Genomic DNA, 57,671 nt, shown 5'->3' with positions numbered 1-57,671 from the left:
CCCCCAGTCGGACACATAGACGCCTTTTTGCTTGGAAACGAGGCCGTACTCACGGGCTACGCTGTCGAGTACCCGTTTCTGTTCTTTTCGGATAAGTCGCCGCCACCAGATTTCGTTTTTGGTCCGCTCAATGCAGCCTTGATCGGTCTGACTTTTTGGCAGATCGAAGGAATACCGGGCCAGGAGTTTGCTGATGGCTTTCAATGCTTGGGAGACGTCTGTAATGCGGGCGTTCGTTTCGCCGCAGGTTCTTGCCTTGGACCGGGCGAAGTCCTTTAGCTGGGCATCGTCCAGCGTAAACTTCAGGTCGCGGCGCTGTAGCTTGGACTCCAAATCTTCCAGGGCCATTTCCAACGCAATGCACCCCCGGTCCAGACCTATTAGATACAGGTGGGGTTCGAGCTTGGGGAATACCTGGGGGAACCGTTTACAGAATCGGGTTACCGCCTGTCGAGTTTGGCGGGTTCCGATGGTGTATAACCGGCCTTGGGTCCGGTAGAACCGAAAATGCTTTTGGTCTGAGGGCGTCACTTAACCCTCCGGTGACGGTCTGGGACCGTTAACTTATAGGTTGGGTGACAGTCAGTTTTGACGGTTAGAGCAAACGGTTGTGACCAACTGCGGACCGAACCCAGACCTATAGGTTCGGTCTGTAGGGTACGTACCTGACCGAAACCCCTTGGTATGACTGAGGGGAACCTATAGGGGGAGGGGGACCGATACCTATTAGGATTAGGCCCCTTATCCGAGCGTTCGGGCTGGAATGATGGAACCATCACGCCACCTGGGACGTTGAAAGGCGAACCTGCTTTTCGATGTAACTGTTTAGGTCGCTAAGACGGTAGCGAACGGTTCGGCTACCCACCTTGATAAAGGGGATACGAGCACCGGCCCAGCGGTCACGTTCAAGAAAGGCTTTGCTTACGCCCAGGTAGTCGGCGGCTTCTTTGGTGTTAAAGAGTGAGCTGGTCATTTTGTACCTCTGCCTGTGTTTTCAAAGTCAGGGGTACTGTGCCTTGGTGGGTGTACTTGGAATATTCGGTATAAGATGAACCTATATGGTTTAAGCTTAAACCTTAACTAATCACTGGTGAGAATAGCCCTATGGTTCTGGTTGTCGCCGCCATGGCTGCATTATGGATTGCGCTAACCCAGTCCTGGCGCTTGAACACGAATCTGGCGCAGTTCGTATTGGTATACCGCGTTAACAAGCGTGGTGATTTGTCTCCCAAGTATTCACCGTGCGTGTTCCTTGTCCGAGGAGCGCCTTCGTTCGTGGATGGGTTTTGTCATTTAGAAGCTGACTCTGGCGGAGTGTATGTAGCATCTTGGGCTATGCCTTACCTTTACGTGCCTTGGGATGACCTCGAAATAGCAGGGGAGAAAAGAATTTTTTTGAGGAAGTACCAGGAAGTCCGAGTTACCCAGATACCCGGTTTCTCATGGTGCGTGCCGCCCACAAGGCTGAATATCGAAAAGCATGCGGCCAAATAAGCCGCACGCCCAAAAGGTGGGTCTAATCCTTTTTTCTGCCTTGACGCTTATCCTCAGGTCGAGGATCAAGGTCTTTAATCCAGTTCCTCACGGTATTGGGATCAGAATAGAACCTACCCCCACCGTATTCGCGGATCGCTTGGTGATCAATAACGGCTACTTGGCTCATTTCAGGGTCATTAGCCCAGAGAACCTTGGCAATCTCTCTGCAAAGCAAACGGTGTTGCTGAGCATTGATAAGACGGCTCCAAAATCGGTCCGCCTCGTCTTGTTTGATTTTTCCTGTCCCCGGCAGTTCGACAGTATCGGAGCCGTCTTCGCTATTGAACTGTTCCCGCTCCGATTTGGTAAACCAGAAAGCGGGAAGGTCTAATTCCTTTTCCCTGCAAAAATCTCTGATAGCTCCCCGGTCCAGGTGAATACTTTCAAGCTTCTCTTTATCGAAGACACGGCCCCTAAAGCATTTATCCAGTCCATCAACGACTGCGTTATGTTTGCTGCACCATCGGTCTTGTTGCTCGAAATAGTCTTCTCGGAGCTCTGTTAGCCAAAGATCCTCGTTTTCTAGATCTTCCGGCTTTTCGGCCTGTGACATGAAGGCTTCAAAGGATATAAAGTTCTGCTCATCCTTCAGTTGCACACCGCTTTTCTTAAGGACCGGCAGGAAATGGCGAATCTGCATATTGGTGATCACCCGGAGCAAATCTTGAACCGGTAGGGGAAGGGCTTGAGGGTCAGACGTATTAGGGTCCACGTCATGCCAGCGGTGGGCAATTTCCCAAATACTCAGATGGTCGAAGTCCATTAACATTGTTACTGCTGCTCCATTTGTTCGGATACCTGATCTACGGTCAGCTCCGCTTTGGTGAGAAAGAAATCGGTTATCTTCTGCATGGGCACCCTCAGACGCTCAACGTCAAAGATGATGTAACCCTCGGTCACGTCATTCGGGTCTTTGTGGTTGATCAGGCGTTTTAGGGCATAGGCGGGAATGTCCAGCCGCTCGGCAGCGGTGATAAAGGTTCGCCGCAAATCGTGCAGGGTGAATGTCACCCCTGATAGCTTGGTCACTCGGGCAATGGCCGTTCTGGGTTCTGACAGGTGGCCCCGTTCGGCATCGCTGGGGAACACAAACGGGCTCGACCGTTCTTCATGCCGCCGTGTTAACAGACCTTCTATTGCATCACTGAACGGTAGCCGGTGAACCCGGTTATTCTTGGTCTCGGTGATGGTCAGGGTTTTCTCTTTAAAGTCGATCTGGTCCCAGGTGAGGGTAGCCGCTTCGGTACGCCGTAGTCCGGTCAACAGTACCAAATGTAGGTAATCCCGCGTGGTCTGGTTGTTAAGCTGCATGGTGGCGTCGTACCAGGGCTTTAGCTGGTGATCCTTGATCAGCGTTTGCCGCCGCTCCACCTTGTACCAGGCCCGCTGATGGCTGAGCACGTCTACCGGGTTTGCAATGAGAAACGGCTTGCCGGAGGCGTCTTGATAACGCTGTAAGGCGTGATTGAAGATCGCCCGTAGAATCCGCATCCCGTTATCCGCTCGGGCAGGACTGCGGGCTCCGTATTCGGCGTGGCGGCTGATGACCATATCGCGGGATATGTCGCTCAGGGCTTTGGTCTGCCAGTCCTTGAACATTTCGCCCATGGAACGGCTGTAGTCATTAAGGGTGTTCGGTTTCAGGTTCTTCCGGGTAGCCAGGTAATCCTGAAAAGCGTCACTGAGAGTGATGCGCTTCGCCCGTTTTTCCTGAACTTCACGGATGGGGTCTATTCCGGTAGCGACTTTGCCCAAGAACTTTTGTGCTTCCTTACGAGCCTGCTCAACGGTCAGGTTGCCGTACCGGCCTAGGGTCTTCCGTTTTACCCGGCCATCGACTCGTTTTTCCACAATGAACGATTTTGCGCCACCACTGGTTACACGTAGCCCGAAACCGGCAATGACCGAATCCCGATAAAAGGCCTGGCTGGATTTCCCATCCGGGCCTGTTTTTGGGATGGTCACTTTATCAACAAAGCTCTTGGTGATCCTCAAGGGTAGGGCTCCACTCGAATTCGTCAGAAAGTCCCTTGTGCCTTCATGTAGACACTATGTAGACAAAATCGGTCAAATTCTAGCGGATTTCTTCAAACAACAGCAAGCAACGATTTCTAGAAAAGCTCATTAACTAACTGTTTTATAGTGCTTATTAAAACATCGTCCAATCTCTTCAAAGAAGGGCGCAAATAACTTAAAATCTCTCGGCCGCAAGGCCGTGCCGGTTCGATTCCGGCTCCGGGCACCATTAAAATCAAAATATGAGAGGCTCTGAGCCCTGTGGGGCAGGTGCCACGTGCACTACACTAGTTGGCGAGCGATAATACGGTTCCAGTTTCTTGAGTACACTCGTCGCGTGCCCTCAAAGGCATCAAGTTCCGCGTCGAGATAAAAATTCTTCTCGTCACACGTCAGTGTGGTTCGGGTGACCGTTTTGATGTGCCAATTTCCACGCCGGTAAGCCCTGGTGCTCAGAGTTTCCCCCCTGGCAGAGCTAAAGTCGTCAGCATGGTAGCTGTACCACTCGTTTACGCAGTGTTCGATCGTCAGATCCACGTCTTCCAGATAGTAAATCCCGTTGTCATTTATGACTTCCAGTGTCGAAATGTCCCGATCCAGTTCGCGAATGACTCGCCAGTCGTGTCGACCTTTACGGAACTGCTTTTTCCTCCCGCTGGCCGTCATTTCGGCATCCGGGAATCGAATATTCTCGTCTCGCGGAGACCGCACTGGCAGTGCCAGACGGCAGCCCCGGGTATGTATTTTTAACTGTGTTGATTTTGGGGGGGGCCAAGCTAGAGGAAAGTATGAGGTCGAGATGGCAATACGAATTCGATGTCCGCGAGGGAGGGTCTGGGCGATACCATTCAACTGAACCCGGTTTCGATATCGTTGAGCTGGTGTTAACGGTTCCGGTGACGCATGACTAATATGATGAGTCAGGTTGAGCAAGCCATAAGAAATTCTTGTGACTTTGTTGTCAGGGCGCATGTCAGATAACCGTACCGCAATCATGGCTACTGGCTGTGACGCCGAGAGTTCCAGATCAACGATGGGAGCGCCCAGAATTTCAAGCGCTTCCTCCAGAGGTTCCGATGTAAAGGTCAAGGCGCCCCCATCTTCTTCCCGCTGATCATGGGGCAGATCCGGCGTATTGCTGTAAGAACACCACTTTCCGGCGAACAATCCATTGCTCAGCGGGGATTGCAGCGTCAGTTCCACGTCCTCGGAGTCTTCGTTTGTCTCAACAAGTCGGTAGGGTGAAAAGTTGTAGATCCGCTCCTGCCTGCTCTTCGGTGGCCAGACCCCTTCGCTTATCCATCGCCCGTAACGTTGATGGTACGACGTTGACGGGGCCATGCTATCCAGCATCCAGACCCTTAACATTGGCTCGTCCCTGATGCCGGTTTCTTTTCCCTTGAGCCATTGCTCCCACCATCGCAGACATTCCTGCAGGAAGCCTATAGCAGGCCCCGGGACACCGATGTGAGGGTATTTGTGGCTCCAGGGGCCGATCAGTCCGATACGCTCCCCGGGTAATTCTTCCAATAACCGAAAGACTGCGTTGGAGTAACCGTCCGCCCATCCACTAACTGCCATCACCGGGATCTTAACTGCGGAAAAGTCCTCACAGATCGAGCCATGCCGCCAGTAAGCGTCCCGATGCTGATGTTGTAGCCAGGTTTCCAACCACAAACCACTATTTTCTAGCCGCTGAAACCACATCTCGCGCCAGCGGCCACCAACGATTTCAGGGTCAGGAGGCAAGGAATTGTAGGAAAACATGGTAGATGCCCAGGACAGGTTGTCACCCAGCAAGCAGCCACCCATGTAGTGGACATCATCGGCGTAGCGGTCATCGGTGGAGCAAACGCTGACAACAGCCCTTAGCTGAGGCGGTTGCATAGCGGCTATCTGCAGTCCGTTGAATCCGCCCCATGAAATGCCGATCATTCCAATTTCGCCGCTGCACCAAGGTTGCTCCTCAAGCCAGTCCAGGACCGCCACACCGTCGTCCAGTTCCTGCTGCAGGTACTCATCTGTCAAGATGCCTTCCGAGTCGCCACTGCCGCGAATGTCTACCCGAATACAGGCATAACCATGGCCCGCAAAATAGGGGTGCATAGTCTCATCACGCAATCTTGATCCATCCCGTTTCCGGTAGGGAATGTACTCGAATATTGCAGGAACCGGAACGTTATACGCACTCTCGGGTATCCATAGACGCGCGGCAAGCCGTGTGCCGTCATGCATTGGAATCCATTGATGTTCAATATGGCGGACTTGCTCGGGAAGATTGTCGACGATTTTCATGGTGTGGTTCCTGTCGCCGAGGCGTTGTTGATCAATCCAATGGTTCAAACTCTAAATGAATGGCTGCTTTGACGTCGCGGTGCTTCTGCAACAGTTCTTTCTGGCAGTTGGCACCAATAAAGAAGACAGCAACCTCGAAGCTGTAGCTATCCTGATCTTTCAGTGAAGATAATATGTCTCCACATTTGATGTGTAACTGCAGGTCGACATCAACAAACTGCGATTGAAGTTCTTTAAGCCTTTTGGGGCTCGGTACGTCTGTTACTCGTGCATCGTCATAAACCCGCCACATGAATTTGGCGGCGACCCGGTATTTTCCCTGACGATGCTGGAAGTCTGGCCGCTTGCCGAGGGCAAGCTCGACCATTATTTTGTGATGAGACTCTCCATCGACTTTCTGAAACAGGGGGCAATGGGACTTTGAGATACGAGTATTGACCTCCAGAAGCCATATCTGGTCGTTGCGCCTATCCCAGTAGAACTCGATGTTGAAGGGACCGTTATCGAAGCCGATATGCCTTAAAAAAGTTTCGGAAATTGTCATCATCTGTTGCTGAATACGGCGAGGAATGGTGGATGGGTATTGATAGCGGAAAAAGCTGGACCGATGTTTACCTTCGCGAAAGGAATCCACGGCACCATACACGGTCACTTCGCCTGCGTAAGCATAACCTTCCAATGTGCACTGGCGCCCCTTGGATATGATGCTTTCGACGATGCAATGGTTACCATCAATCGCGGCAATATCGTCTGGAAGCTCTGCGAACTGAAGCAAATAATTAAACGGGGTTGCAAAACGAGGTATGCCTTCGCGAATTCGCGCAATTGCATGATCCAGCTCTGCGCCATTTCGTACTTTGAATCCCAGGTAAGAAAAGGCTGCTTTAACTGGCTTAATCCAGAACGGATAATTGACGGTTATTTGTGCCCGGTAGTCATCCGAGAAAGGATCAACAGCACAGAAGTCGGGAATATGATCTGGGACGATCCTGCTCTGTTCCAAACGACTCCAGTATTTGTGTTCGCACTTAAGGACAGATTCAAAGCTCGGGGAGGGCAGGTGATAGGGCTTTCTGAGGAGTGGGAGCAGTGTACTTACCGGAAAGTCCCAATAGCCCACGATTGCATCAATCGACCCTACGAAATTTGCCAGCTTTCTAAGCGCCCCCGTGTACAATTGCTGTACAGGAAACTCTGGTCCTGCCTTGACCTCCTGATAACTGTAAAGCCTGTGAAACCTATATTTACCTTGATCATCAATAGCCTGAATTTGAGACAGATTGAAGTCATCGGCTCCAAAAACAAAAACATTTTTCATTGACCTTTCCATGTCACCTTTGGTGTGTATCCTTATCTAATAGCCGCTGGTTGCGGCATGTGTCAATGCTGATTGTGAACTGCTGTGGCACTCCAAAGGTGTTTTCGCGAGCAGTGGTTTTTAACTGCACGTTACCAGTTTTTTGATTGTCGATGGGCGAAATGGTGTGTTGGTTCAAGGTGATGGTGGCCACCCGGTATATCAACTCCGAGTCGCCCGCCGGTACCTTCTTACTTCGATCCAGCCGTGAATGGCGAGTGTGGAGAATACAATCACACCGCCAATCAGGCTGAGGTTGGGTGGTATTTCGCCGAGGAACAGCCAGACGAGGAAGGAGCCCAGCACGGTTTCCAGCAGTAGCATCAGGCTGACTTCCGCGGCCGGAATGTAGCGGGGGCCGATCTGGATCAGAATGCAGGCCATGGGCAGAAACACCAGGCAGAGCAGGGCGATAAAGAAGCCGTCGCGGAGGGAAAGCATTTGCGCGCCGCCGGCCAACGCGGCCACTCCGGCCAGCACCAGGGCGCCGAACATCAGCATCACGCTCATATCGCTGTCCGGCTGGGAGCGGGCCATGTTGAGGTTGGAGGCAAGGGCGGTGGCGGCAACGGCGGCCATCATCAAACCCAATGGATCGCCCTTGCCCCATTCGCCAATCGCCATGAAGGTGGCGCCGGCTACGCAGACGAGAATGACAACCCAGGTTCGGAGGGGCAGGGTTTCCTTCCACACCGCCCATGCAATTACCGCGGCAATCACCGGTGCGGTATTGAGGATCACCAGGACATTGCCAGCGGCGGTGTTTTTCATGCCCACCACAAAACCCAGCGTGCTTATGGCGAAGGCGCTTGCGCAGAACAGGCCTTTGCGGCCGCATTTGCGGATTTCGGCTACCAGTTGAGAGCGGTACCTGAGCCAGCTGATAGCAAAAAAGCTGAAGGCCAGCAGCAGACCCCGCCAAAACAGGAACACGACCGGTTCGACGGAGGTTATTTTCACGAGGAGTGCGTCCGGCGTAATAAACAGCACACCCAGCGCTGCAATGGTCAGCCCTTTGATGCGGGTTGGTTCCACGGTCACGCGGCCTGTTTCCCGGCGTGCGCTACTGGCTGTCCTGGTCCGGCAACGGCTCGATGGTGTTGATGTCTCCGGTGGGAACGGCAGGGTCGTCCCTCATCACCATCAAGATACCGCCTACGATGATGGCGATGGCAACAACGATTTTCAGGATTGTGGATTTTTGCACGATAGTCCCTCCCTAGAAATGGCCTGGTTACCCTTATCTTGTCGGTGAGGGGCGCTGATAGCAAGCCAATGCAGGGGCAGTTGGAACCGCCCCTGCATGGAGGGTGGGATTACAGGTTGGTTCTTGGGTTCAGATCGACCCCGAACGCCGGGGATGCCCAGCCGGCAACTGTTTCATTTCTGGTGGGCAATGGTTCGCCACCGGTAGTCACCGTGTTCTCATCGCCATACTGCAACCAGGTCAGGGTGGGGACTTTCCCTACCGGCGGTTTGCTGTAATCACAGACACCGTTGGGGAATATGTCCGCCACTTGTTGGGCAAAGTCGTCAGAATTACTCACGCCGGTAAGGGGATTCTCCGGGTAGTCCGCCGGGTCAACGGGTTTGAGCTGGCACTTGTTGTTCAGTGTGGTGATGGAGTCACCGGCAACGGTACGCGGTGTACCAAAGCGTGTCTGGACGACCAGTTCCTGGACTTTCACCACTTCGTCCGTAATGGGTTGGAGTGGGTCGGTGATCGTCTCGGGAAGCCCCAGTTCACCCAGATTCAGGCCACAGACTTGCCCGGTGGCGACGTCCAGTATCTGGCCCAGTTCGGCGGGGAATGTGGGAATCTGGTCCGAATCGAGCCCTTCGATCTGCGGCTCCGGGTAAAGCAGATTACCGGTGTATGGGGCCTTCGGGCCTTCTTCCGAGAACGGAGCTGACAGCGACAGGCAGCGGTCCCTTGCGGTAACCGGCTTGTTGGCGATGACTTTGTTCGCAACCGGGGTGGTTTCCCCATCGGCTTCGATGGCGGTCAGCCACTGGTCCATGACAAGCAGCGCTTCGGTGGTGAAGATGGTGTCACCGGCCAGCGGGAAGGCACCGTACCAGATCACGTGGTTGCGGGCGTGGCCCTGGGTTTCCTGCAGCCGGGCTCTTACCTGCCAGGAGTGGAAGGCATCGTGGGCAATACCGGGGTCCGGGCCGCGCAGGTCGATGATGGGCACGTTGGCGAGGTTTTCCGCCGTGTTGACCGCGCCCGTGCGATAAGAATTCTCCAAGGCTTCCGGATCTGCCACGGTGCGCTCCGGCTGGTAGTTGATATCGACATCCAGCCCGCCGATATCGCGGTTGACGGCGAGGAACTGGTCACCGGTGATGACGCCTTCCTGCAGGGCCTTGAGGCCATATTGCACGCCGGTGTTGTCGAGTGGGATGCCCGCGAACCCTCGAGACAGCAACTGCTCATTGGGGGACCATGCCTCCGGCGCGCGTTCGCCAAACTGGTTGACCATGTAATCAATCAGGCCGCAGCGCAGGCCGTCGGGGCGGGTTTCCGGATCGTACACGTCGGCCTGGCCCGCGAGGCCAGGACAGTTTTCCTGATCCGGTTCCGCCGACGGGAAGAAGGCCAGGTCGGAAACGACCGGGTTGACTGGCAAATGTCCATAAAGCGCTGGCCACTGGACCACAAACACGGGCGAAGTGAGCAGGCTTTCGACAAAGGAAAGAAGGTCCGCCGGGTCTTCGGACACCTGGTTACCGAGATACTCGTTCAACAGGTTGTAATCAGCGAACTGGGTGGCGGTGGTCCATACATCCGGGTAGGAGCATTGAACGATCAGGCCCTGGTAGATACCCGGGTAGGCGTTGGCAATGTGCTGCTGGGCAATGGCGCCGCCGGAACATCCGGTGCCGATGGTGTAACGCACCGGGCCATATTGCTCGACGATGTGCTCCTTTGCCATCACCAGGGATTCCGCCGCCGTCACCAGGTTGACGTTATGACCGAGGTTGGCCTGGGCGGTGGACAGGGTTACAAACCCGCGGGCAAGGGCAACGGAGATACTGTCCCCGAGAAGGGTTTCGGCGCCGTCGGGGGCAGTGCCGGCGATATCGCCATTGGGTGGGTGTCCCATGCCGTAGCTGACCCCGACATTGCCACCGTGGTGAATCAGGATCTTGCCATTCCACTGCTCTTGTGGCGATAACGCGGTCCATTCCTGGTCCGGCTGAAACAGGGACATGACCTGATAACGGTCCCGGTTCATCACGCCTCGCTCAACCCTTACGATGTACGGAACCGTGACGCCTTCATCGGTGGTGACCTGGGCAATATCCTCGGACGGTGGCGGGTTCTCGGGATTGTAGGGCAGGAAGGCACCCGGCAATCCGGGGGATTGCGGGTCAAAGCTTTCGGCAAACAGGTCAAACTTCGACTTCGGCACGTACTTCAGTTCGAATTCCGCAGGCTGGTTGCACTTGTCATCCACCGCATTGGCGTTGGTACAATTCCAGGGTTGAACCTGGGGGCCAGAGAATACCGGGCCACCTTTGGGGTGGTTGGTGATGGTTTTGCGCAGCACGCCGCCTTTGCCCAGGATAACCTTCAGCTCGTTGTCGCCGAGCTCCAGGCCAGTAATCAGGCCACGAAGGGTGCCGTTCTCCATGGGGGTCAGGGCATCACTGATGTCTTTGCCGTTAAGCTGGACTTTGACGCCTTTCAGATTCGCCGAGGCCACTTCTATCAGGGCATCACCACCACTGATCAGGTCAGCGCGGTTGGACAGTACGCGAATTGCACCCTGGTCGGCCACTTCCTGCTGTTCTGAACCTACCGCGCTGTTCGTGTCATCGGAGCCGGTGTCGGAGCTGCCACCACCGCCGCCACAGCCGGTGAGTGCTATTGCGATCGCGACGGGCAGGGCGTGTTTGATTAGTCTCATGGTTACCTCTTTTTGTTGTTGTTTGTGATCTTTTGTCACTATTTGTTGTGGTCATAAAACCATAAGTTCTGCTTGCCGGGCGTTGGCCAGAAGGACGTTGGGGGGCGTCACTTTTGTGAACCGGATCACATTAGTGTCGGGCGATAACCCGGGATATCCCGACGAAAGTCGGCTCGACTTGTCGGTAGCGGCCCGGAATACTGAAGAAAATCCTGAGGAGTGTATCGCCATGACTGCGGAAGAGATGATTACGGTTACCACCGACAACGGCATCACAACACTGACCCTCAACCAGCCGGAGAACCGCAACAGCCTGTCCATGGCCATGCTGCGGGCTCTGTCTGACCGTCTGGATGCCCTGGCCGACGATCCGGATACCCGGGTAGTGGTGCTCGCCGCCAGTGGCCGGGTGTTCTGTGCCGGTCACGATCTCAAGGAGATACGGGAGCAGTTCGGGCAGCAGGAACAACAGAAAGCCCTGTTTGACCTGTGCAGCAAAGTGATGCAACAGGTGGTGAACCTGCCAAAACCGGTGATCGCACGGGTGGCGGGCGTAGCTACGGCCGCGGGTTGCCAACTGGTGGCCAGTTGTGATCTGGCGGTTGCAGCGGATACGGCACGTTTCGCCACCCCGGGGGTCAACATCGGGCTGTTCTGTTCCACGCCGATGGTGGCCTTGTCCCGCAATGTTCACCGTAAGCATGCGATGGAAATGCTGCTGACCGGCGAGATGGTCGGCGCGCTACGGGCGGAACAGATCGGGCTGGTGAACAAGGTGGTGGATGAGCAGGTGCTGGATGAGACGGTGTACAACATGGCGCGTGTTATCGCTGACAAGTCCAGCCACACCCTGAAGGTCGGGAAGGAAGCGTTTTACCGGCAACTGGAACTCGGCCTTGAGGATGCCTACGACTATACCTCACAAGTCATGAGCGATAACCTGGCTGCAGGCGATGCTCAGGAAGGTATCTGCGCGTTTCTGGATAAGCGTAAGCCGGAGTGGAAGGACTGCTGATAAAACTGTGTAGCCTGTTAAGTGCATGTTCTAACAGGTGATGTATCCCTTTTATGTACATCTGTACTACTTTGGCCATTCTATAGGTTAAATTCGTCTTTCGCGCCCCACTTGTTAGCACTAATACTCATAATGTGGTTTGGGAAACCAGGATAGTAACCACACTATAAGAATCAACAAGGAGAGTGGAAATGACCTCAGATACTGCAACACTCGGGAAAGCGGGGATAGCGATAGTTGTAGCCATTGCAATGAGTCTTGCTTCTGCTACGGTTTTAGCTAACTCCAAACCCAATAATGCTAAAAGCGGCGGATCTGAAGACTCAGTGATGCCGTCCTACATCGGTAGCGCAACCGCGCTGGACGTGTCTGTTAATCTCTTGCTTCTCAACGAAAGAATCGTGCTCTCCGATACCGGCCAGCTCGATAGCAGCGGTGGGAGCAAGGATGAGTCCCTGATCAACTTTGATGAAGGGGTGGTTCAGGCGAGCGTGCTGCATGCCACCACCGTTGGCTCTGGTAACCGTACCGATTCCATGGCCATTACCGCAGGACTCGGGCTGGACCTGTCTTCCCTGGGCGTCGATCTGAGTATCAGCGCGACGGTTCTTCAGGCGGTTGCTTCGGCGGAGTGTGCCAATGGATCACCGGTTCTGTCGGGATACTCCGACATCATCGGGCTCACAATCAATGGCATGCCCATTGAAGCAAGCGGCAAGCCAAACCAGACTCTGGATATTGGCGGGCTGATCAAGGTGACGATCAATGAACAGGTGGAGACAGACAAGAGCATTACCGTAACGGCATTGCGCGTAGAAGTTCTTGATGCCCTGGGTCAACCGGTGGCTGAAGTTGTCGTCTCTCGAGCCGAGGCAGGTCTGGTTTGTGGTAGTGGGCCAGATGGTGAATGCCCGCCAGCAGCGGATTTTGTCACCGGCGGTGGCTTCTTCTTCGATGAATACGGTCAACGGGTGAACTTCGGTATGAACGGTGGCGTGTTCCCCAATGGGGACATGAAAGGCCGTTTTAATCTGGTTGCACCGGGCCACCATGTGCGGGGCAGTTCCGTCGTCGACTATCGTATTATCGATGCCACAACCCGCGAACTGGATTACGTTGCTGATGACGGCGGCGCGACCTTCTGCACCGTAACCGTTGCAGATAATGGAGAGCCTGGACGAGCCGATACCTTCGGCATCAATTGTGACTCCGGTTACTCGGCCAGTGGAACACTGAGCCAGGGCGGAAATATCCAGCTCCACAAACCGACGTCATGCAAGGTAGACGGTGACGACGAAGTTAAGGGCAACAAGGGAGGTAAGAAGAAATAGCCACCATGCTTTGGCCGGCCCGGGCCAGAAGTAGTCTGGACCGGCCTTCGATGTCTCAAGGCTTGCAGATGGACTCGCTGGTCGAGAGTTGATGACCCACCGAAATGCCGTTATTCCGGAAAAAGAACTGGTTCATTTCCAGCACGGCAGAAAAGCTCACGCCAGCCCGATACACTGGGCAGTCCGAACCCGATGTCGACCGACAGGGCACCATCTGTTTGATGGCCTTGATGGTGCCCTCCTGATCCAGGTAGGCGATATCCAGGGGAATCAGTGTCCGGTACATCCAGAACCCATGGTCAGGGCTTCTGGGTTTATCATAGAGGAACAGCATGCCGGTATCGGGTGCCAGAGACTCCCTCCCCATCAGGCCCTTACGACGTTCGGATTCCGTGATTGCCATTTCCACCGTAATCGGGATGATCCGGTGATCCGTCATCAGGCAGGCCTCGCGGGATGGTAGTGGCTCCTCTGCTTTGAGTTCCCCAGCAACAAGGCAGGGTACGAACAGGCCCGTGATCAGAGCCCAAGCCATCCTGCTCATGAACGTAGTCGATAGCCTGTTTTGAAGATCCACCAGATGGTCGCCATGCAGGCCGTCAGGAACACCAGGATCATGCCGGCGCTGATGCCCACGTGGATATCGGATACGCCGTAAAAGGCCCAGCGAAAGCCACTGATCAGATAGACCACCGGGTTGAACAGGCTGATGGTCTGCCAGATCTCCGGCAGCATATCGATGGAGTAGAAGGTGCCGCCCAGGAACACCAGCGGGGTGACGATCATCATCGGGATAATCTGCAGTTTTTCAAACCCATCGGCCCAGATACCGATTATAAAGCCGAACAGGCTGAAAGTGATGGACGTGACCACCAGGAAGAAGAACATCCAGAACGGATGCAGTACGCTGTAATCCACAAACAGTTTGGCGGTGGCCAGTATGATCAGGCCGAGAATAACCGACTTCGTGGCAGCGGCGCCCACATAGCCCAGTACAACTTCTACATAGGATACAGGAGCAGAGAGCACTTCATAGATGGTGCCCGAGAACTTCGGCATGTAGATCCCGAAGGAGGCATTGGAGATGCTTTGCATCAAAAGCGAAAGCATCACCAGGCCCGGGATAATGTAGGCGCCGTAACTGATGTTGTCGATGGCACCCATGCGGCTGCCAATGGCAGATCCGAAGACCACGAAGTACAGCGATGTCGAGATCACCGGTGAGGCCACACTTTGCATCAGGGTGCGGCGCATGCGGGCCATCTCGAAATTATAGATTGCTCGGATACCATAGAGATTCATGGGTTGCTCCAGTGTGTCGGCGTTGCTAATCGTGAACCAGGCCGACGAAGATCTCTTCCAGTGAACTTTCCCGGGTCTTGAGGTCCCGGTACTCGATGCCAATGTCTCCCAGGGTGCGAAGTAAGCGGGCAACACCGGCCTGTTCCTGTTGGGAATCGAAGGTGTAGATCAGTTCGTACCCGTCCTCGGACAGCTCAACCGGTTCCAGCACCAGTTCGCCCGGCACTTTTTCCAGTGGCAATTGAAGCTGCAACCGCAACTCCTTTTTACCGAGTTTGCTCATCAGCCGGTCCTTTTCTTCGACCAGGATGATTTCCCCTTCGCGGATAACGCCGATCCGGTCCGCCATTTCCTCGGCTTCTTCGATGTAGTGAGTGGTGAGGATAATGGTCACACCGTCTTCCCGAAGATGGCGAACCATGTCCCACATGTCGCGGCGGAGTTCCACGTCCACCCCCGCGGTGGGTTCGTCCAGAAACAGGATTCTGGGTTCGTGGGACAGTGCCTTGGCGATCATTACCCGGCGTTTCATGCCTCCGGAAAGGGACATGATGCGGTTGTGTCGTTTATCCCAGAGAGACAAGTCCTTCAGGACTTTCGTGATATGCGACGGCTTTGGCGGTTTACCAAACAGGCCCCGACTGAATGAGACAGCGTCCCAGACCGTTTCAAAGGAGTCAGTGTTCAACTCCTGGGGGACCAGCCCGATGCTTTCCCGGGCCTTGCGATATTCCCGCACGATGTCGTACCCGGCAGCTTTCACTTCGCCACTGGTCAGGTTGACGATGCCACAGATGATGCTGATCAACGTCGTTTTACCCGCACCGTTAGGGCCAAGCAGCGCAAAGATCTCACCTCGGGTGATGTCCAGGTTGATATCCTTCAGGGCCCGAAATCCATCGGCGTATACTTTGTTCAGGTGCTTAACGGAAATGTCCGGCTGCACTGGCGTTTCCTGTTGGTGGTGAATCAAAGCGCCGTATTTTCTCACGACTGGCAGTGCTTTAGAAACCTTTGCGTTCCTGCTGTGAATGACCATAATGCCACTTTTGCCTTGGGGGAAAGGAATTGTTACGAGCGGCGACGGTTATTGTATTAATTATAGGGTTTGTAGCTGTGGCCGTTTTCGGACCTGGCTGGCTGATGTCCGGTAACTCCGACGCATCCATGGAGGCACCGGTCTGTGACCTGAACGCGGGCCCCTGTCAATGGAAGATGAATGGCAAGCCGTGGGTGGCAGAGCTGGAGCAGGGCAAGGTAGGAGAGCAGGGGCAGGAATACCTGCTGCGCATCCACACCAGTTACAATCCGGATCGGTTTCTGGTGGTATTGAAAGGGGAATCCATGTACCTCGGAGAATACCCTGTACCCCTGAAGCGTGCGGAAACGGATGCGGGTATCCATATATGGCAGGCGACATTCGTTGCACCTTTCTGTACTACCGATCCCGAGATGCTGTGGCGCATAGACTTTCAGCAAAGCAATAGCGACCTGGACCCGCTGCCGCTTAAATTGGTCTTTGAAGCCGAAGGGCGCGGCGCCTGAGGCCATGACAGCAGGTCGATCCTGGTACCCAATGGGAACTGGAGCGATCCGCAGCCTCCTAAAAAGACCTGACCGTCAGCAGGTCGGCATGGTCTGCAGTGCCAGCTTGCGGCGAATGTAACGACCCAGGATGTCGATACCGATATTCAGCAGTGCCGTGATCAGGATCAGCACCATCGCGCGGTCGAAGCGGATTTGCTGGATAGCACTGTCCACGTAGAACCCCAGGGTGTAGATACCCAATATCCCCAGTATGGCGGTTTCCCGCATGATGATTTCCCAACGGTAGAACAGGAAAGCCAGGAAGGAGCGGTAGACCCTCGGCACCAATTCCCAGCTGTATCGACGGTACCCCTTCGGGGCATCAGGGCGAAGCTGTATGGTGTTGGTCTGCCGTCCGATCAGGTGGCCGATAATGCCACCGTTGTGCAGGGCCAGGGCGACCACGGCTGGCAGCATGGATGGCCCCCAGAGCTGGAGCAGGATGTAGGCAAGGATGTACTCCGGCGTAGAACGCGCGATGACCAGGAACACGTGCCCGGATGTACGCCTGACCGGCCCACCGAAGTGGTTCGAGATCAACGGGAACGCCAGTAAGGTCAGGATCCCGGTGGCGACCAGGGCGATCTGGGTCAGCAACAGGGTATTCCCGATTCCCGGCAGCGCTTCCGAGAGCATCAGGTCACTGAACCAGGGGCCCAGACCAGCAAGCCCCTCGCCATCCCGAAGCGGCGCGGGGATGATATCCTGGGTGAAGAACCTTTCCACGTTGCCCCAGATGATGGGCATGCCATCCCCAAGGAAAAACGGCGCGCCAAGGATATACACCGGCAGCAGTTTCGGTTTTACCCAAAGGGGAATGGTGGCGATCAATACATAAAACAGGATCAGCATTGCGCCAGCCTCGGAATAAAGGCCCTGAGAGAAGGACGTTTCCAGATAGAACCCGAGGGTTGGCAGCCCAACGAACCCGAGGATCGCACTGGACCGAAGGCCACATTCCAGCCGGTACGCCGTATAGGTCCGAAGCTGCACCCAGCAGTCCGGTATGCGGGTGTACAGAAATGTGGAAATGGTGCCGGTGCCCGGGGGCAGAAGACGGGCCGGGCCGGAATCAGCCTCTTCCAGAATTTCCGAGTAGACCTTGGCAAAGATACCCGCGTAGGGAATGGCGATGGCCAATACGCCTGTCAGCGGGTGGAAACCAAAAAACTGCAGAAAGATCAGCGCCCAGAACAGTTCATGAATAGCCCGGATGAACGCGCAGAATATCCGCACCGGAGAAAAACGATAGATCAGGGCAAGAAGAAATCCGCAGGCACTACCCAGTGCCACGCCCACGAAAGCAAACGCTACCGTCCTCAGTAGCGCGGTCGCCAGACCTTCGGAACTGAAGAAATCCGGTGTGGCTACACCCAGGAAAAAGCGCCCAAGGTCCTGCCAGGGGTTGGCAGTAGTGATGGCGATGTCCGCAAAGAACAGCGCGGCGATCGCAATCGCCAGAAAAAGCAGGCTGATTCTCAGGGTGGGAGAGAGATGCATAAAGTTGCAATCGCCCTTTAGTAAAGCGGCAGAATATCAGCCGCGGATAACCGGTGGCTGGATTCATCCAGGGCAATTTGACCGTCCTGGATGCCGACGATACGGGTGGCGTAAGCCAGTGCCATCTCTACATCATGCAGGGCGATTATGCTGGTCGCAAATCGTTGGCTCAGCGCCTTCATCACGAGATGGGCCATGGGACCATCCAACGCTGAAACAGGTTCGTCGGCAAGCAACAGGTTGGCACTACGGTAGATTGCACGGGCGACCGCCACCCGCTGCCGCTGACCACCGGAGAGCGAGGCAGCCGGGGTCCAGAACTTTTCGACCATACCCAGTTCCCGTAGCAGGCTCTTGACAGCTTCTTTGTCCTTACGGAAAGGGCGAACAAGGGTGAGGGTGTTGTACCAGACCGAGTGTGTATCAAGCTGTCCCATAAACACGTTGTGGAACACCGGTAATGCATTTACCAATCCCAGATCCTGGGGGACCAGGGAAGCGTGCCCGTCGACCCGGTCATGGATCAGCTTGATCAGGGTGGACTTGCCTGCACCGCTCTTGCCAACCAGGGCCACACGTTCGCCGTCTCTTATATCCAGGCTGAGCGGGCCGATCACCCGCTCACCACCAAAAGACGCCGTTAATCCGGACAGTTCAAATCCTGACATTAATCCAGAATTCCAATCTGCTCGGCTACTGAACGAATAGGCTCGTAGTTTTCATTCTCTGTCGGGATGAAACCTGACCGTGGGAAGCTTTCGAGCAATTCCGGATCGTCCATGTCCAGCAGAGCCTGGCGGATCTTATCAGTAAAGCCATCACCATAACGCTGGTCCACGTCACCACGGATGGTCCACTGATAGTCTGGATAAGCAGGCGTTTTCCAGATGACGCCCGCCTCGTCGGTGTTCACATTACCGTTTTCCAGTTCTTTTTCCCAAACGGCATAGTTGAGGGCGCCCACCTCGTAGGTACCTGCTTCCACCAGACGCAGGGTCCTTGTGTGGTTACCGCTAAAGCCTACTCTGGAGAATACCTCTTCCGGAGCTTCACCAAAGGTCTGGCGAATATAGTGTTCCGGCATTACGCGGCCAGAAGTCGAACCTTTGGAACCGAAGGTAAAGGTTTTACCGCGTATGCCCTCCGGCAGAGTATCGGATTGCTCCAACCCCGCGCTCTTGTGCGCGATAAAATAGGTATAGAAGTTTACATCCTCAACACCCTGGGCCAGGGCTTGGGAACCGGGAACGAGAGAGCGGGCCTGCACACCGGACAGTCCGCCAAACCAGGCCAGCTGTACCTGATTGTTACGGAAGGCAGAAACGGCCGCCGCGTAGGATTTCACGGGAATGTACCGCACCTCGACACCCAGCTCCTCCTGCAGGTAATCGGCAATACCCTGGAATCGCTCCATCAGCTTGGTTTCATCCTCATCAGGGATTGCAGTGAAGACGAAGGTCTGGGCAGAAACGGCAACAGAGGTAAGAATCAGCGCGCAGGCAAGCGTCAATTTCCGTATAAAGCTCATGGCGAAGGGGTTTCCTTGGTTAACAGGGAGTTATTCATGGTGTTATACATACGAAGGTTAGGATACCTTGATTTACGTCCAGCATGAACATCTATACGATTGACCTGCAAAAACAGGTCATCACCCTGGTGGCTCTGGTACACCAATAAGAATCAGTAAAAGCGGACAACCGAACAATGCATATCCAGATTCTGACGCCCGCACCACCGGGGTCGCGGGCAGGTAATCGTGCCACGGCGGAACGTTGGGCAACGTTGCTGAGAAATGCAGGTCACAGGGTGTCGGTTATTACCGGATTATCGTCGGAAGACTGTGACGTATTCATTGCCCTTCACGCCTGGCGCAGCCATGAGGCCATCCGGGAATTTCGCCGGATAAATCCGCAAGTTCCGGTGATTACCGTGCTGACCGGAACGGATATTTACCATCATCAGTTTGAGTACTCTGAAGATACCCTTAACTCCATGGCGTTGGCGGATGTCCTGATCGGCCTGCATCACCGGGTTGCCGATGACATTCCGGAGGCTTACCACCCCAAACTGATGACGGTGTTGCAGTCAGCCAGGTTAATCATTCCATCCCGAACCGATGATCAGTATTTCAATGTTTGTGTGATTGGCCACTTACGAGATGAAAAAGACTCGCTACGGGCGGCGCTTGCCTGCCACTATTTGCCGGAAAATTCGCGGATACGGGTCTACAACGCCGGGAAACCCCACTCCGAACACTGGCAGCGTCAGGCAGAAACCGAGCAGGCCAGAAACCCTCGTTTTCAATGGCTGGGTGAACTGGATAAACCTGCAACTGATGCACTCATGGCCCGCTCAAGGGTCATGGTGATCAGTTCAGTGATGGAGGGCGGCGCCAATGTCGTTTCGGAGGCCTGCCGCGCGGGCCTTCCCATTCTCGCCTCGGATATTCCGGGGAACCGCGGGCTTCTGGGAAATGACTATGCTGGTTATTTCCGGGTCAAGGATGAACAGCATCTTGCCCAGCTGCTGGAGCGTGCGGAGACCTCGCCGGATTACCTGGCGCAACTGCAGCAACAGGTGACCAGGCTGGCTGGTGAGTTTGTTCCGGAAGCGGAACAAAAGGCCTTGCTGTTGGCGATAGACGCCGCCATCGCCAACAGCAGGAAGAGGCTCAGTCCCGCAGGCTGATCGGTTCGATGGGGCCGCTTTCGTCCTGCGGCTTGACCCGACCGATAATCGCCGTGTGGGGGTAGCCCATGGCTTTGAGTTCCCGCACGCAATCATCAGCAACATCCGCGGGCACGCTGGCCAGCAGTCCGCCAGCCGTCTGTGGGTCAAAGATCAGGGGGTAACGGGGGTGTTTGACCCATTTCTCCTGATCCTGAATACCCCGGCGAAGCCGAATGTTGGCAGGCTGAAGCGAGCTCAGGATGCCGGCTGCGGCCGTCTCTTCGGCGCCAGGCAGGATCGGGATGGCTGACAGGTCCAACTCGGCGTCCACGCCCGATGGTCGAGTCATTTCCACCAGGTGCCCCAACAGCCCAAACCCGGTCACATCCGTGCAGGCTTTGGAGCCGTACTTCCGCAAGCACTGGGCTGCATTCTTATTTGACTGGATCATTGAAGCCAGCGCCGAATCAATCCAGCGGCCTTTTGCCGCCAGCCGCGCATGGGCGGCAAACAGGGTGCCGGTGCCAATCGGCTTGGTGAGGATCAGCGCATCGCCGGCTTTGAGCCCGCCCTTGCTCATGACGTCTTCCGGATTAATCAGGCCATTGACGGCAAACCCCAGGGCCAGTTCCCGGCCCTCACCAGTATGACCACCCACCAGAGCGCAGCCGGCATCGTTCAACACCTCAACAGCACCAGACATCATCTGGAACACCACGTCTTCCACCTTGGACTCAATACCATAGGGCACGGTTGCCACTGCGGTGGCGCTCTGGGCTTCGGCACCCATGGCAAATACATCACCCAGGCTGTGGTTGGCGGCTACCTGACCAAAGATGTAGGGGTCATCAATGAACGCTCGGAAGAAATCGACGGTATGAACAATGGCTTTACCGGGCGGTACCCGGAGTACGGCGGCGTCGTCCGGCGCGTGCAGGCCGATAATGATGTCATCCCGTTCGATCGGTTTCAGCTCACCGAGTGCCCGCGACAGAACGGTACTGCCGACCTTGGCACCACAACCGCCACATCGCATGGCCACAGCGGAAATGGCCTGGGATGCTTCCTCGGCACTCTGTGCGGCGGCGGTATCCGGTAATTTTCCGGTGTCTTCCATCGGTGGCAGGTCGCTGAACTTGTCCATGAAACGGCGATCAATCCAGTCTTTCCAGCGCCACACCCAGGAGCCCGCAAAGGAAAGATCACCCCGGGAAGCCACGGCATACTGGTCACCGGTACTGATCAGCGCCAGCCATTTCTTCTGGGGGTGAAAATCCTTGGGAGATTTACCGGTGGCAAGGCGTTTGAGGTTATCGGCCAGGGGAGGGCCTTGACGGACTGCGAACACCCCGGCCTTTTCCCGGGGATGGTTGACGACGTTGGCGATATCACCAGCGGCAAAAATGGCATCGTCCGTTTCGGTCTGTAGTGTGTCCCGAACCCGGATAAACCCGCCGTCGTCGAGCGCCAGGCCGGTGTCCTTCAGCCAGGCAGGACCACCGGCGCGGGTGACCCACAATACTTCGTCAACGTCGAATGTTTCGCCATTTTCGGTTTCAAGCCTACCGGCTTCCACACGGGAAACCGGGGAGGCCAGATGTACCTTCACACCACGGCTGCTGAGCTTCTCGGTAAACACCGCACGCACCTTGGCGTTATGGGTTGGCAGGATCTCCGTGGCGGCGTCAAACAGATGAAAATGCAACTGGTCCGGGTCAAGGCCCCGCTGCTGCAGTTCCTTCCGCAAGCGGAACTGCATGGCGAGGGTCAGTTCCACACCACCGGCACCGGCACCGACTACGGCGACGGTCATTGGCCCCTGGTGGTTCTCAAGACGTGACAGCAGTGCCAGCCACCGGCTGTTGAAACCGTTGATTGGCTTGACGGGCACGGCATGGTCAGCCGCCCCCGAGACTTCTTCGACACGCGGAGAAGAACCGATGTTGATGGACAGGAGGTCGTAAGGCACATCCGGACGGGTTTTGCAGATGACCCGCTTCCGGTCACGGTCGAGGCCCACTGCTTCATCGCGATAGAATCGCGCGCCGGCGTACTCGGCCAGTCGACTCAGATCGATGTGCACCTCATCGTAGGAATAATGCCCAGCCACGTACCCCGGAAGCATACCGGAGTAGGGGGTATGGGTGTCGCGGCAGATCAGTGTTAACCGGACACCCGGAACGGGATTCATGGCGAATCGCTTAAGAACCCCTACGTGGCTGTGCCCGCCGCCAATCAGGACAATATCCCGTAATACAGGCTGCTCAGGCGTTCGCATCAGAGAACTTTCTTGGCTTCGTCAGACAGCGTCGCGAACCCTTTCATTTTTGAGAAGGCTTGCAGCTTTTCCTTATCCGCGTCAGAGGGAGTGGCGATCTGCTCAATTGAGTTAATTCCGGCTTCCTGCATTTTCTTTGCGGTGGCCGGGCCGATACCCTTTACGCGGGTCAAATCGTTCTTGTTCACAGGCTTTGCCGTCTTCTTGACGGGGGCCTTTTTAGCGGTCGTTTTGGGTTTGGCCACCGTTTTGGCAGGCGCTTTTTTAGCCGCAGGCTTTGCCGCTGGTTTTTTCGTGGTCGCCTTGGGTTTGGGTTTGGTGGCATCACTGACCTTGGCCGACGCCGAATCCGCGGTTTTCTCTATTTCTTTCCTGGCTTCTTTGCTGGCAATGCCCAGCCGCTCCAGGATGCTGTTCTGCAGTTCATGAAATTCGTTCAGGCGACGCTCAAATTCTTCATTAAAGCGCTTCATTTCCCGATCGCGCAGCTCGTCCACTTCTTTCAGCAGCTTACGCACCGGTTCCTGGATCTGGTTCTGAAGACTGTCGAATTGCTTGAGTGCGTCATTGATCAGGTTTTCTATCTGGGAAGAGGTCTTATCGAATTCCTTATTCACTTTTTTAACGATTTTATCCACGCTTGGCTTGGCTTTCTTGGCCATGAAGGCTATCTCCTTGCGGTTTGAACGAAGTGAGGGTGGTGCTCTTGATCAGGCCGTTTGCTGTAAACCAGAACCGGGCCCGGAGGAACGTCGTGATTTAAGGGACTGTTTTTTGATGACCACATCCCGGATACGCCGGAGTTTGTCGGCAACCGGAGAGGCATCTGAATCACCTATTTCAATAAAATCAACGGAATAAAAGAAATTGCTGCAGTGTTTTCTACGCTCTGTGACCAGGCAGGCTATGCCTTTCGCCTGAATGTTCTCGAAAGGCATATCCATAATCAGGTCCAGGGTGACGGTATCGCCGGGATTGAAAACCTTGTCTGTTTTCATGACACAGCCAAAGTTATCCAGCTCAAACAGTGCTGCCTCGACCGTTTCCTTGCGAAACAGGCCGTGCTTGATGCGAAAACGCGCGATGAGATCTGGTAGTGCTTCGTTCATGAAAGATTGTCTCAGGTTTCCCGGGGTCCGGAATGCCAACCGGTCCAAACATACAGTCAGTAGTTGATTAAACAATAGTCACACTTGGAAGATTTGGCAACGGCGTCAGCGCCATACGATAGCCCTCTCAGGCAGTTCATCAACAGTCTGGCGAGTCTATCCAGGCCAAATCACTGGGTTTTTACATCATACATGTCGATTCGGCGGTCCTTAAGATTGGTCACCGACCCCTCATTACGCACCAGTTTGAGTTTCTCCAGATCCATATCGGAAAACATGATCATTTCAGTGTTGGGCGTGGTTTCTGCCATCACTGCATCGTGTGGAAACGCAAAGTCCGAGGGTGAGAATACGGATGACTGGGCGTACTGGACGTCCAGGTTTTCCACTTTCGGCAGGTTGCCGACGCTGCCGGTGATCACAACATAGCATTCATTCTCGATAGCCCGCGCCTGGGCACAATGCCGGACCCTCAGATAGCCGTTCTTGGTATCCGTCCAGAAGGGCACACAGATGATGTCGACATCCTGGTTGGCCGCGATGCGCCCGAGTTCCGGAAACTCAATGTCGTAACAGATCATGATGGCGACACGACCGGCGTCGGTATCGAAGACCTGGAATTTGTCGCCCCCTTCAATCACCCAGTCCCGGCGTTCGTGTGGGGTGATGTGAATCTTTCTCTGTTCGTCGACACGACCGTCGCGATGACACAGGTACGATACGTTATACACCCGGTCGTTTTCCAGTAACGGCATTGAGCCGGTGACGATGTTGATGTTGTAACTCACCGCCATTTCGGACATCTCGTTACGGAACTGTTCCGTGAACCCCGCCAGGAAACGAATGGCGCGGGTCTGGTCCATCTGGTCAGTCAGCCCCATCAGGGGTGCGTTGAAAAACTCGGGGAACAGGGCAATGTCACTCTTGTAATCGGACAGTGCATCAACAAAGTACTCCACCTGCTTGAGGACTTCCTCCACCGACGTGAACTCACGCATTTGCCACTGAACGGCACCGAGGCGAACCTGGGTCTTTTTCACGCTGAGCACGGGCGAGGGCGGAGTGTATAGAATATTCCGCCATTCCAGCAGTGTTGCGTAGCCGAGGGATTTCTCATCCTCCGGCAGGTACTTGTGCATCAGGCGAGTGACCTGGAAATCGTTTGACAGCTGAAACGTAAGAATCGGGTCGTAGATTTCCTTACGGTCCACGCGCTGAATGTATTCCGCCGGGGAGTACTGGTCCGCGTACTTGTAATAACCGGGAATTCGCCCGCCGGCAAGAATGGCACGCAGGTTCATGGATCGGCACAATTCCTTGCGGGCTTCATACAGGCGGCGGCCCAGCCGATAGCCCCGATATTCCGGATGAATAAATACGTCCAGCCCGTACAGGGAATCGCCCTTGGGGTTATGCCAGATCTTTTCGTTGCGGAGAATCAGGTCATCGTAGGTGTGCGGGTTGCTAAAGCGCTCGTATTTCACACAAACAGTCAGTGCAACGGCAATCAACTCCCCGGAGTCTTCTATGCATATCTGGCCATCGGGGAACTGCTCAACCAGCGCCTTGATGGTCTCTTTTGGCCAGGCTCCGCCAATATCGTCATAGATTCGATCCATCAGCTGCTGAAGCTGTTCGTAATCGTCCAGGGTAAGATTGCGTAAATTGAGATGCAGCTCTTCGTGGGCCATACAGAGAGGCTCCCATGACAAGTAATGGAATGGATCGGTTGAATTTGGATCGCTATAGGATAAGCAATAGCAGGCATTTTATCAGAACGCACTAAAGACTTCGCACTTGCGGCCGAAAGACTGGGTAACTTTTATTGGAGATCCCCCGTGCAACTGACGTTTGGTCAAAAACTGCTTACTGCTTTTGGTGTTCTGCTCATTTTGGTGATGGTGGCGTTTACGCTGTCCGGAGACCTTCGATTGCAGCAGACCACCGACACCTATGTTGATGCCCTCATAGACGAAGCCGTCGCGCAGAGTACGTCTGGCATTGCCGATTGGCTCAACACCCGGCTGGCGATGACCGAGGCGGCTGCAAAATCCATGGAGCAAATGCGAACCGATCGGCAGGCAAGGGTGCTGTTGCAATCCGCGACAGCCGGTGGTGGTTTCAAGGACGTATACGTCGGCCGTGAAGACGGTTTTATGCTGATGAAAACCGAGGAGGATAACGCCAGCCTGCCAGCGGATTTCGATCCCAGGACCCGCCCCTGGTACCAGATCGCAATGGACCTGGGCCGCGCCTCGTTCACCGAGCCCTACAGAGATGTGATTACCGGTAATACGATCATCACCACCCTGGCTCCGATCAAATCTGGTCCGTACCGTGGGGTTGCGGGTGGTGACATTGCACTGCAAGCCATTGAAGAAAGCCTGTCCGAGGTCACGCTGGCGGGTACGGGGTACGCGTCCCTGATCAGCGCCGATGGCACAGTGTTGTTCCATCCCGATGAAGAGTTGATTGGCAAGGATATTGGTGAACTGATTGGCCAGTCCCCGAAACTTGACGGCGCGGATCACTATTATCAGGTTGAGGACGAAAACTGGAGTGCCAGCTTTCATGCTATCAGCGATGCCCGGGGCGTAGATTGGTATCTCGGTACGTTCGTGAACCAGGACCTGATCCACGAGCCGGTGGCGGCCGCCCGGGTGACAGGCATCATCATTGCGTTTGTGGGGTTGGTGATTTCACTGCTTGTGCTGCATGTTGGGATTCGCGTGCTGATGGCACCAGTGCACCGCCTGAATCGTGCGATGGAGGATATTGCCACCGGCGATGCCGACCTGACCCAGAGACTGGATGACAGCGCGAAGGACGAATTTGGGCGCCTGGCCCGCAGCTTTAACAGCTTTGTTGCCAACATCCAGAACGTGGTTCGTGATGTGCAGAAAGGCACTGAAGACCTCAAGGACAACGTAACGTCCCTTCGTCAGACCGCGAGTACCAGCCGCTCCAGTGTTGAAAATCAGCAGGCGGAAATCGACATGGTGGCCACCGCCATCAATGAGATGTCAGCAGCTGCCGGTGAAATTGCCCAGAATGCCCAGCAAACGGCCGATGCGGCCAACACCGCGGACAGCGACAGCCGTGCGTCACTGGAAACGGTTGAGGCTTCCCGCGATGCAGTGCAGAAACTGGCCCGGGAGATCAATTCCGCAGCGGAGGTGATCGATACTCTGGGTAAAGACGTCAGTAATATCACTTCCGTACTGGAGGTCATTCAGGGAATTGCCGAACAAACCAACCTGCTGGCCCTTAACGCCGCCATTGAGGCGGCGCGCGCCGGTGATGCTGGGCGTGGATTCGCCGTCGTCGCGGATGAGGTGCGCAATCTGGCCAGCCGTACCCAGGACAGCACGGAGGAGATCAATAACATGATTGAGCGGTTGCAGAAGGGCGCCAATAACGCTGTGGATGTCATGAAGGCGTCGACGGCCGTTTCAAACGTCAGCATGGAAAAAGCGCAGGATGCCATGGAGTCGCTGAACCGTATTGCCGGGGCCATCACCTCAATCAGTCAGATGACAACGCAAATCGCTACTGCTTCTGAAGAGCAGACATCAGTGACGGAAGAGCTCAATTCCTCTATTACGCGGATTGCAGATCAAGGCCAGGAAGCGGCTACGGCTGCCAGCGAAAACGACGTCTACAGCAGCCAGATTGAGTCGATTGGCAATACGTTAAACCAGAACGTATCCCGGTTCCGGGTCTAGTGTTCCGTTCGGATCGCTAGCGGCTCAGGAACTGAAGCCTGCGCTGGAGATTGTCCAGGGTTTGACGCCCCACCATACGTGATTCTTCGCTCAGGAAGGGATTCTTGAGGACGATGACATTGCGACGATCAAGGGCCAGGCTCTCGATCGCCGTTCCGTAGTATTGCGTAAGAAACTTCGCAAAGCTGCCATCCTGGATGGCACGCTCCATTCCTAGTTGGACCCGGTGTGCGGTCAGATAATCGTATGGCGACGTAAAAAAATAGGAGGGCATGGGGTAGGCCAACATGATTGACGGCTCTATCACCAACTCCGGGTCGTTCTCAATGGCCAGATCGAACATGACTTCACTTACGCCCCGTGCGAAACAGTCAAACCGATTGTTTCGAAGCATTCGAAACAGGACTTCATAGCGGGTGTGAGTAACCACGGGAATATCATTCACCTTCAGGATATCGGTATCGGGCCAGTGAAGACCCTGCCCGATACGGATGCCCCGCTCCTTCAGGTCATCGACTGTGCGGACGCCCTCAAACAAGGGCAGGGAATGGGGAAGCACCACGCAGACCCGGAATCCGAGAAGCCCACCGTCAATCGGGATGGGGATGGCCAGCAGCTCTGATTCCCGCTCGCTGCTGCTGGCGACATTGGCGATATCAATTAGCTTTGTCCTGCCATGAGCTAACTCCCGAAGCACCCGCCCCTGGCCCATTTCTTCACTGCGGATGATCCGGAACTCGCCGTACTCAGGTGTTTTATTCAGGGCGAGTTCCAGCAGCGCCCGGATGGCCGGGCTATCGTAGTTGCGGTACCAGAGCGTGTATTCCCTTGCCGGCGGCGGTTGATAGGCGGTGTTCTGGACCGCAGCCAGGCAATAGGTTGTGCCTGTAATAATCGTGAGAAGTATCCCTAACACGAAGCACAATAGGCAGGGGTGCCTTGCCGGAGGGCAATGGGAGTTTCTTGGCATGCAGTCTTTCTCCGTGCTTCCGTGATGCGGGAAAGTAGGTTCGTGTCCAGTTTAGAGCATAACCTGAAGAAAGAGCGTACCTAATCCTAAAATACTGTAAAAGCTGGCTGCAGGTCGTTAACCCTGCGCCAGGTCCCGAAGGGTTTGCAGGAAAATCTCACCGTATTTTTCCAGCTTTGCAGCACCCACGCCATTTACTGCCGCCAGTTCTGAAAGCGTCTTGGGGCGACGTTCCAGCATATCGAACAGAGTCGTGTCGTGGAATATCACATAGGGCGGAACACCCTGCTGTTCCGCCAGCGACTTGCGGCAGGCCCTTAACGCGTCCCATCCAGCCTGGTCGGTAATCTGATCGCTGATTTTCGCGCGAGTGCTGCCAGACTTGGTTCGCCCGGAGGATTTGACCGGCGCCGGATCCTTGCGTAGCTGGATTGGCTGGTTACCCTTCAGCAGCGGGCGGCACTGTTCCGTAAGCTGAAGCGATCCATAGCCTTCGGGGTCCGCCCTGAGATAGCCGTTGGCGACCAGTTGCCGAAACACCGATTTCCATTCGTTGGCCGAGAGTTCCGTACCAATGCCGTAGGTGGAGACCTTGTCATGGCCAAACTGGCGGATACGCTCGTTTTCAGAGCCTCTGAGTACATCGATCAGGTAGGTAACGCCGTAGCGCTGGCCGGTTCTGAACACGCAGGACAACGCTTTCTGCACAGCGACGGTACCATCCCAGGTATCCGGCGGATTCAGGCAAGTATCGCAGTTTCCGCAAGCCTCTTCGAGGACATCTCCAAAATACCGCAGCAGAACCTGTCGACGACAACTGGTGACTTCGCAAAGCCCCAGCATGGCGTCCAGCTTTTGTCGCTCGACCCGCTTAAACTGGTCGTTCCCCATGGAGGCTTCCAGCATCTGCCGGAGCTTGATGACGTCCTGCAGGCCGTAGACCATCCAGGCGGTTGAGGGCTTGCCATCACGTCCGGCACGACCGGTTTCCTGATAGTAGGCTTCCAGGCTCTTGGGGAGATCCAGATGGGCGACGAACCGAACGTCCGGTTTGTCGATGCCCATACCAAACGCGATGGTAGCCACCACGATGACGCCGTCTTCCCGTAAAAACCGCTCTTGATTCCGGGCCCGTTCCGTTGCGTTCAAGCCGGCATGGTAGGGCAGAGCGGTATAGCCTTTGTCCGCCAGCATACGTGCGGTGGCGTCCACCTTGTTGCGGGACAGGCAATAGACAATGCCGCAATCGCCATCATGTTCTGCTTTAATAAAATCCAGTAACTGTTTGTTGGCATTTGTTTTTGGCGAAATTCTATACTGGATGTTCGGACGATCAAAGCCACTAACGAAATGACGTGCACTGGTCAGAGATAATCGCTCGGCGATCTCCTTGCGGGTTCGTTCGTCCGCAGTCGCAGTCAGCGCGATGCGAGGAACGCCGGGGAATTGCTCGGCCAGCAGACTCAGTTCCAGATAATCTGAACGGAAGTCATGCCCCCACTGGGATACGCAGTGGGCTTCATCGATGGCAAACAGCGATATCGACGCGTTGTGCAGCAGGTCGATCGTTCGCGGCTGTATCAGTCGTTCCGGGGCACAATAGAGCAGGTCCAGCTCGCCGGTCATCAACGCGTTTTCGGTATCCCTGGCCTGGGAAAAATCCATGGTGGAATTCAGGAAGGCCGCCCGGACGCCCAGTTCATTCAGTGCCGCCACCTGATCCTGCATCAAGGCGATCAACGGGGAAATCACCACTGCCGTACCCGGGCGCACCAGCGCCGGAACCTGGTAGCACAGGGATTTACCGCCCCCGGTAGGCATCAATACCAGGGCATCACCGCCATTGACCACCTCGTGGATGATCTCTCCTTGCAGTGGTCGGAAGGTTTCATAACCAAAGACCTCATGCAGAACCTGTTCAGGGTCTTTCCGGGAGAGGGTTGGGCGCTCTGTGCTTAGTTGATCAAAATCCATGGATGCCGGTGCCGGGATGCGGGAATGGTCGGTGTCAGGTTGTACGAGGGGCAAAATCATACCAGATTAGCGGGCAGAGTAGAGGCAAAATCCCCGGATAAACGCTACAATACCGCGATTTTTAACGTCATCGCCACGGAACTGCAGACCTTCACTGACACTGAAAACAACAGGAACTCCATGCAGGAATTTGATGCCATCCGTCCGTATTCGGACGAAGAAACCGGTTCTGCCATCAAGCGCCTGGTGAATGATCCGGAATTTTTGGACATGATCGCCCGTTTCAAATCTCCCACGCTGGCACGCTGGGCTCCGGGAGTGTTGCGCCTGTGGATCAGGCGCTGGCTCGTGAAGAACTTCGGCCACCTGAAACGGGTTGATGACCTGCAAGCCAAGGTCTCTGAATATGTCGGCGAGCTGGTGGAGCACACAACTACCCGTGTGACCCAGAGTGGCCTGGAAAATCTCGACAAACACACGGCTCACCTGTTTATATCCAACCACCGCGACATTGTGTTTGATCCGATGGTGGTGAACCACCTGCTGTTCGCCAACGGGTTCAATACCACTCGCATTGCCATTGGTGACAACCTGCTTGCCAATCGGGTATTTGCCGAGATGATGCGCCTGAACAAAAGCTTCGTGGTGCGCAGGAGCATGACCAGCCCCCGGGAAATGCGGGATGCCTACATCATGCTGTCCAGCTTTATCAATCACAGTATTGATACCAATCACAGTATCTGGATTGCCCAGCGGGAAGGTCGCGCGAAGGATGGTCTGGATTTCACCGATCCGGCCATCATCAAGATGTTCTACATGAGCAAGAAAAAAAGCGGCCTGGATTTCGCGGAAGCGATGAATCGCCTCCACATTGTGCCGGTGTCCATCGCTTATGAATACGACCCCTGCGACGCGGACAAAGCCCGGGAGCTGGAAACGCGGGCCCGGACGGGGAGCTATACCAAAGCCTCAGGCGAAGATACCGAGCAGATCATGAAGGGGCTAACGGGCTTCAAGGGGCACGTGCATGTGCATTTTGGCGCTCCCATTGCGGACTCTCCGGGTAACGCCAAGGATCTCGCCGCGCGAATCGACCGTGAAATGCACGCCAACTACCACTTGCATGCCTCCAACCTGGTGGCATACCGGCAAAGGGGCATTCATCCGGACGCCCACACTACACCGGACACAGTGAGCGATTCCGTGGTGACGGCGGAAACCTGGTCGCCGGCTGAACTGGAAGCCGCAGAGGCGGAAATGGAGCGAAGGCTGGAAAGCTGTGACGAGGCGATTCGCCCCTACCTGCTGGACATGTACGCAAACCCGGTGGTGACCGCCTTACAGGCAAATGATCCCGAAGCGAACATCACTGGCACCGACGACTGAGGTAATTTGTGCAGGAACTTGAATATATTGAACTTGAAACCAACCCTAACCCGACGGCTGCCGTTATCTGGCTGCACGGACTGGGCGCCAGCGGTCACGACTTCGAGCCGGTGGTCCCCGAGCTGGGCTTACCCGCCAATGCGGCCGTACGCTTTCTGTTTCCCCATGCTCCGGTCATGCCTGTCACTGTCAATGGAGGCATGAGCATGCCGGCCTGGTACGACATCAAGGCCATGGATGTTGATCGTGTTGTTGATACCGCGCAGCTTATGGAATCTGCCAGTGCCGTTGCACGGATGGTGGATCGGGAAATTGAGCGCGGTATTCCCAGTAAAAACATAATAATCGCCGGTTTCTCACAGGGTGGGGCAGTTGCCTACGAACTGGGGCTGACGTACCCCAAACCGCTGGCCGGGCTGCTCGCGCTCTCAACGTATTTCGCTACCGCCGAAACTATCAAACTCTCCGACGCCAACCGGAACATTCCGATCAACGCCTATCATGGAACCTTCGATCCCATCGTACCGGAATCCCTTGGGCGTAAGAGCACGGAAAAACTCTGCGCCATGGGCTACAGCCCGCGCTACGAGACGTATCCGATGGAGCATAGCGTCTGCCTGGAAGAAATTCAGGACATCGGCCGATTCCTCAGCAAGACGATTAATTTCTGACCAGTATCAAAATAATATTTGACAAATCCGGGATATGATTCCATGACTATCTGTCCAACCTAAGGTTTCGGCAATCCGACAAAGGAGGCTCCATGGAATACCGTTTGAGCAAGCGTGTAACCGGGAAATTGGGGCTTTTGCTGTACAAGCGCAGCATGCCAGTGGCGACAGGACAGATCCGGGATGCCAGTGAGCGAGGTCTGTTCATAGCGACCGACTACACCGACGTCCAATTAAATCAGACGCTGGAAGTTGAGTTTCGTTTTCCCGATAGATACGAGAACTCATTCCAGCGTTTAAAAGGGCAGGTTGTTCGGAAATCAGAACACGGATTGGGCGTGGGATTTGATGAGTCTGAGAACGACGACCACACGATATCCGCACTCCTTTCCTGGCTGCGGAACCACTACCATACAGTCAGTTATTTCCCTCCCATCAGACCGAATTCCCCTCACTGATCAGATGCATCGACGAGACGTCAAGGTATCGCATCGACAGTAGAGGAGGGTCAGCTTCTCCAGAAGGCAGGCGACAGCACAATAACCACGCTCAGGATTTCAAGGCGTCCCATCAGCATACCTACCGACAGTATCCATTTTGCAGCATCCGGCAGTGACGCAAACGTCCCTGCCGGACCGATAATGGCCCCGAGCCCCGGGCCGACATTGGTCAGGGCCGTCAGGGCACCGGAAATACTGGTGATGAAATCCAGTTGCAGAGCAGCCAATGCCACTGTCAGGATCAGCAGGCTGAGCAGGAAAATGAAGCTGTAGGCAATCATGGAAGAAATGATTTCGTCGCTTACCGCCCGGCCGTTATAGTTGCGTGTCAGCACCGCCCGCGGATGCAGCAACCGCATCAACTGCTCCCTCAGCACGATGAGCGAGAGCTGGAAACGGAAAATCTTCATGCCGCCGGCGGTCGATCCGGAGCAGCCGCCCACGAACATAAGAAAGAAGAACAGGACAAATGCGAGGGGCCCCCAGGCGGAGTAATCCTCAGAAGCATAGCCGGTCGTGGTGACAACCGACGTTACGTTGAACAGTGTGGCCACATAGCCATGGATGGGATCAAAATCCTCGACCGACACGTACCACCGATGAAGAGTCAACAGTGCTGGTATAACCAAAAGAATGGTTATAAACAGACGAACCTGCTGGTCTCGCCATAGAACCCCATGCTGGCCATGCATCTCCCGCACAAACAGGAAAAAGGGCATGCTCCCAATCATCATGAACAGGGTTCCCTGAAGCAGTATCAGGTCCGAATCAAACTTGCCCATGGAGGAATCGGACGTCGAGAAGCCGCCAGTGGCTATGCTGGTCAGCCCATGATTAAAGGCATCAAACAGCGACATGCCTGACAGCCAATATGTCATCACCGCAGTCACTGAAAAGACCACATAAACAAGCAGCAGACCCCGACTGAGGGTTTTCATGCGGGGTAGCGCCTTGTCGGTCCATTCCGAGGATTCAGTGGCAAACAGGCGCATACCGCCCACCCGGAGGAACGGCAACACGGCTACGAACATACCGATGATTCCGATGCCGCCGATCCATTGTAAAATGGAGCGCCAAAGCAACAGATCCTGGTCCATGGTATCCAGTCCGGTTAATACGGTCGCGCCGGTTGTGGTAATACCGGAAGTGCCCTCAAACAGGGCGTCCGTCATGGAGATGCCGTTATCGCTCAGGTAAAACGGCAGGGAGGATAACAGGGCAATGATGAACCAGCTTGAAACCGTCAGGACGAACATGAATCGGGGTTTCAGGTCGCGGGGCTGACGATAGGTGGTCACAATTCCCAAGAGCCCGAGCGCAAAAACAATAGCGGCAGATTCCGCAAACGCCATCGCATTGGGCGCTTCAGAACCTGATAGAAGTATTACCGGTAACGTCATGAAAATACTCAAGAGTACGAACATGACGCTGACAATAAAGATTACGGGGTTAAGGTTTCGCAAAGGAAGCTCAAGCCAGCCGAACAGAGAGACGGCGTCAGAATACATGCGGTCCGGCGCTTTCGCAAGGTAACAGGGGCCTGCGAGGCGGGTCTTACCGGGCAATTAAATCACTGTAAATATCGGGTAAATCCGGATCCAGATGGTGGATTAATTCGTTGGTGTAGTGCAATTTCGTTAAAACAACGGTGAAAACCAGCAAGGAGCATTAAAACATGAAAACCTCACGTTCATTGGTATTTGGACTGACAGCGCTCGCAGGCACCATCGCTGCGGCACCGGCGGTCGCGAGTGATATGTACAAGTCGAGTGTTGGCGGCCTGTACGCCGGCCTGAACTACACCTTCTTCAATATTGAGGAAGGCTCCGACGATGTCGACGTCGGAACTTTGTCCGCCAAAGTGGGTGCACTGGCCACACCCTACTTCGGCGCGGAAGCACGGGCAGGTTTCGGCGTTGACGACGATAACATTGGTGGAGTCGATTTCTCCGTGGATAACTTCTTCGGTGGGTACGCAACGCTGAACCTGGCCAATGAATCACCAGCAACACCCTATGTTATTTTCGGTCTTACCCGGGTGGAACTGGAAGCTGAAGGGCCACTCGGAACTGCTACCGAGGATGATTCCGACTTTTCCTACGGCGTGGGCGTCAACATTGAAATGGCTCCCCAAGTGTCCGGTAATCTGGAGTATATGCGTTACTATGACAAGGACGACGTCACTGTTGATGGCCTGGGCCTCGGCGTGACCTTTAATTTCTGATTGGGGAAGCTTTCCGGATTGGCTGGGAAGGGATTCCCGCCATTAAGCAATCCCTGGAGGCTGCTTGAACCATCTTGCTCATCTGTTTCTGGCTCCAGACTCACCCCAGGCTCGCATCGGCAGCGTGATGGGGGACTTTGCCAGAGGGCTGGAGGTCCAGAAACTTCCACCAACCGTTCGAACCGGCTTGTACCACCATCGTGCCGTAGACACCTACACGGACAGCCACCCCGAGGTCCTGGCCAGTAAGCAACTGTTCTCACAGCAAAGGCGCCGCTTTGCAGGTGTTGCACTCGATATCCTTTATGATCACTACCTGTTAAGACATTGGCAACGATTCAGCAATGTCGATTCCGGTACCTTTATCGACGCCGTTTACCAGGAGTTTCGGGACTACGAATACCTGATGCCCGAAAAAATGAAGCAGGTCACCCGGAACATGGCGGAGAATGACTGGTTCGGTACATACGCTGACCTGGACAGCGTGGGGCTTGCATTAAACCGTGTTGCCGGGCGTATCCGTTTCCAGCATCAGTTTTTCGATATCATCGACGAAATAAAAGACCACGACCGGGAACTGGAGCGCCGGTTCCTGACGTTCTTTCCAGACCTGATCACGTTTGCCGGAGATGTTTCATGAAGTTAGCAGTAGGACTCACCTTCGCAGCCATTCTGACCTCGGTCGTATCTGTCCAGGCAGAGGAAAAGCAGCCCCGGGAACGCCCACCGGAATCCCTGGGATTTGTGGAATGGGTTGTTCTTCAGGATACCGGTTTGCGCCTGAAGGCCCGCCTGGATACCGGAGCAAGAACATCCTCCCTGCACGCGGTTAATATTGAGCCCTTCGAGAAAGGGGATGAGAAATGGGTGAGCTTCCAGGTTCCCCTTGCCGATCACCGCGATCAGGAAAAAGGTGAAAAAGGCACCCAGGTTGAGGATGTCATCCTGGAATTTGAGCGGCCGGTGGACCGAACTGTCAGAATCAAGCGCAAGGGCGCGCCATCCCAAAGGCGCTACGTGGTGCGCATGGAGTTCTGTATTGCCGGTTCCACCCATGAAACCGAATTCTCCCTGGCCGACCGTGGAAGATTTTCCTACCCCGCGTTGTTGGGGCGCCGATTCTTGAGTGACGACAACATTCTTGTGGCATCGTCAGAGAGTTTCATGGCTGAGAACGAATGCGAACATAACAACCTGGACGAACTGGCGCAGAACGGAAAAAATCTGGCGAAATAGCGAGTATGTGACCACACCCGCAAGGACTGCGGGTGTGGTGCCTGCAAGAGCTTAGCCCTTCTGGGCTGCAAAGCTCTGCATCAGGTTTGCATAGTGGGGCAGGTGCTTGGCGAGGATGCCACCAAAGCCTTCGATATCATTGCGCCAGTCGCGGTGCAATTCGCAGCCAACACTGAACCAGTTCATCATTTGTGCCCCGGCCTGCTCCATGCGACTCCAGGAAGCGTCGCGGGTGGTCTGGTTGAAGGTACCGGAAGCATCAGTGACAACAAAGACTTCATAACCTTCTTCAAGCGCAGACAGCGTTGGAAAAGCAACACAGACATCGGTAACGACGCCAGCAATCAGAAGCTGCTTCTTGCCAGTGGCCTTCACAGCTTTCACAAAGTCCTCGTTGTCCCAGCAGTTGATCTGGCCGGGGCGAGGGAAGTAGGGCGCATCCGGGAACATTTCTTTCAGTTCCGGCACCATGGGGCCATTGGGACCATCTTCGAAGCTGGTGGTCAGGATAGTCGGAATGTTGAAAAACTTGGCAATATCCGCCAGCGCCAATACGTTGTTCTTGAAGTCGTCCGGAGAGAAGTCCCGTACGAGAGAGAGCAGCCCTGACTGGTGATCTACCATCAACAGAGCCACATCGTCCTTGTCCAATCGATTGTATTTAAAAGCCATCTTCATTCTCCTTCGTTTCAGGTGGGTTTTATTTACCGGCCCTCAGGTCGAAGGACCGGTTCCATCCACTGGCCATCACCTGTTCTGGCCTAGCGGCGAAGCATGCCGAACTTTCCATTCTGAAAGTCCGCGATTGCCTGATGGATCTCAGCATTGGAATTCATCACAAAGGGACCATGGCCCACGACAGGCTCGTTGATCGGCTCACCTGTGAGCACCAGCAACCTGGCGTCATTGTTTGATTCGAGTTGCAGCTCCTGGCCTTGACGGTCAAAGCAGGCGACTTCAGCTTCCCGCAACACCTCCGATCCATTTGACTGCACCGCGCCCTTAAGCACCACAACGATGGTGGTGTGTCCTTCCGGGACGGATAGAACCACGTCTGCCCCCGGTTCCAGCTTCAGATCCCAGACATTCATTGGGGTATGGGTTTTCGCCGGGCCCGTGTGGCCCTGGTAATCACCGGCAATTACCCGGAGACTGCCGACATAGTCACCCAGCGAAACGGCCGGAATGTCCTTGTTCAGAAGGGTCTGGTAGGCCGCTGACACATCCTTTGCCCGGGCAGGGAGGTTCACCCAGAGCTGGACCATCTCAAGTACCCCGCCGCGTTCAGTGAATTCACGGGAATGAAACTCCTCGTGAACGATGCCGGCACCGGCCGTCATCCACTGAACGTCACCTTCACCGATTAAACCACCACTCCCGGTGGAGTCCCGGTGTTCCAGTTCACCCTGTAGCACCAGGGTGACGGTTTCAAAGCCACGGTGGGGATGCTGGCCAACGCCGCGCCGTTGAGTCCCGGGCTGAAACTGTGCAGGGCCGGCATAGTCCAGAAGCAGGAAAGGGCTGATATTGTTAGCACCCATACGATCGTAGGACAGCAGCGAACGAACGGGGAAGCCGTCACCAACCCAGTGGCCCTGGGGCGTGCTGTAGGTGGTCATTACTTGTTTCATGCGTTCCCCCTTATTCTGGATAGTAGATCGACATTGAATAGGTTCAAGATAGGGGAACCGTGTTGGCCTGAGTAGGTATCAAAAATTATAATCTGCGTTCTATATATAGGACTCTGAACGATGCAGGACTTGAACGACCTCTATTATTTTGTGCAGGTAGTGGAACACGGTGGCTTTGCACCTGCCGGTCGGGCGCTGGGTGTGCCCAAATCCAAACTGAGCCGACGGATCGCGCTTCTCGAGGAACGCCTGGATACCCGCCTGATTAACCGCTCAACACGCCGATTCAGCGTGACAGAGCTAGGCAAAGAGTATTATCGCCACTGTGTTGCCATGCTGGTTGAAGCCGATGCGGCGCAGGAACTGATCGATCGCTCCCGTTCGGAGCCACGTGGCTGCATCCGGATGAGCTGCCCACCAGGACTGATCTATTTCCTGGTGGCGCCGCTGGTTGTTCAGTTCATGGAGCTGTACCCGGAGGTCAAGATAGAACTGGTGGCCACCAGTCGCCGGGTCGATGTGATCAAGGAGGGGCTCGATCTGGCGCTCCGGGTCCGGTATCCGCCCATTGAAGACAGTGGCCTGACCATGAAAGTCCTGTCCAAAAGCCCCCAATGCCTGATGGCTTCAAAAGCTCTGGTGGAACGTTTCCCCGAAATCGGATCTCCTGAAGACCTGACTCGTCTACCCAGCATCGACTTCGAGCAGGCCGACGGCCAGCACATCTGGTGCCTGGATGGTCCGGATGACGTCTCGGTGCAGGTTCACCACAAGCCCCGCCTGGTTACGGACGATGTATTCACTCTCAGGCAGGCTGCACTTGCCGGCCTGGGTGTGGTCAAAATGCCTCTGATTGTGGGGGGACGCGATCTGATTGAGGGACGGTTGACCAATGTACTACCCGGATGGCAGCCTCGCGGAGGCATTTTCCATGCCGTCTTCCCTTCGCGCCGCGGTCTGCTGCCGGCGATTCGCGCATTTCTCGATTACCTGTCAGAGCAGGTGGATGAGGTGGATTTTCCAGCGCCCCCGGCACTGACCACAGGTCAACACTAGAGGCTCCCAAGGCCGTATAGCGACTTTGACTGAATACCAGAACGATGATGTCAGTAGGTTTACCTATGGGTTGGTCTCTTACGACCTGTGTTGGGGGATAGTCGCTTCGCTTAATGCCTGCTCAACGGCGGCTGAGGCGGTCTTCGTTGCCGACTCGAATACCCGATGCCGCCGCCGGGAGTCCATCATGTTGTACCCAATAGCCTGCAAAACACCGGTTGATGGCTCTAGCCTGATGACCTGTTTTCCTGCGCGCCGCAACAACGCTACTTCACGGTCCACTATTCGTGTCATGTAGCGACGTGCCACACGTTCTATGCGTGCCAACAGGGAAGGATTGGCCTCAATGGTACGCGATGACATGGGCGCCACCACGATCACAACGTCGAGATCGCTGTCCGCCAGCAAATCCGCGGAGACGGGAGAGGTAATTCCGCCATCCAGATAGGTTCTGCCGCCTATCTCAACGGGTGGACACCAGGCTGGCACGCCGTAGGAGGCACAAACAGCATCGACCAGTGATGCATCGGGGGCGTCTGGACGACCGAAGCCCACACGCTCTCCGCTATCATTATCGACTGCCATGATCCAGCAGTTGTCGTGGGGGGACCACTGGCCCTCCGATACGTGGGCATTAATCAGTTGCCGGAACGGTGTCATGTCGAACTGTCCCTTCGGTAGCACCCCGCAGATAGCCGTTAATGGAGGCACTTCACCTCGCAACCCCTTTCTCAACAACGGTAACCCGGAAAACTGCAACTTTGGCAATGACGGATGCCAGGGCCCCCAGGATGTATCGTGATCCCAGTCGCAACCGGAAGACTTGGATTTACTGCTCAGCGAAGATTCCATGTCATCGATCGATACGCCTGCAGACAACAGGGCAGCCAGCACTGCACCTACAGAAGTTCCAATCAGCACATCCGCAGAGCGAGCATCCCACGCAAGTTGTCGTTGTAGTTCCGCCAGAATCGGGACCGACCACGCAGCACCGGCCACTGCACCGCAACCCAGTGCCAGGCCGACTTTCTTATTGCTCAAACTTACCTTGGAAGTCACGTTCAGTTTCCCCTTAGCTGGAAAGTGTAGGCATGCTTATCCCAGCGACTCAGCAGTGATCGCATTTTCATGGTGTGCCAGGGGAAGCCCACGGCGTTCTTACCACTGGCATCCAGGTAATAACTGGAACATCCGCCGGTATTCCAGACCGTTGTTTGAAGCTCTTTCTGAACGATGGCGTTGTACCGGCTTTGCACCTCCGGCCGAACATCCAAGCGGGTGATATTTTGGCGGCGCATGTTCTTTAAAGTATCCATGATGTACTGGATCTGGGATTCAATAACGATGTACGCCGAGTTGTGACCGATCCCCAGGTTCGGGCCAAGCATCAGGAAGAAGTTGGGGAACCCGCTGACGGTGGTGCCTTTGTAGGCTTCGGGGCTGCCTTGCCACTTCTCTGCCAGAGTCTGGCCATCGGCTCCAGTGACCTGCGCAGCAATGGGTACATCGGTCACATGAAAACCAGTGGCCAGGATAATGACATCAACCTCTCGCTCACTACCGTCGCTGCCCACTACTACGTTGCCCCGAATTTCCTTTACGCCGGTGGCAAGCACATCAACGTTTCGTTTTGCCAGTGCAGGGTAGTAGTCATTCGACATCAGCACCCGCTTACAACCCATGGTGTAATCCGGGGTGAGCTTTCGGCGAAGGGTTTCATCCTTGATGTAATAGCCGATATGAGCTTTCGCGATTCTTTGCGCCTGCTTGAGTATGGCCGGATAACGGAAACCAACACCCAGCAGTTCAAACGCGCTATACAAGGTCTGACGCACGCCATTCAGCGTAAACGGCCATTGATACATCCGTTTCTCAAGCTCCGCCGTGGTGCGGTTGGGCTTTGGCAAAACCCATTGAGGTGTTCGCTGGTAAAGGACCAGTTCTCTGGTTAACGGCTGGATCTCCGGGACAAACTGGATCGCTGACGCACCAGTTCCTATGACCGCTACCCGTTTTCCGGTCAAGTCAGTTTCATGATTCCAGCGAGAGGAGTGGAACCATACCCCGGTAAATTCCCGGAGTCCGGGCAGATCGGGAATGATGGGTTCGTGCAAGTATCCCACACAGGAAATCAGTTTATTGGCGTAGTAGATTCCCTCTGCCGTTTTGACCTCCCACTGACAACGTTCCTCGAGCCAGCGAGAATGTTCAACTGGCGCCTCGAAGCGGATAAAAGGTAGCACTCCGTAGTGTTCGGCGGTGTGACGCACATAGGACAGAATTTCTGCCTGGCCAGCAAAGGTACGGCTCCAGGAAGGGTTCTGAGCAAAAGAGAATGAATAGAGTGCTGACGGCACATCGCATTCACAGCCTGGATAGGTATTGTCGCGCCAGGTACCGCCGAGGTCAGACGCTTTTTCCAGCACGACAAAGTCCCGGTTCCCCGACTCAATCAACTTTATGGAGGCACCGATGCCGCTGATTCCGGCACCAATAATCAATACATCATAAGTTCCAGGCGCTGTACTTCGTGATTGTGGCGGGGTTACAGCTTCACTGCTAGTCATTGCGATTATCCTGCGATAAAGGTGATCAAGATTCGCATACGATTTCGTATGTGGATTAATCTGAACGCATACGGTATCGTATGTCAATAGCTCATCGAGCAAAGAACAAGGCAAGCGAATGACATCCACAAAATTTACGCAGTCTCGTGAAGCTTCCAAAAGAGCTAGCAAGGAAGCCCTGGTGAAATCCGCCATGGAGTTATTTCCCGACAAGGGGCTGGACGTCAGCCTGGACGATATCTGCGCCCACGCCGGCTACACGCGGGGCGCCTTCTACGTTCACTTCAAAAACCGTGACGAGCTCATCTTTGAGGTCATGGGTCGGGTGGGGGAAGAGTGGCTGGACTCCATCTTCAAAGAGAACGGGGAGAATGACGGCGACCTGATCGGACTGATGCAACGCTTCCTTGGCGAACTGATGGGCGGCACCTATCCGATATCCCGCAGAGGGATCAGGCCTTATCAATTACTCGACGCCTGCGCCAGATCACCCGCTATTCACGACCGCTATCTCGAATTCGTACGCGACAGCATTCGTCGCCTGGCTGTGTACATCACCAACAGTCAGATGAAGAAACAGATCAGACCGGATCTCGACGCGGAGCAACTGGCCTCGATCCTGATTTCAGTCGTTATCGGGACGCACACACTGTACGATCTGGACTATCCAATAGATTTGTCGCGCACCTCTGCTACGCTTTTGCAGTTATTGGCAGGCATTTGACGGCAGCCTTTCGGATGCTAATCTTCGGTAAGCACCAGCTTCCCGTTTGCCTTTTTCCGACATAACCATCTGCTGTTGGCCGACTTGTGAGGGATCACCTGAAATACTTTGTCTCCACCATCCTCAGCCTATGCCTCGGCCTGACGTTCGCCCATGGGTCAATACGGTCCGAATACGAAGTCAAAGCGGCCTTTTTGTACAATTTCACGCGTTTTGTAAGCTGGTCTCAGGTTGAGGACAGTTCCGCCCCGTTGGACGTTTGTGTTTTTGGTGACGACCCGTTTGGCGACCTGCTCGATCCGCTTCGTGGCCGAAAATCCCAGGGCAGGGAGCTTCGGCTACGGTACCCCGACAATGTCGCCGGCCTTACAGAGTGTGATGTGCTTTATATCGGCCAGTCGCAGTCCAGAAATCTCAGCAATCTTCTGGGTATTGCCCAGGAAGGAGGCATACTCACGGTCAGTGACCTGCCCGACTTTATCCGGAACGGGGGTATGTTTGGTTATGTGAAACGGGGCAACGTCATCCGCTTTGAAATTAACCTGAAAGCTGCAACGGAAGCTGGTCTGACGATTAATTCCCGTCTCCTTGAACTCGCGGTGAGGGTGTTGCGATGATGGGAAGGTGGCGATACTGGCGGCTTAAAACCAAGCTACTGTTCCTTACACTGTTCACCAGTGCCCTGGGAATCGCGCTGGTTTGCGCCAGCCTGATCTTCGTTGAAAACCGAAACTATAAAAAACAGCTTGAATCCGAGCTTCATGTGATTGCAGGCATTCTTGCGGAGCAATCTGCCGCGGCCCTGATCTTCGAAGATAATGAACAACTGACCAGTATCGTTTCCAGCCTTGAGCGTATCAACACAATCCGGCAGGCATGTGTTTACGATGATCAGGGAAACATCATGACCTCACTGGTTGGCATTGACGAACAGCCATGTCCGAATGTTGATCAACGTCTGAAAATGGGATTTGTCGATGACATGTATCGACTGCTAATTCCCGTTACCCTGGATAACGAAACCGTTGGTCGACTCTATCTCATCTCCCATCTGGAAGTGTTGCATGGCCACATTCGTACCTTTGTCTGGGTGGCTATCGGGATAGGCAGCGTGATTTTGCTTGCCCTTGTTTTCCTGGCGCTAAGACTTCAGAGAATCGTGTCTGAACCCATTCTTACGCTCTCCAATACGGCGGAGCGTATCGCCTTGAACCACGATTACTCCATTCGTGCACCGGTTTCTGGTGCCGACGAATTGGGACGTCTGGGAAATACCTTTAATGAAATGATAGGCACCATTCAACAGCAGAACCTTAGGATTCTGGAGAGCCGTGATAACCTCGAAAAGATCGTGGACGCAAGAACCTCGGAACTGAGCATGGCTAACCGGGAGCTGGAAGCCTTCAGTTATTCGGTCTCCCACGACCTGCGACAACCCCTGAGAGCCATCGAAGGGTTTGGGCAGGCATTGGAGGAGGATTGCGGTGACCAGCTCAATGACTCTGGCAAGGACTATTTAAAACGAATTCGCGCAGCCAGCGTGAGGATGGCAAGCCTGATCGATGGCTTACTCATTCTATCCCGTGTCAGTCGACAGCCCATGGAAAACCGCACCATTGACCTGAGTCACATGCTGCGGGAGATCACGGACGAGCTTAAGGGCGTCAGTGATGATCCACCGTCGGAAATACATATCCAGCAAGGCATCCAGGTTGTCGGTGATAGCCGGATGTTGCGGATCGCATTTCAGAACCTGCTGGAAAATGCCTGGAAATACAGTTCCAGGGAGGAAAAGCGGGTTATCGAAGTGCTTGCAACCCGGAAGGGCCACACAATCGCCATAGAAGTACGGGATAACGGCGTTGGTTTCGACATGCGCTACATCGACAAACTTTTCGTCGCCTTCAATCGTCTGCACACGCCGTCCGAGTTCGGGGGCACGGGCATCGGCCTGGCGACGGTTTATCGGGTGATTCGCCGCCACCATGGCACTATTTCCGCCACATCGGAAGTCGGCAAAGGAGCCAGTTTTGTGGTGAAGTTGCCTGTTTTCGTGGATCAACGCTAGACTGATGTGTAGCATTGCGATGTTAATGCAATTCCTTGAAAGAGCAACAAAATATGGATCTTCATTCAATCCTTGTGGTTGAAGACAATCCGGACGATCAGGTTCTGACAATCCGTGCCCTTAAGAATGCCAGTGAGAACAGTCCTGTAATCGTACTGGAGGATGGACAGGAAGCCCTGGATTTTCTGTTTGGCGACGATGCCGGACACCCGAGCAGGAACCTGGACTCACTGGGTGTTGTTCTGCTCGATGTCAAACTCCCCAAGGTCAGCGGCCTGGAAGTACTCAAACATATCCGATCCTCGCCGCTCACCAACTGGTTGCCGGTGGTGATGGTCACGTCCTCTGATGAACCAGCCGATCTGCTGGAGGCCTATCGGCTGGGGGCTAACAGTTTTATTACCAAGCAGATCAATTATCGGGAATTTACCGAACAGATGACTCTACTTGCCCGGTATTGGCTACAGGTCAACAAAGTGCCAAAAACCGGCTCGGCGCCCCCATTTGGGTAAGGTAAGACCCATGACTGATACAGCCAACCCGTTACGAATGTTGATAGTCGAAGATTCGGAAGACGATGCCCTGCTTTTGCTGCGGGAGTTACGTAAAGGTGGCATCGAACCCTATCATGAATTGGTTGACAGCGAAGAACGCCTGAGTAACGCCCTTAGCAGGGAGAAATGGGACATTGTAATTACCGATCACAACATGCCGGGCTTTTCCTCGTTCCGGGTGTTGGAGCTGGCAGAAAAATACTGTGTGGACCTGCCGGTGATTATTGTCTCCGGCACGATCGGTGAGGGGGTGGCTGTCAAGGCCATGAAAGCCGGCGCCCAGGATTACATCATGAAGGACAATCTGTCCCGGCTGATTCCGGCTATTGATCGTGAGGTGAGGGAAGGCTCCGTTCGTCGGGCGAAACGCCTGGCCGAGACAACCCTTGAACACATGGCCTACCATGACAGCCTGACCGATCTGGTGAATCGTCGTGAATTCGAGCGTCGGTTGATACATGCGCTGGAGGATACCCATGCAACCGATAGCCAGCATGTACTGCTTTATCTGGACCTCGACCAGTTCAAGATCATCAATGATACCTGCGGGCACATTGCAGGTGACCATCTGTTAAAACAGATAGCGGCCTTACTGTCACACCACATCCGCTCAGACGACACCCTGGCACGGCTGGGAGGGGATGAGTTCGGGATACTCCTGCGCGGCTGTAACGAATTCCATGCACAAAAAGTTGCCGACAAGTTGTGTGACGAAGTCAGCGACTATCGGTTTGTATGGCAGAACAAGCCGTTTTCTATCTCCCTCAGCATCGGTATGGTGCTGGTCAACCGTAACTATACCAGCGCCGGCGAATTGCTCAGTCACGCTGATCTGGCCTGTTATGCAGCGAAGGACCGCGGACGTAACAATGTTCAGATATACAAATCGAACGACGTCGAGATGCGACAGCGCCAGAGTGATATGCGCTGGACCAGCCGAATCCAGCAAGCCCTGCAGAGCGACAGTTTTTGTCTCTGGCAGCAGGACATGGTGCCGCTCCAGCCGGATTCCGTGGATGGGTATCGAACCGAGTTCCTGATCCGACTTGAGGAAGGGGGACACCTTATCCCACCCGGCGCATTCATCCCCGCGGCCGAGCGTTTCAACCTGATGACCAAAGTTGACCGGAAAGTCATTGAACTGGCTTTCCAATACCTCGACCGCTCTGGCCTTGGCCGGAAAAACACCGGTACCTTTTTCATCAATTTGTCCGGGAGCTCATTCAATGAACCCGAGCTGTTCCTCTTTATCCGCCAGATGGCCGAACGGTATCAGCTGAAACCGGAACGCGTCTGTTTCGAGATTACCGAAACATCAGCCATTGCGAACCTCAATGCGACGCAACGATTCATTCATAATGCCAAACAGTCGGGCTTCAAGTTCGCCTTGGATGATTTTGGCGCGGGTATGAGCTCGTTCTCCTACCTCAAAGCCCTGCCAGTGGATTACCTGAAGGTAGATGGCGGTTTTGTCCGCAACCTACTCGACGATCCAATCGATCTCGGCATTGTCGATGCATGCAACCGGATTGCTCACGCTGCCGGGCTAAAGACCGTTGCCGAGTTCGTCGAGAACGATGACGTCAAGGCCCGCCTCGTCGAGCTGGGACTGGATTACGCACAGGGATTCGGGATTTCCAGGCCAAGGCCGCTGGACTGACAAACCTTTCCTCCCATTTACACACCACATGGCAATTACCCCACAAGGATTCCCAATGCTTGAAAATGGTGACTTGATATTGCGCTATCTGGAGCGCCTTGGTGTTGAGTATGTTTTTGGCGTCCCCGGTGGGAGTATTGAGCCATTCTATGATGCATTGGCGAGAAGCGAGCGACGCGGAGGGATCCGCACCATTACAGCTCGTCATGAATCCGGCGCGGCATTCATGGCGGAAGGCTATGCCCGGGAGACCGGAAAAATCGGCGTTTGCTGTTCCACTGCGGGTCCGGGGGCGACGAATCTTCTCACGGGTGTGTCGTCTGCCTATTCAGATGGCATTCCCATGTTGGTCATTACAGCGCAGACGGCGCTCGACAGATTTGGCCAGGGTTCATTGCAGGAAACCTCATGCACCGGCATTCACACGGTCGAGATGTTCGCCAGATGTACCCGCTACAACACTCTGGTGTCCCATCCGGCGCAGCTTGAAACGAAACTGCTCCAGGCTGTGAGTCATGCCATGAGCAACCAGCCCGGGCCTGCCCATCTGGGAATCCCGCTGGACGTGATGCGCCACAGAGTCGTAGTTAATGTAAAGGACGAAACGCTGCGTGCGTTCGTCAATTACGAAGTGGCGCCCAGCGAGGCCTCGGTTCGTGCATTACTGAACGAGCTGGAGGCGGCCGAGAAAGTCACGCTGGTACTGGGTGAGGGCGCCGCCGGGGCGAATGATATGTTGGTTGCCCTGGCGGAAGCGCGGAATTGGTTAATGGTAACGACGCCTCGCGGCAAGGGGCTTGTTGACAGCTTCCATCCGCTGTATCGGGGGGTATTTGGCTTTGCTGGCCATAATAGCGCCACCGACGCACTGAAGATGGAAAACGCCGACCGTGTGGTGGCTATCGGCACCGCGCTGGATGAAGTGTCGACCTGCGGGTGGGACCCGACAACCATCCTGTCTGACCGGTTGATTCACATTTCCAGTAATCCTGAGCATTTGAGCCGGTCCACCATCGCAAGGCTGGTCGTACTTGGCTCTCCCAAGCTGCTGTTTGGCCCCCTGGTCAACAATCTGCAAGCTGTCCCTGCCAGTAAACCCGCAACGACGGCCATTAACGACGATCGGCCCGACAATACCGGATTTGATGAACCTGAAAAGTGCTTCGACAGGGTGGGGCGTATCAAGCCGCAGGCCATGATGCATTTCATGAGTCGGATATGCCCGCCGGATACCCGAGTTCTGATGGATACCGGCAACAGTTTTCTCTGGGGAATTCACTACTGGCAAGTACGGCGTCCGGAGTCCATGCCGCCAGAGCGAAATCTTTTCAATATCGGGCTGGGCTTCGCTGCCATGGGCTGGGCCATCGGGACCTCTATCGGTGTGGCTATAGCGGACCGAAAGCATCCGGTTGTCTGTTTTACCGGAGACGGCAGCTATCTGATGTCTGGCCAGGAACTGACCATCGCACGTCAGGAGAACCTGAATGTTCTTATGCTGGTGCTGAATGATGCCTCACTGGGTATGGTCAGCCACGGGCAGAAGCTGAGTGGGGGAGAGCAGGTTGCAACCCAATTGCCGGGCGTGGATTTTGCCATGATGGCACGCGCATTGGGGGTGGAATCCTACAGGGTGGAAACCATGGAGGAACTGATCGATCTGGACATACCCGGAATCCTGTCCCGCCCCGGCCCGTGCCTGCTGGATGTGATCGTCGACGGCGATCAGGTGCCTCCCATGGGTTCGAGAATGAAAGTATTAACCAGCTCAATACAAAACCGACCAATAGATTAGGGGAAATCACGTGTCCTCAGACTACGTATACCACTCGAAGTTCTGGTTTGAAGAGCCGGAAGAGTCCAATCCATTCGCTGCAAAGGCGAGCTATTGTCATGGTTATGATGTGTATGGCCAGGTGATAGCCAGGGCGGGCTGGTTCGAATACCTGTTGTTGATGTTCAAGGGCGAACGGCCACAACCGGCTGAAGCGGACCTGCTTGAGAAGCTGGCCATGGTGCTGGCCAACCTGGGCCCCAAGGAGGCAAGCATTCGCGCTGCTATGAACGGTGGCGTAGCCGGAACCAATCACAGCTCCGCGCTTATGTGTGCCCTTGCGGTGGGGTCCGGCCTTTACGGCGGGTCGCAGGAACTGGAGATCTGTATACGTTTGTGGAGCGAGTGTGGTCACGACATCGAGCGCTGGAAGGCCCGCCTTCAGGCGCCCCAGGAAGATGAACGGGCAGATATATGGCCGGCGATCGAGCACCCTCCGGGCTTCGATCCAAATGGCGACCAGATTCCAACCACTCTGCTCCAGGCGCTGAATCTTCTGGTTCAGTTCGCACCGGAAAACGGAGCGCTGCATTGGCTGAAAAGCCAACGCGACACGCTGGAAACATTCTTTGGATGCCCGATCTCGATAACGGCTGTAGCAGCGGCAGCGTTTGTGGATCTTGGTCTCGACCGGGATCAGGGCAGTATGCTTTACCTGATGTTGAGACTGCCCGGTGCAGCGGCGCATGCTTTGGAACAACGCCAGATGGGCTGGAAAAAATTCCCCTTCTACAGTTCTGCCATTGAATTGGAGAACGACCCGGGCCCTTACAATCAACGTGACCGGGAGGACAACCAATGAACCACGAACGGCTATTTGAAACGGAAAGTCACTGGTTGACCCGCATTGGCAAAGCCTTCCTTACCGAGCGCGTTGTTATGCATGGCAAGGATCTTCACCATGAACTGGATCACCTTGAATGGCTACATCTGTATCTGTACTGCATTCTCGGCAAAGACCCGGGAGAAAACGTTGCCAGGATGCTCAACTGCTACTGGGTGGGAACAAGTTATCCCGACCCTTCCATTTGGCCTAACCATGTAGCGGCCTTGGCGGGTTCTGTTCGTACCACGCCGTCACTGGGCCTGATGGCCGGATTAAGCATATCGGAAGCCTCCATATACGGTCGCCGGCCAGAGGTCCGGGCTCTCGACTTTTTCTACAGGGCAGGGAACTGGTGCGATGAGGGTGGCAGCCTTGAAGAGTTTGTCGACAATGAGAAGTCGCTCGGCCGAATCCTTTACGGCTATGGGCGCCCCCTTGCAACGACGGACGAACGAATCGCCTTCACGCTGGAAAAAGCGAAGGAGTATGGTTTTTCCGAGGGCCGTTATTTGAAGATGGCGTTTGCTGTCTACGAATACCTGAACAACAAGTATGGATACTCAATGAACGTTGCTGCCGTGCATGCCGGACTGGCTGCGGATATGGGGTTCAGTTGCGAGGAATATCAACTCATCCTGACACCCTGTTTTGTGGCAGGCATGGCTCCGTGTTTCAGGGACACAAGGAGTCGACCGGAAGGCAGTTTCTTCCCAATCCGCTGTGACAGCATTGTTTATCATGGTGTGGAGAAGCGGGACTGGGAAGATTAAACGAACATTGCTTCAGAAACTGTAGGAGAGCTCCCCAACGACAACCCGACCGGGCATGGGGAAGTCGTTGGGGATCGGTGGTGCAGGTTCAGCAAACGGGCTGGGGTCTCTCACATCCTCGTCAAAGATGTTTCGCACCGACAGAGAAAGGTCCAACCCTTGCCATAGCCCTCTGGTTCGAACGGTCATATCCACAGTGGCGTAGTCCGAGACCGGTTCTCTCTCATCGGCGGCGGGCCTTTTCTGCTCTCCCACCCAATTGACCTGTGAACTCAGTAGCCAGCGAGACGATATATTCCAGTCAGCGCGAGTATAAACCTGGTGATTGGGAGCCTCGCCAACCGATTGCCCCGTACGCTCGTCTTCTGCGGTCTGATAGGCATAATTTGCCTGTAGAGACAGGTTCTCGGAAGCCTGATACACCAGCTCAATCTCACCGCCGTGTCCGGTACGCTGGCCGGCGTTTCGGTATTCCGTCGCAATGGGGCCAGAGATGGGAACTGCATTAATGAGATCATCAATCTCGTAGTAAAACAGGTTTACGCCGTACAGCAATTGCGACGTAACCTGATGAGATACGCCAATCTCGAAGGTATCGATAGTTTCTGCGTCCAGGTCGTCGTTACCCAGAAACACCGGATTATTTGCGACATAAAGTTCGTTCAGCGACGGAGCACGAAAGGCCCGACCATACAGAAGTTTGGTTGTGATGTTATCTGTTGTCGCCCATATCAGGGCAGCACGAGGATTTATCGTACTGCCAAAATCGGAGTATTCGTCAAAACGGATGCCGCTAACCAACTGCCAGTTTTGCGCAAGCTGCCATTCATCCTGTACGAACATGTAGTAGCTGGTACGATCTTCCTCCGGCATCCAGACTTCGTTTGGGTCGTCTGACACATCAACCACACTGCCTTTGGGACTGAAATCCGGATTGAAGTTCTTTTGCTCCGTGACTTCATATAGGTCCGCCCAAAACGCGCCAACCCCGGCGTGCACACGGTGATTCCGGATACCACGGTAGATGGAGCTCAAATCGAACCTAGCCTGGTTTTCCTTGTAACCCGGGCTCCCAATCAGCCCGTCAGGAAAGGCGCCGTCAAAAGCTCCGGGCGGATAAAGAAAGATGTCGTTCTCCGGCTCCTGGGTAATATTGAAGTAGGAGATCCTTGCTTCCAGATCCAGGCCTTCTGCCAGGTCGGACCAGCGGTAGCTGTAATCCGTGTTGAACCGACGAGACGAAAACTTCCCCCTGGGATCCAGTGCCTGCGCAACCCCCGGCCCCGTGCCGAGGTTACTACGGTCCTGCAGGCCCGCCCGGAATGTCCATTGTTCGCCGCCCATTTCAAACCGGGCATCCAGTTGATCCACCCCCGTGTTAATCGGGCCGGGGGCCAGCGACGCGGAGGTGCCAAATGTTTCGTCAAAGTTGGTCTGCGCATCGCGCTCGATGGTTTCATCCCAGCCATCCGTGGTCTGATACTCAAGGACCATGCTGAGACCAATATCGCCGAGCTGATGACCGGATTCCAGCCAGCCACCGCGGGTCTCAAAGCTCCCGAGTCTGCCACCGACGGTTTGCCCGTCAACGGTCTCATGGTTCTTCGTCGTGATACTGATAACACCAGAATACGCGTCGGCACCGTATAATGCTGAACCCGGGCCCCTGATAACTTCAATCCTCTCAATGGCTTTCACCGGCATTCCGCCCCAGGCATTACCCCGGTTTCCGTACATCATGGTGGTGACGGGTACACCATTAATCAGCAGGAGCGCCTGCGGGTTATTACTGGAAGTAATGCCACGAAATACATACTTGGGAGAAAACGCCTGGTCGGAGTGGTTTACATGCAGGCCAGGCACGGTTTCCAGAACCTGATCAAGGTCCGTGGCCCCCATCGCTGCGATATCATCAGCACTGATGACCGATGTAATCGCAGCAGCCTTGTCCAGAGGCGTTTCGCTGCCGGAGGCAATTGAAACAACACGAATCTGACCGAGTTCTTCCAGGGGAATGTCCCACAGAGAATCATCCGACGCGGCAACGCTGGTGGCAGCTGAATAGCAAACGATAACAGCAACCACCCGTGAAATCATGAAGGGGAGCGAAGGTCGGCTTAGGGAGGATAGACGTTGCTGCATGCGCAATCTCAGCACTTTACTCTTAACATTTGTCGAAACAATTCAGTCAATGATCAGACTCCGAGACACGCTCCTGACATACGCGACCGCTACGGATGCCGGGAAAGATGAGGCTTTATCAGCCAAACAGCGACGAAAAAAGTAAGCTGAATAGGAGTTTAGCTGTAATCATCGTATAAGCAAGTGCAAAGGGGGGGGCTGTAATCAATAACACCAGGGGCCGTGTTATTCGGCAGAAAGAGAGCAGGGCGACGACAAGCCGTTCCAGTTGACCAGCTTGTCTTCCAGTATCCTGGCAGCGACGGACGTGCTGTTTTGAGCAACCGCTTTCTCGATGATGGTTTTGTAACGACCACTCTCGCGTAGCTTCTCAAATCCATTGTTAAACGCCTGCCTGAGGTCCGCAGATTCCTTGTCGAAAAGTAGATGGTAGAATGCCTCGCGGAGCGGTTTCGGATGAAAGGACAGGCGAGAGGCCTGGGAAGCAAAACGGTTTCGTATCATCGCTTCACCCACGACAGGGTCCATGGGAAACAAATCAATGCGCTTGAGAAGCAGTTTCTTGAAATTTGCTATATCGGAGGTTGTGACATCGGTGTTGACGATACCACTTTGTACAGCACCACTGAGCGTTTCGCCGTAACTGTAATCCTGAGTCAGACCAATAGTCCATCCGCTGAGATCGGCGAAGGAAGCCCAATCGAAAACATCCTCCGTTCGATGATAGAACACGTATTGGTAAGGCAAGATTGGTGCGGAGTACAGGAATTCCCGCTTTCTCGATTCCGTACATGACCAGACGGCTGAAGCTTGATAATGCTCCGGATCGACCATTGCCAGGGCCCTGGACCAGGGCAGAAAGGTAAAATCCACTTCGATGCCTTCGTTCGCAAAGGACTCCTGAATGATCTGCGCCAGGAATCCCTTATCAGGCCGAGCTTCATCCAGATACGGAGGCCAGTGCCCGGTAGCTATATGAATCGTCTGAGCGCCGGCCACTGCCTGGCTGAACAGGGCGAAAGCCAGGGTCAGTGGTAATGCAAAAGAGCTGTGGCACCTCATTTTCCGGACATCCTTAACTACTTCAATCGGAAGAGGTGCCAGTTTATAGCAGGGGCCTGATGGTATTACAGGTTTTCTTGTCTATCTGGTTGTAGTGGCCAACTAATCCCGGACAATAAGTTCCGCAGCCGGGATCCAAAGCTCAACCACCAGAAAGACAAGTACGGCAAGGGCCACCAGACGACATTAAAAGTCCGCTGTCTGCCATTATTTCTACCGCTGAGGCGCTGCTACAAAACGGGCCATGGACCAGGCATGTCGCAGGCGCGTTGGATTTGTCTCGGGTTCGTAAGTACCGTTCATGCAAGGGGTTTGTGCTGCCCCCTTTTGAGTGCGGAAATATCCGTGATCGTAATTAGCACGCCATCGTTCATGCGGACAGCGGTAATGCGAAAGCTCAGATCCAGGCCCCCATATTGGTAACGGGTTTCCATCTGCATGGGGATATCCGATTCGACCACACTACAATAGGCCTGGAATATGCCTTTTTCTTTGGTTTCAGGATAAGTGTCCAACAGGCGCTTACCGATGAGGTTGTCGGCCGTGCCCCTGACAATCTCACCCATACGCTGATTACACTTACGGATACGAAAATCCCTGATCGTGCCATCCTCATTGCGCACGGATTCCAACACCGCCAGTCCGTCAAGGGTGTTATCCATAATGGCACTGAGAAGATCATAGCCTTCCTTCCAGGCGCTTTCGGCGCTCTCCCGGCGGGGGGATCCTGTATGCTTGGCCGTGGTCGGGGAAACCGCCGCTGATTCCGAGTCAGAGTAGTCCATCCTGGCCCATAACCCACCTTGCAGGGTGTTACAGCCGTGATCGCGCAGGTAGGAGGCCTGTTCACGGGTAGAGACATTGCCGGCAGTTACCGCCAGTCCCAACTCACGAGCTATGCCAATCATCGATTCAATGGTTTCCTGGTGATAACGGTTGTTCACACACTCTTTGATCAGGGCTTCGCCGAGTCGGATCGCATCCACGGAATAATGGCCGAAATACCGCAGGATGGAAGATGAGCTGGTAACGTCAGTCACCGAAAGACGCACACCCAGGGCCTTGAGGGCTTTCAGCACAGTAGCCGACTTTTTTGGTGAAGCATCCAGGGCCTGTCCGGGAACTTCAAGCTCCAGCATTTCTCCGGGCAGCCCGCTGGCTGACAGGGCCTCATCGATCTGTACCACCAGATCACTGCTGGTGATGTCATCACCAGAGACTGGAACCGTCATTCGTAAACCGGAACCCGGCACCACGTAAAACCCCATTGCCTGCTGACAGGCTCCGTGGAGCAACCAGCGACGGATAGCGCCACTCTGGCCAGCTTCTCTGGCAGCGTCCATCCACTTATCAGACGCCAAAATACCGTACCGGGGAGAATGCCAGTAGGGCAAAGCATACACTCCCAGGACCTGTCGGGTCCGCGCACAGACCATCGGGCTGAAGTGTTGTGTCATTTCGCCCCGGTCCAGCACATCCGCTATCGCAATGCGCATGGCCTTTTGTTCTGCCGAAGCAGCGGCGGTCAGATGGTCCAGAGCCTGGTCACAGGCGGGGAAAACGTGGGAATGTTGACTGCAGATGGTCCGGTACGCCTGCTGGCCTCCATCCTGATGGAAGGCGTAGAGATCATAACCACAAAACAGCGTCACTGGCAGGTGCTCACAAACCCCATGCCAGATGTCCTCCAACTCAATTGCGGCCGATGGATTACCGTCTTCGCAGAGGAGATTGACCAGCTCACCAAAAGCTCTTACTGGTGTCGGGGCGGAGGCCTTGATATGGGTAAGAACATGTTGCTCGAACAGGGAGTATACCGGCATGCCGTTGTGCATGATCTGATCGAGTACGCTGCGGGCATCCAGAATGACTAGCTGCCCCTCGGCAATCAGACGGCGGGTATCCATTCCATCAGTCTTCATCTTCTGCAACAGTGCATCACGATGGGTCGGAGTCAATAATGCAAGAAGCCTTTCGCCGGCGTCTGCTCCGGCTCGAAAGTAATCAGCCAGAGTGCCCGTGAGGGAAATGTCATCCTGATAGAACTGGACAAGGTGATCGTGTAGTTTTGCCTCTAGTGCGAGCGGCATCCCAGTTTCTCCTCGCTGTGCATGTGCTTAGTTGCGATCCTGCGTACGTTGGCTCCAGTCATTGCTCAGGTATCTTGGGCTACGCTCCGGAAGAACATGTCAGTACACTGCTTGATTTGTATCACACCAGAACTGATGCGCAAGTACCAACAGTCCCGCCGTCGACGAGCCTTGTTAAAAATCCTGTTGTGTCCGCGAACGGATCAAAACGGGTAGGTAAACACAACGAAAGTCGCACATAATTTTTTTTAGGCTCTGCCGCTGGCAGATCGTTCAGGCTAACTTTATTCATTCAGAAACCGGCCTTTTTTATTGCTTGATATTTACACAGGCCCATTGTGATTAAACAGCGGGCGGTAGATCCAGCCGCATACATGCATTAAAAATAACGCTTATAAATAGAAGAGTCTCACCGACTTGACCTATACCAAGTAAAACTTTGTAAATTCGGGCTATGAGAACTATCGGATTCTATTCAATATATTCAGCATGTTAAGCATGTAGGGTAGAGCGCACGGAGGATACCGTTATGTTTTTTCCCGAATCATCTTCAGATTAATATTTTCTGCCTCCATGAATAGCATTATTTCTCATGAATTTTACAAAAGATTACTCAATCTGCCTTTATTTAAATAATATGACTATTGAAATGGTCGTCTGAATGCGGCCAAATTCGTCCTTATGAGTCCGGTGTCTATGCAGGGTGTGCTGCGAGTTGCACAGATTAACTCTCTATCTGAGTCGCTTTCTGTCATCTCCTAGGCGCAGGCATCTGTTGATAACGTCGGATCTGGGACAGGACCTCATGAGTAATACAGAATTTTCCGTCTTAAAAATGTGGCAGGACATCCATGAGCTGTCCCCCCGGCAATATCGGTTGGAACAGCCCATGGCCTTTTTCCGCCAGGGGAACGCCCAGGACCATCTAACCCTCTCCGAATGGCATCAGGCCCTGTTCGATAACCATCCGGATGGGGTGTGCACCTTTGACCTGGATGGCCACTTCCAGAGCTGCAACGCCGCAATTGAAGCGATTACCGGCTACACAGCAGATCGTATGCATGGCCTACATTTCAACCTCTTTGTTGAACCCAATCACCGCGCACAAACCCAGGCGGCGTTCAACAGGGCCCGAAAAGGTGACGTCATCACCTATGAAGCAATGGGTACCCATGCATCCGGCTCGTCCTATGATCTGGAGATCACTAACTTTCCGGTTACCGTCCAGGGCGAAATCGTCGGCGTTTACGGCCTCTGCAGGAACATTACAGCTCAAAAAAAACAAGATGCAGAACTGCACCTGCTTAAGCGGGGTATAGAGGCAAGCCCAAACGGTATGCTAATGGTGGACGCACGCAGTCCGGATATGCCGGTTGTCTATGCCAACCCTGCGTTCACTGAAATGACCGGTTACGCCCACAACGAAGTCGTCGGGCGGAACTGTCGCTTTCTTCAAGGGCCGAACGCATCCTCGGAGGCTCTTAGAGCTATACGTCAGGGGTTGCACCATCAAACGGAGGTCAATGTTGAGCTCATTAATTACCGAAAGGACGGCACGCCTTTCTGGAACCACCTGCGGATTAGTCCAGTGTTTGACAGCGATGGCCTCTGCACTCACTTCATCGGCACCCAGCAGGACATTACCCATCAAAAAGAGCAGGAAGCTCAGATTACCTATCAGGCAACCCATGATCTGCTTACCGGATTGCCCAACCAGGCGTCATTCCATGAAAAGCTGAAGCATACGCTGGAAAGGAACGGGGCAAGTGACTCATTGGCCGCCATGTATCTGGATCTGGACGGGTTCAAGCCCATTAATGATGAACTGGGACACCATGTGGGTAATCAGCTTCTCGTGGCCATTGCCCAGCGCCTGACCAATCTGGTTGAGCCTGAAGCGACCGTTGCCCGTCTGGTTGGGGATGAATTCGGCGTGCTAATACCTCGCTACACTACCCGGGATGAGGTTATTCAACTGGCAGAGCAAATATTGGCGCACCTTGCGCAGCCAATTGAGGTGGACGGCCTGATGATTCACATTAGTGCCAGTATCGGGATCGCCTGTAACTGCACACCTTTGAACGCTCC

Annotated in this window: 50 protein-coding genes (2 of these 50 only partly in view); 21 read left to right on the top strand and 29 right to left on the bottom strand. The window is 54.7% G+C overall.

The window, feature by feature from the left end:
• The 9 genes from EHN06_RS10505 to EHN06_RS10470 all read right to left on the bottom strand — a co-directional run.
• A protein-coding gene (locus EHN06_RS10505) for a replication endonuclease (protein WP_127332538.1) crosses the window boundary here: on the bottom strand, positions 1 to 531 show its beginning. It extends 1,233 nt beyond the left edge of the window; the window shows 531 of its 1,764 coding nt (coding positions 1–531); the start codon lies at positions 529 to 531; the stop codon falls past the left edge of the window.
• Positions 532 to 775: 244 nt separating this feature from the next.
• Positions 776 to 973: a helix-turn-helix transcriptional regulator gene (locus EHN06_RS10500; RefSeq protein WP_127332537.1), complete on the bottom strand. Its 198-nt coding sequence runs from the start codon at positions 971 to 973 to the stop codon at positions 776 to 778.
• A 543-nt stretch (positions 974 to 1,516) separates the two neighbouring features.
• A complete protein-coding gene (locus tag EHN06_RS10495; protein ID WP_127332536.1) occupies positions 1,517 to 2,299 on the bottom strand; it encodes a hypothetical protein in 783 nt (260 codons plus the stop codon).
• Between the two features lie 8 nt (positions 2,300 to 2,307).
• Positions 2,308 to 3,501: a tyrosine-type recombinase/integrase gene (locus tag EHN06_RS10490; protein WP_265936889.1), complete on the bottom strand. Its 1,194-nt coding sequence runs from the start codon at positions 3,499 to 3,501 to the stop codon at positions 2,308 to 2,310.
• Positions 3,502 to 3,834: 333 nt separating this feature from the next.
• A complete protein-coding gene (locus EHN06_RS10485) occupies positions 3,835 to 5,847 on the bottom strand; it encodes a CocE/NonD family hydrolase (RefSeq protein WP_127332534.1) in 2,013 nt (670 codons plus the stop codon).
• A gap of 31 nt (positions 5,848 to 5,878) precedes the next feature.
• Complete coding sequence (locus EHN06_RS10480) at positions 5,879 to 7,165, bottom strand: ATP-grasp domain-containing protein (protein WP_206075644.1); 1,287 nt, start codon at positions 7,163 to 7,165, stop codon at positions 5,879 to 5,881.
• A gap of 201 nt (positions 7,166 to 7,366) precedes the next feature.
• A complete protein-coding gene (locus EHN06_RS10475; protein ID WP_228257269.1) occupies positions 7,367 to 8,245 on the bottom strand; it encodes a DMT family transporter in 879 nt (292 codons plus the stop codon).
• A gap of 22 nt (positions 8,246 to 8,267) precedes the next feature.
• A complete protein-coding gene (locus EHN06_RS21165; RefSeq protein ID WP_164735601.1) occupies positions 8,268 to 8,411 on the bottom strand; it encodes a hypothetical protein in 144 nt (47 codons plus the stop codon).
• A gap of 109 nt (positions 8,412 to 8,520) precedes the next feature.
• Complete coding sequence (locus EHN06_RS10470) at positions 8,521 to 11,121, bottom strand: DUF6351 family protein (protein ID WP_127332532.1); 2,601 nt, start codon at positions 11,119 to 11,121, stop codon at positions 8,521 to 8,523.
• 229 nt (positions 11,122 to 11,350) lie between these two features.
• On the opposite strand from EHN06_RS10470, the gene EHN06_RS10465 reads away from it, so the two are divergent.
• Both EHN06_RS10465 and EHN06_RS10460 read left to right on the top strand, forming a co-directional pair.
• Entirely contained in the window at positions 11,351 to 12,136 is a 786-nt protein-coding gene (locus tag EHN06_RS10465) for an enoyl-CoA hydratase (RefSeq protein ID WP_127332531.1), read from the top strand.
• Positions 12,137 to 12,465: 329 nt separating this feature from the next.
• A complete protein-coding gene (locus EHN06_RS10460; protein WP_127332530.1) occupies positions 12,466 to 13,467 on the top strand; it encodes a choice-of-anchor P family protein in 1,002 nt (333 codons plus the stop codon).
• A 55-nt stretch (positions 13,468 to 13,522) separates the two neighbouring features.
• On the opposite strand, the gene EHN06_RS10455 is transcribed toward EHN06_RS10460, so the two are convergent.
• From EHN06_RS10455 to EHN06_RS10445, 3 genes are read right to left on the bottom strand one after another with little or no spacing between them, the layout of a single operon-like run.
• Positions 13,523 to 14,011, bottom strand: coding sequence for a DUF192 domain-containing protein (locus EHN06_RS10455; protein WP_228257268.1), 489 nt, complete (start codon positions 14,009 to 14,011; stop codon positions 13,523 to 13,525).
• Complete coding sequence (locus EHN06_RS10450) at positions 14,008 to 14,769, bottom strand: ABC transporter permease (protein ID WP_265936888.1); 762 nt, start codon at positions 14,767 to 14,769, stop codon at positions 14,008 to 14,010. The genes EHN06_RS10455 and EHN06_RS10450 overlap by 4 nt, the downstream gene beginning before the upstream one ends.
• Before the next feature lie 25 nt (positions 14,770 to 14,794).
• On the bottom strand, positions 14,795 to 15,715 hold the full coding sequence (locus tag EHN06_RS10445; protein ID WP_127332529.1) for an ABC transporter ATP-binding protein: 921 nt from the start codon (positions 15,713 to 15,715) through the stop codon (positions 14,795 to 14,797).
• Positions 15,716 to 15,912: 197 nt separating this feature from the next.
• Here EHN06_RS10445 and EHN06_RS10440 point away from each other — a divergent pair, with 197 nt between their 5' ends.
• Entirely contained in the window at positions 15,913 to 16,314 is a 402-nt protein-coding gene (locus EHN06_RS10440) for a hypothetical protein (protein ID WP_228257266.1), read from the top strand.
• A gap of 75 nt (positions 16,315 to 16,389) precedes the next feature.
• On the opposite strand, the gene EHN06_RS10435 is transcribed toward EHN06_RS10440, so the two are convergent.
• The 3 genes from EHN06_RS10435 to EHN06_RS10425 are packed head-to-tail and all read right to left on the bottom strand — an operon-like array spanning position 16,390 to position 19,384.
• Positions 16,390 to 17,856: a PhnE/PtxC family ABC transporter permease gene (locus tag EHN06_RS10435; protein WP_127332527.1), complete on the bottom strand. Its 1,467-nt coding sequence runs from the start codon at positions 17,854 to 17,856 to the stop codon at positions 16,390 to 16,392.
• A gap of 17 nt (positions 17,857 to 17,873) precedes the next feature.
• Positions 17,874 to 18,524, bottom strand: coding sequence for an ATP-binding cassette domain-containing protein (locus tag EHN06_RS10430; RefSeq protein ID WP_127332526.1), 651 nt, complete (start codon positions 18,522 to 18,524; stop codon positions 17,874 to 17,876).
• Positions 18,524 to 19,384 carry a putative selenate ABC transporter substrate-binding protein gene (locus EHN06_RS10425; protein ID WP_127332525.1) on the bottom strand — a complete coding sequence of 287 codons (861 nt, stop codon included), beginning with the start codon at positions 19,382 to 19,384 and terminating at the stop codon, positions 18,524 to 18,526. Before EHN06_RS10425 ends, EHN06_RS10430 begins: the two co-directional genes overlap by 1 nt.
• A 176-nt stretch (positions 19,385 to 19,560) precedes the next feature.
• Between EHN06_RS10425 and senB the strand changes: the two genes are divergently transcribed.
• Entirely contained in the window at positions 19,561 to 20,544 is a 984-nt protein-coding gene (senB, locus tag EHN06_RS10420; RefSeq protein WP_127332524.1) for a selenoneine biosynthesis selenosugar synthase SenB, read from the top strand.
• On the opposite strand, the gene selD is transcribed toward senB, so the two are convergent.
• The 4 genes from selD to EHN06_RS10400 all read right to left on the bottom strand — a co-directional run bounded on the left by selD (position 20,528) and on the right by EHN06_RS10400 (position 25,604).
• Positions 20,528 to 22,804 (bottom strand): selenide, water dikinase SelD, encoded by a 2,277-nt coding sequence (gene selD / locus EHN06_RS10415; protein ID WP_127332523.1) that lies wholly within the window; start codon positions 22,802 to 22,804, stop codon positions 20,528 to 20,530. The genes senB and selD overlap by 17 nt on opposite strands.
• Positions 22,804 to 23,466, bottom strand: a complete 663-nt coding sequence (locus EHN06_RS10410) for a helix-hairpin-helix domain-containing protein (protein WP_127332522.1) — start codon at positions 23,464 to 23,466, stop codon at positions 22,804 to 22,806. Before EHN06_RS10410 ends, selD begins: the two co-directional genes overlap by 1 nt.
• A gap of 48 nt (positions 23,467 to 23,514) precedes the next feature.
• Complete coding sequence (locus EHN06_RS10405; protein WP_127332521.1) at positions 23,515 to 23,913, bottom strand: hypothetical protein; 399 nt, start codon at positions 23,911 to 23,913, stop codon at positions 23,515 to 23,517.
• A gap of 170 nt (positions 23,914 to 24,083) precedes the next feature.
• Positions 24,084 to 25,604: a bifunctional GNAT family N-acetyltransferase/carbon-nitrogen hydrolase family protein gene (locus EHN06_RS10400; RefSeq protein ID WP_127332520.1), complete on the bottom strand. Its 1,521-nt coding sequence runs from the start codon at positions 25,602 to 25,604 to the stop codon at positions 24,084 to 24,086.
• A gap of 147 nt (positions 25,605 to 25,751) precedes the next feature.
• Between EHN06_RS10400 and EHN06_RS10395 the strand changes: the two genes are divergently transcribed.
• Complete coding sequence (locus EHN06_RS10395; protein ID WP_127332519.1) at positions 25,752 to 27,638, top strand: methyl-accepting chemotaxis protein; 1,887 nt, start codon at positions 25,752 to 25,754, stop codon at positions 27,636 to 27,638.
• 16 nt (positions 27,639 to 27,654) lie between these two features.
• On the opposite strand, the gene EHN06_RS10390 is transcribed toward EHN06_RS10395, so the two are convergent.
• Entirely contained in the window at positions 27,655 to 28,608 is a 954-nt protein-coding gene (locus EHN06_RS10390; protein ID WP_127332518.1) for an ABC transporter substrate-binding protein, read from the bottom strand.
• A 117-nt stretch (positions 28,609 to 28,725) separates the two neighbouring features.
• Positions 28,726 to 30,582 (bottom strand): DNA helicase RecQ, encoded by a 1,857-nt coding sequence (gene recQ, locus EHN06_RS10385; protein ID WP_127334410.1) that lies wholly within the window; start codon positions 30,580 to 30,582, stop codon positions 28,726 to 28,728.
• 180 nt (positions 30,583 to 30,762) lie between these two features.
• On the opposite strand from recQ, the gene EHN06_RS10380 reads away from it, so the two are divergent.
• From EHN06_RS10380 to EHN06_RS10370, 3 genes are all read left to right on the top strand, one after another.
• Positions 30,763 to 31,968: a 1-acyl-sn-glycerol-3-phosphate acyltransferase gene (locus EHN06_RS10380; RefSeq protein ID WP_127332517.1), complete on the top strand. Its 1,206-nt coding sequence runs from the start codon at positions 30,763 to 30,765 to the stop codon at positions 31,966 to 31,968.
• Positions 31,969 to 31,976: 8 nt separating this feature from the next.
• Positions 31,977 to 32,639 (top strand): alpha/beta hydrolase, encoded by a 663-nt coding sequence (locus EHN06_RS10375; protein WP_127332516.1) that lies wholly within the window; start codon positions 31,977 to 31,979, stop codon positions 32,637 to 32,639.
• A gap of 92 nt (positions 32,640 to 32,731) precedes the next feature.
• Positions 32,732 to 33,097 (top strand): PilZ domain-containing protein, encoded by a 366-nt coding sequence (locus EHN06_RS10370; protein ID WP_127332515.1) that lies wholly within the window; start codon positions 32,732 to 32,734, stop codon positions 33,095 to 33,097.
• 50 nt (positions 33,098 to 33,147) lie between these two features.
• On the opposite strand, the gene EHN06_RS10365 is transcribed toward EHN06_RS10370, so the two are convergent.
• Complete coding sequence (locus EHN06_RS10365; protein WP_127334409.1) at positions 33,148 to 34,563, bottom strand: TrkH family potassium uptake protein; 1,416 nt, start codon at positions 34,561 to 34,563, stop codon at positions 33,148 to 33,150.
• A gap of 251 nt (positions 34,564 to 34,814) precedes the next feature.
• On the opposite strand from EHN06_RS10365, the gene EHN06_RS10360 reads away from it, so the two are divergent.
• The 3 genes from EHN06_RS10360 (at position 34,815) to EHN06_RS10350 (ending at position 36,599) form a co-directional block, all read left to right on the top strand.
• The gene (locus EHN06_RS10360; protein WP_127332514.1) at positions 34,815 to 35,363 is read left to right on the top strand and encodes a porin family protein; all 549 of its coding nucleotides are present in this window, start codon (positions 34,815 to 34,817) and stop codon (positions 35,361 to 35,363) included.
• 64 nt (positions 35,364 to 35,427) lie between these two features.
• Positions 35,428 to 36,003: an ACP phosphodiesterase gene (locus EHN06_RS10355; RefSeq protein ID WP_127332513.1), complete on the top strand. Its 576-nt coding sequence runs from the start codon at positions 35,428 to 35,430 to the stop codon at positions 36,001 to 36,003.
• Positions 36,000 to 36,599 (top strand): ATP-dependent zinc protease, encoded by a 600-nt coding sequence (locus tag EHN06_RS10350; RefSeq protein ID WP_127332512.1) that lies wholly within the window; start codon positions 36,000 to 36,002, stop codon positions 36,597 to 36,599. Before EHN06_RS10355 ends, EHN06_RS10350 begins: the two co-directional genes overlap by 4 nt.
• Positions 36,600 to 36,650: 51 nt before the next feature.
• On the opposite strand, the gene ycaC is transcribed toward EHN06_RS10350, so the two are convergent.
• Both ycaC and EHN06_RS10340 read right to left on the bottom strand, forming a co-directional pair.
• Complete coding sequence (gene ycaC, locus EHN06_RS10345; RefSeq protein ID WP_127332511.1) at positions 36,651 to 37,271, bottom strand: isochorismate family cysteine hydrolase YcaC; 621 nt, start codon at positions 37,269 to 37,271, stop codon at positions 36,651 to 36,653.
• 89 nt (positions 37,272 to 37,360) lie between these two features.
• On the bottom strand, positions 37,361 to 38,230 hold the full coding sequence (locus EHN06_RS10340; RefSeq protein WP_127332510.1) for a pirin family protein: 870 nt from the start codon (positions 38,228 to 38,230) through the stop codon (positions 37,361 to 37,363).
• A gap of 120 nt (positions 38,231 to 38,350) precedes the next feature.
• Between EHN06_RS10340 and EHN06_RS10335 the strand changes: the two genes are divergently transcribed.
• On the top strand, positions 38,351 to 39,286 hold the full coding sequence (locus EHN06_RS10335; RefSeq protein WP_127332509.1) for a LysR substrate-binding domain-containing protein: 936 nt from the start codon (positions 38,351 to 38,353) through the stop codon (positions 39,284 to 39,286).
• 78 nt (positions 39,287 to 39,364) lie between these two features.
• Here the strand turns inward: EHN06_RS10335 and EHN06_RS10330 are convergent, their stop codons facing one another.
• Together EHN06_RS10330 and EHN06_RS10325 are read right to left on the bottom strand one after the other, a co-directional pair.
• Entirely contained in the window at positions 39,365 to 40,345 is a 981-nt protein-coding gene (locus EHN06_RS10330) for a patatin-like phospholipase family protein (RefSeq protein ID WP_127332508.1), read from the bottom strand.
• Between the two features lie 2 nt (positions 40,346 to 40,347).
• The gene (locus EHN06_RS10325) at positions 40,348 to 42,048 is read right to left on the bottom strand and encodes a flavin-containing monooxygenase (RefSeq protein WP_206075643.1); all 1,701 of its coding nucleotides are present in this window, start codon (positions 42,046 to 42,048) and stop codon (positions 40,348 to 40,350) included.
• Between EHN06_RS10325 and EHN06_RS10320 the strand changes: the two genes are divergently transcribed.
• From EHN06_RS10320 to EHN06_RS10285, 8 genes are all read left to right on the top strand, one after another.
• On the top strand, positions 42,035 to 42,577 hold the full coding sequence (locus tag EHN06_RS10320; RefSeq protein WP_164735600.1) for a TetR/AcrR family transcriptional regulator: 543 nt from the start codon (positions 42,035 to 42,037) through the stop codon (positions 42,575 to 42,577). The genes EHN06_RS10325 and EHN06_RS10320 overlap by 14 nt on opposite strands.
• A gap of 86 nt (positions 42,578 to 42,663) precedes the next feature.
• A complete protein-coding gene (locus EHN06_RS10315) occupies positions 42,664 to 43,194 on the top strand; it encodes a YfiR family protein (RefSeq protein ID WP_127332505.1) in 531 nt (176 codons plus the stop codon).
• A complete protein-coding gene (locus EHN06_RS10310; protein WP_127332504.1) occupies positions 43,191 to 44,645 on the top strand; it encodes an ATP-binding protein in 1,455 nt (484 codons plus the stop codon). The genes EHN06_RS10315 and EHN06_RS10310 overlap by 4 nt, the downstream gene beginning before the upstream one ends.
• 53 nt (positions 44,646 to 44,698) lie before the next feature.
• Positions 44,699 to 45,157: a response regulator gene (locus tag EHN06_RS10305; RefSeq protein ID WP_127332503.1), complete on the top strand. Its 459-nt coding sequence runs from the start codon at positions 44,699 to 44,701 to the stop codon at positions 45,155 to 45,157.
• Between the two features lie 10 nt (positions 45,158 to 45,167).
• On the top strand, positions 45,168 to 46,859 hold the full coding sequence (locus EHN06_RS10300; RefSeq protein WP_228257265.1) for a GGDEF domain-containing response regulator: 1,692 nt from the start codon (positions 45,168 to 45,170) through the stop codon (positions 46,857 to 46,859).
• A gap of 55 nt (positions 46,860 to 46,914) precedes the next feature.
• Positions 46,915 to 48,654, top strand: coding sequence for a thiamine pyrophosphate-binding protein (locus EHN06_RS10295; RefSeq protein ID WP_127332502.1), 1,740 nt, complete (start codon positions 46,915 to 46,917; stop codon positions 48,652 to 48,654).
• A gap of 10 nt (positions 48,655 to 48,664) precedes the next feature.
• Positions 48,665 to 49,495, top strand: a complete 831-nt coding sequence (locus EHN06_RS10290) for a citryl-CoA lyase (protein WP_127332501.1) — start codon at positions 48,665 to 48,667, stop codon at positions 49,493 to 49,495.
• A complete protein-coding gene (locus EHN06_RS10285; RefSeq protein ID WP_127332500.1) occupies positions 49,492 to 50,289 on the top strand; it encodes a citrate/2-methylcitrate synthase in 798 nt (265 codons plus the stop codon). Before EHN06_RS10290 ends, EHN06_RS10285 begins: the two co-directional genes overlap by 4 nt.
• A gap of 12 nt (positions 50,290 to 50,301) precedes the next feature.
• On the opposite strand, the gene EHN06_RS10280 is transcribed toward EHN06_RS10285, so the two are convergent.
• The 3 genes from EHN06_RS10280 to EHN06_RS10270 all read right to left on the bottom strand — a co-directional run bounded on the left by EHN06_RS10280 (position 50,302) and on the right by EHN06_RS10270 (position 55,583).
• Complete coding sequence (locus EHN06_RS10280) at positions 50,302 to 52,431, bottom strand: TonB-dependent receptor plug domain-containing protein (protein WP_228257264.1); 2,130 nt, start codon at positions 52,429 to 52,431, stop codon at positions 50,302 to 50,304.
• 225 nt (positions 52,432 to 52,656) lie between these two features.
• The gene (locus EHN06_RS10275; RefSeq protein WP_228257263.1) at positions 52,657 to 53,430 is read right to left on the bottom strand and encodes a substrate-binding periplasmic protein; all 774 of its coding nucleotides are present in this window, start codon (positions 53,428 to 53,430) and stop codon (positions 52,657 to 52,659) included.
• A gap of 362 nt (positions 53,431 to 53,792) precedes the next feature.
• Positions 53,793 to 55,583 carry an EAL domain-containing protein gene (locus EHN06_RS10270; protein WP_127332498.1) on the bottom strand — a complete coding sequence of 597 codons (1,791 nt, stop codon included), beginning with the start codon at positions 55,581 to 55,583 and terminating at the stop codon, positions 53,793 to 53,795.
• Between the two features lie 805 nt (positions 55,584 to 56,388).
• Here EHN06_RS10270 and EHN06_RS10265 point away from each other — a divergent pair.
• Positions 56,389 to 57,671, top strand: partial view of an EAL domain-containing protein gene (locus tag EHN06_RS10265; RefSeq protein WP_127332497.1) — the 5' portion only. It continues 892 nt past the right edge of the window; 1,283 of the gene's 2,175 nt are visible here — the first part of the coding sequence; its start codon is at positions 56,389 to 56,391; its stop codon lies beyond the right edge, outside the window.

The organism is Marinobacter sp. NP-4(2019), from assembly GCF_003994855.1.
In the GTDB taxonomy this organism is placed as follows: domain Bacteria; phylum Pseudomonadota; class Gammaproteobacteria; order Pseudomonadales; family Oleiphilaceae; genus Marinobacter.
The sequence above is the reverse complement of the archived record's forward strand: the minus strand, read 5'-3'. Positions and strand labels throughout refer to the sequence as shown.

Bases quoted from the DNA above. Each gene is read 5' to 3' on its own strand.
- EHN06_RS10500 (WP_127332537.1), bottom strand. From the start codon at position 973: ATGACCAGCTCACTCTTTAACACCAAAGAAGCCGCCGACTACCTGGGC.
- EHN06_RS10495 (WP_127332536.1), bottom strand. From the start codon at position 2,299: ATGGACTTCGACCATCTGAGTATTTGGGAAATTGCCCACCGCTGGCAT.
- EHN06_RS10485 (WP_127332534.1), bottom strand. From the start codon at position 5,847: ATGAAAATCGTCGACAATCTTCCCGAGCAAGTCCGCCATATTGAACAT.
- EHN06_RS10480 (WP_206075644.1), bottom strand. From the start codon at position 7,165: ATGAAAAATGTTTTTGTTTTTGGAGCCGATGACTTCAATCTGTCTCAA.
- EHN06_RS10470 (WP_127332532.1), bottom strand. From the start codon at position 11,121: ATGAGACTAATCAAACACGCCCTGCCCGTCGCGATCGCAATAGCACTC.
- EHN06_RS10465 (WP_127332531.1), top strand. From the start codon at position 11,351: ATGACTGCGGAAGAGATGATTACGGTTACCACCGACAACGGCATCACA.
- EHN06_RS10460 (WP_127332530.1), top strand. From the start codon at position 12,466: ATGCCGTCCTACATCGGTAGCGCAACCGCGCTGGACGTGTCTGTTAAT.
- EHN06_RS10455 (WP_228257268.1), bottom strand. From the start codon at position 14,011: ATGAGCAGGATGGCTTGGGCTCTGATCACGGGCCTGTTCGTACCCTGC.
- EHN06_RS10450 (WP_265936888.1), bottom strand. From the start codon at position 14,769: ATGAATCTCTATGGTATCCGAGCAATCTATAATTTCGAGATGGCCCGC.
- EHN06_RS10440 (WP_228257266.1), top strand. From the start codon at position 15,913: ATGTCCGGTAACTCCGACGCATCCATGGAGGCACCGGTCTGTGACCTG.
- EHN06_RS10435 (WP_127332527.1), bottom strand. From the start codon at position 17,856: ATGCATCTCTCTCCCACCCTGAGAATCAGCCTGCTTTTTCTGGCGATT.
- EHN06_RS10430 (WP_127332526.1), bottom strand. From the start codon at position 18,524: ATGTCAGGATTTGAACTGTCCGGATTAACGGCGTCTTTTGGTGGTGAG.
- EHN06_RS10425 (WP_127332525.1), bottom strand. From the start codon at position 19,384: ATGAGCTTTATACGGAAATTGACGCTTGCCTGCGCGCTGATTCTTACC.
- senB (WP_127332524.1), top strand. From the start codon at position 19,561: ATGCATATCCAGATTCTGACGCCCGCACCACCGGGGTCGCGGGCAGGT.
- selD (WP_127332523.1), bottom strand. From the start codon at position 22,804: ATGCGAACGCCTGAGCAGCCTGTATTACGGGATATTGTCCTGATTGGC.
- EHN06_RS10410 (WP_127332522.1), bottom strand. From the start codon at position 23,466: ATGGCCAAGAAAGCCAAGCCAAGCGTGGATAAAATCGTTAAAAAAGTG.
- EHN06_RS10405 (WP_127332521.1), bottom strand. From the start codon at position 23,913: ATGAACGAAGCACTACCAGATCTCATCGCGCGTTTTCGCATCAAGCAC.
- EHN06_RS10400 (WP_127332520.1), bottom strand. From the start codon at position 25,604: ATGGCCCACGAAGAGCTGCATCTCAATTTACGCAATCTTACCCTGGAC.
- EHN06_RS10390 (WP_127332518.1), bottom strand. From the start codon at position 28,608: ATGCCAAGAAACTCCCATTGCCCTCCGGCAAGGCACCCCTGCCTATTG.
- recQ (WP_127334410.1), bottom strand. From the start codon at position 30,582: ATGGATTTTGATCAACTAAGCACAGAGCGCCCAACCCTCTCCCGGAAA.
- EHN06_RS10380 (WP_127332517.1), top strand. From the start codon at position 30,763: ATGCAGGAATTTGATGCCATCCGTCCGTATTCGGACGAAGAAACCGGT.
- EHN06_RS10370 (WP_127332515.1), top strand. From the start codon at position 32,732: ATGGAATACCGTTTGAGCAAGCGTGTAACCGGGAAATTGGGGCTTTTG.
- EHN06_RS10365 (WP_127334409.1), bottom strand. From the start codon at position 34,563: ATGTTCGTACTCTTGAGTATTTTCATGACGTTACCGGTAATACTTCTA.
- EHN06_RS10360 (WP_127332514.1), top strand. From the start codon at position 34,815: ATGAAAACCTCACGTTCATTGGTATTTGGACTGACAGCGCTCGCAGGC.
- EHN06_RS10350 (WP_127332512.1), top strand. From the start codon at position 36,000: ATGAAGTTAGCAGTAGGACTCACCTTCGCAGCCATTCTGACCTCGGTC.
- ycaC (WP_127332511.1), bottom strand. From the start codon at position 37,271: ATGGCTTTTAAATACAATCGATTGGACAAGGACGATGTGGCTCTGTTG.
- EHN06_RS10340 (WP_127332510.1), bottom strand. From the start codon at position 38,230: ATGAAACAAGTAATGACCACCTACAGCACGCCCCAGGGCCACTGGGTT.
- EHN06_RS10335 (WP_127332509.1), top strand. From the start codon at position 38,351: ATGCAGGACTTGAACGACCTCTATTATTTTGTGCAGGTAGTGGAACAC.
- EHN06_RS10325 (WP_206075643.1), bottom strand. From the start codon at position 42,048: ATGGCGGATTTCACCAGGGCTTCCTTGCTAGCTCTTTTGGAAGCTTCA.
- EHN06_RS10310 (WP_127332504.1), top strand. From the start codon at position 43,191: ATGATGGGAAGGTGGCGATACTGGCGGCTTAAAACCAAGCTACTGTTC.
- EHN06_RS10305 (WP_127332503.1), top strand. From the start codon at position 44,699: ATGGATCTTCATTCAATCCTTGTGGTTGAAGACAATCCGGACGATCAG.
- EHN06_RS10300 (WP_228257265.1), top strand. From the start codon at position 45,168: ATGACTGATACAGCCAACCCGTTACGAATGTTGATAGTCGAAGATTCG.
- EHN06_RS10295 (WP_127332502.1), top strand. From the start codon at position 46,915: ATGCTTGAAAATGGTGACTTGATATTGCGCTATCTGGAGCGCCTTGGT.
- EHN06_RS10285 (WP_127332500.1), top strand. From the start codon at position 49,492: ATGAACCACGAACGGCTATTTGAAACGGAAAGTCACTGGTTGACCCGC.
- EHN06_RS10280 (WP_228257264.1), bottom strand. From the start codon at position 52,431: ATGCAGCAACGTCTATCCTCCCTAAGCCGACCTTCGCTCCCCTTCATG.
- EHN06_RS10270 (WP_127332498.1), bottom strand. From the start codon at position 55,583: ATGCCGCTCGCACTAGAGGCAAAACTACACGATCACCTTGTCCAGTTC.